The organism is Marinobacterium maritimum, assembly GCF_039523155.1.
Lineage (GTDB): Bacteria > Pseudomonadota > Gammaproteobacteria > Pseudomonadales > Balneatricaceae > Marinobacterium > Marinobacterium maritimum.
The window spans coordinates 627,655-683,702 of sequence record NZ_BAAAET010000003.1 but is presented as its reverse complement, the minus strand read 5'-3'; the positions used below and the strand labels follow the sequence as shown (position 1 = coordinate 683,702).

Sequence of the window (56,048 nt, the reverse complement as noted above, 5' to 3'; positions counted from 1 at the left end):
AACAGAGGTAGAAACAGACTGAACAACAGAGGCGGAACCCGGCTGTTCGTTTACGCCGTTCTGGAAGTCACCTTTACACAGAGCCACTTTCTTGAAGTAGCCGTAGGTGCCGGATACAGAGTTACGGCCGAACAGCTGGATGCTCTGGTCAGCCAGAGAACCGCTTACGCCCAGCTGGCCCCACTTGTTGACCGCTTCCGGAGCACCACACTTGCGAGTGGAAGAGAATACGGCGTCAACCTGGTCGATGCTCATGCCCTTGATCGGGTTGTCCTTGTGAGCGAATACGGCCAGAGCGTCGATGGCAACGGCAACCGGAGTCGGCTTGTAACCGAACTTCTTCTCGAACGCTTCAATTTCCTTGTCCTTCATCTTGCGGCTCATCGGGCCGATGTTGGACGTGCCTTCAGTCAGAGCGGGCGGCGCAGTAGAAGAACCGGCGGCCTGGATCTGGATGTTGACGTTCGGGTAGTTGCGCTTGAACTCTTCAGCCCACAGGGTCATCAGGTTCGCCAGAGTGTCGGAGCCGACACTGGACAGGTTGCCGGAAACGCCGGAAGCTTTTTCATATACCGGCAGGTTCGGGTCGAGCAGGTCGCTTGCCTGTGCAGTGAAGCAGGTTGCAGTCATGGCAACAGCTGCGAACAGCTTTTTCATCGGTTTCATTATCGGCTCCTGATTAGGAATCGGGTTATTGAATTGACATGCGCGCACTATAGGGCTGCTTTGTGACGCTAAGATGACAGTGATGGCGTTAGCCGTCAGTTGGTAAAGCTGCTTGGGGCTGGCCTTTGGGTGCAACCTTAGTAGTATATGCAGTGCAGCATAAACCGGGGCCTGAGGCCTCTTTTCATTCAGTGAGATCGCGATAATGACAACAAGTGAAGATCAGCTGCTGACGCCCGAAGGTGAGCTCAGCCTGCAGTTACCGGCGGGCTCGGACGCAGTGAACATGTTTGGTGATGTCTATGGCGGCTGGGTGTCTTCCCAGCTGGTACTGGCCAGCGAGATCCGTGCCGGTCAGGAAGCCCGTGGCCGAGTGGCTACGGTATCAGTGGGGCACATGAAATTCATGTCACCGGTATTGCGGGGCACTGTGCTCAGTTTTTACACCCGTATTCTGGAGCGAGGCCACAGCTCGCTGCGGATTCAGGTCGAAGTATGGGGACGCTGCCCCGACGGTAATGAGTTGCGCAAGGTGACCAGTGCCGAGTCAGTTCAGGTGGCGATCGACCATCAGGGACACATCCGCGCCCTGCCGGCAACGGACTGAACCGGCCGGGGATTCCCCGGCCGGTGTTAACGGCCCCTGTTAGAGCATCATCCAGGCGCCACCGGCGATGATCGCCGTCATCATGATGTTGAGCACCACGCCCGCGCGCATCATCTGTCGCTGAGGCAGATAGCCGGAGCCGTAGACGATGGCATTCGGCGGCGTGGCCACTGGCAGCATGAAGGCGCAGGAGGCGGCGATGGCGATCACCACGGCCATAATATCTTTCGGCAGACCCAGGCTACCGGCAATACCGACGAAGATCGGTACCAGCAGGGCGCTGCTTGCCGTGTTGCTGGCGATTTCGGTCAGCATCACCACGAAGGCCGCGACGACCAGCAGGAACAGCGGAGCTGAGGCACCGGCCATCAGGTCACTGATGCCCTGCGCCAGGAACAGGCTGGCGCCGGTGGCCTTGAGCATGGCCGACAGAGTCAGGCCGCCACCGAACAGCAGCAGTACACCCCAGTCTGCCGATTTTTCGATCTGCTTCCAGTTGACCAGCTGCAGCATGCACAGCAGCAGGATGGCGTTCAGTGCGATGATCGAATCCAGCCCCTTGCTGATCCCGATCAGGCCGGACAGCGGCTTGCTGAACAGCCACATGGCCACGGTCAACGCGAAGACGCCGAGGGTCATCCACTGCTTGCTGTTGAGCGGCTCATGGTTATGTTTCGCTTCGAAATGATGGCTCATCTCCGGGCGGCAGAGGAAGTAGAGCGCGGTGATCATCAGGGGCAGCGACAGGATCACGGTGGGGATGCCGAACTTGAGCCAGTCGGTGAAGCTCAGGCCCACTTCGGCCGCGGCGATGGCGTTGGGGGGCGAGCCGACCAGGGTGCCGATGCCGCCGATATTGGCCGAGTAGGCCACGCCCAGCAGCACAAACCAGTACGTACGCTGGTTGTCTTCATAGGGCAGCTGGCGCAGCAGGCCCAATGCCAGCGGCAGCATCATCGCCGTGGTGGCGGTGTTGGAGATCCACATCGACAGGCCCGCCGCGGTCAGGAACAGCAGGATGGCGGCGGTGCCCAGATGGCCGCGGGCCAGCCGGATCACATGGCCGGCGATATACTTGTCCAGTCCCTGCGCATTGAGCGCGGCAGCCAGACCGAAGCCGCCCAGAAACAGGAAAATGATCGGGTTGGCAAAATTTTTCAGCGCATCGGCCACCGTGAATACGCCGGCCACTACGGTCAGTACCGGCACCAGCAGCGCGGTTACGGTGATATTGAAGGTTTCGGTCATCCACAGGATGGCGATGACGGCCAGAATGGCGAGGCCTGTGCGCAGTTCTGCTTCAAGCGGGGCCAGAAACCAGATGCCGGCCGCACTGAGTACTGCCAGCAGAAAAGTGATCCACTTGCCGGACATGATTCTCTCCAGGACAGGTTGAAAGGAGCGCGAATTCTACATAGTCGCCCCCGCAGGAGCTACCTGGCTTGAATGCGGCTCTATTGCCAGTGTAGAAAGCCTCAGCCGAAAAACCAGTAGCCACAGAGAATGGCGGCGACAATGCCGGCCAGATCGGCGCTGAGCCCGCACCAGAGTGCATGGCGGGTATGGCGGATGCCGACGGCGCCGAAGTAGACCGCGAGCACGTAGAAAGTGGTTTCGGTGGAGCCCTGGATGATCGAGGCGACCTGAGCGGCGAAGGACTCCACGCCGTGGGTGCTCATCGTTTCGAGCATCATTGCCCGAGCGCCGGAGCCGGACAACGGCTTCATCAGCGCCGTGGGCAAGGCATCGGCAAAGCGGGTATCCAGACCAAGCAGACCGATGCCTTCTCGCAGCAGCCAGATAAAGCCTTCCAGTGCCCCACTCTCGCGCAGTACGCCAATCGCCACCAGCATTGCCAGCAGGTAGGGGATGATCATGATCGCTGTCTCGAAACCCTGTTTGGCGCCTTCGATGAACGTCTCGTAGACGTTGACCTGCCGGCGGTGGGCCAGCAGCAGGAACAGCATGATGGCACTGAACAGCAGCAGGTTGCCCACCAGCGCCGACTGGCGCTGGAGTTCGTCCACGCTCAGGGTGGCAAAGTAGCCGATGAACGCCAGCAGCAGGCTGATGCCGGCACCGAACCAGAGCAGCAGGGTGCGCTGCAGCAGGTTGATCCGCTGTACCCAGCAGGTGACCAGCAGGCCCACCAGGGTCGAGCAACTGGTGGCGATCAGGATCGGGATGAACACGGCGGTGGGGTCGGTTGAACCCTGCTGGGCGCGGTAGAGGAATACGGTGATCGGAAACAGAGTCACCGAGGAGGTGTTGAGCACCAGGAACAGGATCTGGGCATTGCTGGCGGTGTGCTTGTTCGGGTTCAGCGTCTGCAGGTCCTGCATCGCCTTGAGGCCCAGCGGGGTGGCGGCATTGTCGAGGCCGAGCAGGTTGGCGGACAGGTTCATGGTCATGGAACCGATCGCGGGGTGGCGCGGTGGTACTTCCGGCATCAACCGAGTGAATACCGGCCCCAGCGCACGCGCCAGAGTATCGACCAGCCCCGAAGCCTCGGCCAGTTTCATCATTCCCAGCCAGAAGGCGAGGGTGCCGATCAGACCGATGGCCAGCTCAACGGTCAACTTCGACATGCTGAAGGTGCTTTCCACCATGCGCTGGAAGACGCCGGAGTCGCCCATGCCCAGCCATTGCCAGAGTGCGGCGATAAAGGCGATCAGAAAGAAGCCGAGCCAGATCCGGTGCAGCATGGGGTACGTCCTGTGGAGTGCGTGCTTCGATTCTAGCGAGCCGTGCTTTATCTGACCACCGGCTGAGCTAGTGTATGGCGAGCATGTTCAATGTTGGACCGGTAGCCCAAGCTTTACTGACACGCCGTGAACCCATCCATGGGGGCTCAACTGCCGCCGTTGATTGCCATGGATGGCGGGAATGCCGAAAATGCAGGAGCATTTTTCGGCCGGCGGCAGACAGTCGCATACAAGCAGCACCACCCGCCCAGTCACTTTGGTGCCAGTTTCAGTCCTTCAACCGCCAGCAGGTCACTTCCGACAGAGTGTGCTGGAATTTGCGCCGGGTTTCGCGGATCACGAAAGGCACTTCCTCGGGGCCACGGATCAGCTCGAAGTGCGCATCCAGTGCTTCGTGCAGGCCATCCAGGGTGGTGACATTCTCGCCGTCACGCTTGATGCCGCCCAGCCACTCCTCTTTTGGCGTGTGCTCTTCCAGCCAGGTATAAGGTGAGGCAATGATCAACACGCCTCCAGGGTTCAGTCGGGTATGTACCTGTGACAGGAATCGGCGTGGGCTGTACAGGCGGTCGATCAGGTTGGCGGCCAGGATCAGGTCGTAGCCGGTCAGGAGCGGCTTGAGGTTGCATGCATCACCTTGGCTGAACTGCACCCGGTTGGCCACGTCTGCCAGGCCCAGCGAGGCCAGGTCCCGTTCGTGATAGCTGATCAGCTCTCCTTCCTCCTGCAATGTGTAGCGTAGCCGTCCCTGCTGCTGCAGCTGGACGCCGAGATCGATCAGTCGGGCAGAGAAGTCGACGCCGTCCACGGCCGTAAAGTGACGGGCCAGCTCGAAACTGGCGCGACCGGTGGCGCAGCCCAGGTCCAACGCCTTGCCGTTGTGCTCGCTGCCACAGGCTGAGATCGCCAGGCGAGCAAGTGTCTGCGGGAAGTTGGCGACGCCGAAGTGTTCATCACCATAGTGGAATTCGGCGTACTGGGAAGCCAGTTCATCACTTTCGTAACGGGAGTCAGGAATGGCTGTGGGTGGTGCGCCGGCCACGTAGCGGAAGCCGGCGTGCTGGAAAAAGTGGCGCCGAAAGGCGTAACGGGCAGTGCGCAGGCTTTCGTTACCACAGGAGATCCAGCTGCCGCCCTTGATCAGGTTGTGGCGCTCATCAAAGGTCGGGGTGGTGAAGTCGTCATAGCAGGGGTGTACCGCGAAGCCTTCGAACGGGTAGATTGGGGTTTGCGTCCATTGCCAGACATTGCCGCTGAGGTCATAAAAATCGCCCTGAGCGAAGCGATAGACCGGGCAGGGAGAGGCGAAATGATCCAGATGCAGATTGGCGTTAACCGAATGGCCGGGTGACGGCTCGGCGACGTTCGACAGATCATACAACCGATACCATTCATCCTCACTGGGCAGACGAATCGGCAGGCCCGTCTGCTCCGCTTTCCAGCGGCAGAAGGCTTCAGCCTCATGGTAGTTGACCTCCACCGGCCAGTCCCAGGGCATGCACACCTGTTCGCACATCAGGCGCAGCTGCCAGTCGTCATTCGTGCGCACCCAGAAGCTCGGGTGCTCGGCGGCTGCAAAGTTGCGCCAGTCCCAGCCTTCTTCACTCCACCACCGGGCGTCGCGGTAGCCACCGGCGTCGACAAAGGCCCTGAATTCCTGGTTAGAGACCAGCATCTGCGCCGCCTGAAGTGCCTTCAGCTCTATTTGGCGCAGGCCGTATTCATTGTCCCAGCCGTAGTGGGCGTCATCTCGGGCTTTGCCCAGAGTGACGCTGCCGGCAGGAATATCGATCAGCTGGTTGGCTGGTGCCGGGCCGGAGTCGCGGCAGACGGGCCAGGCCGGGTGCGATTGAACGTATTTGAGGTCGTGCTGGCGGATCAGCACCGAGGAGGTTTCCAGGTGGATGCGCTCATGCTCGATGCCCATCAGGATGGTCCACCAGGGGTGGTCCCAGTGGATGGGGGAGGTCAGTGGTGCTGTACGGATGATACGGTCCAGGGTCTGGCGCACCTGTTTGCGATAGGTTTTGACTTCGGCCGGTGCGGGCCAGTCATAGTGGTCGTCATTGAGGTCGTCCCAGCTCATCTCGTCCACACCAACGGCGAAAATCGACTCGAAGCGCGGGTTGATGCGCTCCTCGATCAGTCCGGCCAGGAGCAGCTTGTTGATGAAGAAGGTGGCGGTGTGGCCGTAGTAGAAGATCAGCGGGTGGCGCAGGGCGATCGGCTTGACGAAATAGGCCTCGTCAGAGGTCAGCACCTCGAACAGCTGCTCGTAGCGGTCGAAAGTGGTGTTAAAGTAGTCGAGGATCTCTCGACGCAGGGCATCAGAGTCCGGGTTGTCGAGTCGGGGAGTGCGAGAGAGGCGTTCCATGGGCAGTCCTGATCCGCAAGTGAGCTGATGTCAGTTCAGTATAGACAGGCGGAGATGGACGGCAGGTGTCAGCCCCGGCTGTGTGTGATGGGGACTGATACGGTTGCAGGGTCATTTTGGATTGTAACCGGCAGACCCTCAGGCGAGGGTCCGTCGGTTGAAGGCCCTCGGGCGAGGGCCGGCAGGTGCTCAGTCGAGCTGAGACAGGTCGCGCACCGCACCCTTATCGGCGGAGGTGGCCAGCTTGGCGTAGGCTTTCAGCGCCGCAGATACCTTGCGTGGACGCTCTTCGGCCGGTTTCCAGCCCAGCTTGTCCTGTTCGGCACGGCGCTCGGCCAGTTCCTCATCGGAGACCAGCACGTCGATGGTGCGGTTGGGGATGTCGATGCGAATCAGGTCGCCCTGACGGACCAGACCGATGGCGCCGCCCGCTGCGGCTTCCGGTGATGCATGACCGATGGACAGGCCGGAGGTGCCGCCGGAGAAACGGCCGTCGGTCAGCAGTGCACAGGCTTTGCCCAGGCCCTTGGACTTGAGGTAGGAGGTCGGGTAGAGCATCTCCTGCATGCCGGGGCCGCCTTTGGGACCTTCGTAGCGGATGATGACCACTTCACCGGCCTTGACCTCGTCATTGAGGATCTTGCTAACGGCTTCGTCCTGAGACTCCATCACGTTAGCGGGACCTTCGAAGACCAGAATCGACTCGTCGACGCCGGCGCTCTTGACGACGCAGCCATCCAGGGCGATGTTGCCGTGCAGCACCGCCAGGCCGCCTTCCAGCGAGAAGGCATGGTCGATGGAGCGGATGCAGCCGTGTTCACGGTCGCCATCCAGGGTCGGCCAGCGGGTGGCCTGGCTGAAGGCGGTCTGGGTCGGGATGCCGGCCGGACCAGCCTTGTAGAACTCGATCACTTCCGGTGTCGGGTTGCGCATGATGTCCCACTGATCCAGCGCTTCCTTCATGGTCGCGGTGTGAACGGTCGGGACGTCGGTGTGCAGCTTGCCGGCACGGTCCAGTTCGCCGAGGATGCCCATGATGCCGCCGGCACGGTGCACGTCTTCGATATGGTATTTCTGCGTGTTCGGCGCCACCTTGCACAGCTGGGGCACGACGCGGGACAGGCGGTCGATATCTTTCATGGTGAAGTCGATCTCGGCTTCCTGAGCGATCGCCAGCAGGTGCAGAATAGTGTTGGTGGAACCGCCCATGGCGATGTCCAGGGTGATGGCATTTTCGAACGCCTTGAAGCCGACGGAACGCGGCAGCACTTTTTCGTCTTCGCCTTCGTAGTAGCGCTTGGCCATCTCGACGATGGTGTGGCCGGCACGCTTGAACAGCTGCTCACGGTCGGCGTGAGTGGCCAGCATGGTACCGTTGCCCGGCAGCGCCAAGCCCAGCGCTTCGGCCAGACAGTTCATCGAGTTGGCGGTGAACATGCCGGAGCAGGAGCCGCAGGTCGGGCAGGCGGAGCGCTCTACGGCGTCGACTTCTTCATCGGACGCGTTGGGGTCAGCGGCCAGTACCATGGCATCGACCAGGTCCAGCTTGTGCTCGGACAGCTTGGTCTTGCCCGCTTCCATCGGACCGCCAGAGACGAAGATCACCGGGATGTTCAGGCGCATGGCGGCCATCAGCATCCCCGGGGTGATCTTGTCACAGTTGGAGATGCACACCAGGGCATCGGCGCAGTGGGCGTTGACCATGTACTCGACGGAGTCGGCGATGATGTCACGGCTCGGCAGCGAGTAGAGCATGCCGTCGTGGCCCATGGCGATGCCGTCATCGACCGCGATGGTGTTGAATTCCTTGGCGACACCCCCTGCCGCTTCGATTTCGCGTGCCACCAGCTGGCCCATGTCCTTCAGGTGCACGTGACCGGGCACGAACTGGGTGAAGGAGTTGGCAACTGCGATGATCGGCTTGTGGAAATCGTCGTCCTTCATGCCGGTGGCGCGCCAGAGGGCGCGGGCACCTGCCATGTTGCGGCCGGCGGTTGAGGTCTTGGAACGATACTCAGGCATGGGGCTCCCCTCGGAATCCGATTCTCAAATAAGCCCGAGTATATCAGATAAACGGCGTACGCCGAGGGCACAGGACAGGGCGGGTTTTCGTCTACACTGAGCTTGAGAACTCAGGCGGAAGGAGCATCAATATGCGTGTCGGCGTGCCCAGAGAGATCAAGAATCGCGAGTACCGGGTGGGCATGACCCCAATGGGGGTTCGTGAGCTGGTGGAGCAGGGTCATCAGGTGCAGGTGGAGCTGGGGGCCGGGGTCGCGGCCGGCTTCAGTGATCAGGCGTATGAGCAGGCGGGTGCCGTGCTGGTCGATGACCCGCGCTCGGTGTTTTCCTGGGCCGATCTCATCGTCAAGGTAAAGGAGCCGCAGCCAAACGAGTGTGGCTGGCTCAGCGCGGATCAGGTGCTGTTTACCTATCTGCACCTGGCGGCCGACCGATCGTTGACTGACGCTTTGCTGGCCAGCGGCTGTACCGCCATCGCCTATGAAACGGTGCAGGATCTTCATGGCGGCTTGCCGCTGCTGGCGCCGATGAGCGAGGTGGCCGGTCGCATGGCGGTACAGGCCGGCGCGCACTGTCTGGAAAAGGCCCAAGGCGGTCGGGGTGTGTTGCTGGGCGGTGTGCCGGGGGTCAGTCCGGCGCGGGTGCTGATTATCGGTGGTGGCGTGGTGGGCGAGAACGCGGCATATATTGCCTTGGGCATGGGCGCGCGGGTGAGCCTGCTGGACAAGTCCATTCCGCGGCTGAAACAGCTGGACGAACGCTTCAACGGGGCGCTGACCACGCTCTACTCCACCCGGGAGAATATCGAGCAGCAGCTGTCCCTGGCCGATCTGGTGATCGGTGCGGTGCTGCTGCCCGGCGCGGCAGCACCCAAGCTGGTGACCCGCGACATGCTGGGTGAGATGAAGGTCGGTTCGGTACTGGTCGATGTGGCGATCGATCAGGGCGGCTGCTTCGAGACCAGTCATCCGACGACCCATGACGACCCTGTTTTCGATGTCGATGGCATCGTCCACTATTGTGTCGCCAACATGCCGGGTGCGGTGGCGCGGACGTCGACGTTGGCACTGACCAACGCGACCCTGCCGTATGTCGAGCAGCTGGCGCAGCATGGCTGGCGCCGGGCGTTGCAGGAGGTGCCCGGGTTTGTCAGCGGCTTGAATGTCCATTCCGGGCGAGTGACCTGCGCCGGCGTAGCAGAGGCGTTCAATCTGCCGTTGCATCCGCCTCGGGAGGAGCTGGGCAGCGCTTGAAACCCGGTTCGGCTCGCTCTATGCTCAGAAGCCCATATGAGGAGTTTCTGATGCACGAGAAAAACAAGATACATTCAGATCTCTGGCTCAAGCGTTTGATGAGAACGGGCATCCCGCTGGCACTGATCTGTGTGCTTAGCCTGTGGCTCGGTCAGTGGGTCGGTAGTGGCGTGCTGGGTTGGGTATTCATTCTGACCCTGCCGCCGGTACTGGTGATTGGGCTGGCGTATAACCTGCGCTACCTGCTGCTGATGCAGCGTGCCAAGCGCAGCTCTACCCATTCCTGAAGCAATAGCGCAAGCGAGGTAATCATGGAAAAGAATATCGGTATTCTGGATCAACTGGTGCGTGTGCTGATAGGCCTAGTGTTTATCGTACTCATTTTCTTCGGACCGAAGACCTGGTGGGGGTTGATCGGTGTACCGATCATCGCCATTGCCATCTCCGGCACCTGCCCGCTATACAGCCTGCTGGGCTTGCGTACCTGTCGCCGCAGTTGTTGAAATTCATGCTGTGTTAAGACCTTCAGCCCTAGCATCAGAGCCCTCTGAAACCCGGGCGATGACGACGTCAGGATAACCACTGCAGGGAGGAAACAGGATTGGAGGTGCAATCAATACGGCAGCACCGGCGGTGGCAGCCACTGCATCTGGCTGCCGGCCTGCTGGCGGCATTGGCCCTGCCAGTGAGTGCAGGGCCTCTGGATAGCCAGCGGGATAGGGCTCCGGCCGAAACCCAGCGTGTCGATCTGGTGCAGGCATCCCGTATTGCCCGGATGGAACTGGGGGGCGAGATCATCAAGGCCGAGCTGACCCGCTATCGAGGCACGGAGGTCTATATGGTACGCCTGCTGGATCAGGGGCGGGTGCGTGAGGCATTGGTAGATGCCGCGACCGGCGCAATGCTATCACCGGGACAAAGCGAGGAGGCTGAATGAAGGCACTGATCGTAGAAGATGACAGCGACCTGCGTCGTCAGCTCAAGCAACAACTGGAACAGCGTGGCTATACCGTCGAAGAGAGCGGTAATGGCCGCGAAGCGCTCTATCTGGGGCAGGAGTACGAGTACGATATCGCCGTGGTTGATATCGGCCTGCCGGAAGTCTCAGGCCTGGATGTGATTCGCAGCTGGCGCAGCCAGGGCAAGGTGGTACCGGTGCTGGTGCTGACCGCCCGTGGTGACTGGCAGGACAAGGTGGCAGGGCTGGAAGCCGGTGCCGATGATTACCTGGCCAAGCCGTTCCATACCGAAGAGTTGCTGGCTCGTCTGAATGCCCTGGTTCGCCGGGCCTCGGGTCATGCCAGCCCCGTGCTCGCCTTTGGCCCGCTGGAACTGGATACCTCGGCGCGAGTGATCAAGCTCAGTGGTGAGGAGGTGCGCCTGACCAGCTACGAGTACCGTACGCTGGAATACCTGATGCTGAATGCCGGCAAGACCATCTCCAAGGCCGAGCTGACCGAGCATCTGTATCACCAGGATTATGATCGCGACAGCAACGTGCTGGAGGTATTCATCCGCCGCCTGCGACAGAAGCTGGACCCCGACCAGAGCCTGAAACCGATTACCACGGTTCGGGGGCTGGGATACCGGTTCTCACTCGACAGCGCCGATCAGGCGTGACCTCTCCCTCAGCCGTTCCGCTGTCACTGCGGGGGCGCCTGCTGCGCGCCTCGGCGGTGATTCTGCCGCTGGTGATTGTGTTCGCCGGCCTGGCCCTGTTCAAGGCCTTTCACTCCAGTCTGGAAAACGCCGAAGCCTCCCAGGCACGCCTGCAGGTGTACCTGCTGCTGGGCGCAATCGAAGTGGACGAGGGCAGCCTGCGTCTGCCCGATCGGGTGCTGGATCCCGGCTTCAGCCGGCTCGACTCCGGGGTTTACGGTTTCATCCACGGGCCTGATAACCGACTGATCTGGCGCTCCAACTCCAGCCTGATGCTGCCGAACGAGATGGTGCAACGCTTGCCCAGTAGTGCTCTGCGGCCTGGCCAGTCGCTGTTCAGCCATCTGCCCGATCAGGGGCTCTACCTGTTCCAGTATCCGGTGGTTTGGGAGAGTGCTGCCGGTGAGATACGCTTTCTGATCTCGGTGCTGCGCAGCGATGAGCAGATCCGCAACGAAATGAAAGCCTTCAGTCTGCAACTGCTCGGCTGGCTCAGTGGTGTATGCCTGGTGGCCTTGCTGGCGCAGTACTTCATCATGCACTGGGGGTTGCGGCCGCTGGATCTGATGGCCCGTGATCTGGACCGAATCGAGGCCGGTGATGCCGACCAGCTGGAGGGGCATTACCCGCTGGAAGTTCAGGGTGTGACTGAAAGTCTTAACCGGCTGATCGATACCGAACGCAAGCAGCGCGAGCGGTACCGGAATACCCTCGGCGATCTGGCGCACAGTCTGAAAACACCGCTGGCGGTGATGCGCGGTGCCGGTGAGGAGGGGCTCGATTTTGACAGCTACCGTCAGCAGGTGGAGGAGCAGGCGCAGCGGATGCAGCAGATCGTTCAATATCAGCTGGCACGAGCCGTGAAGAGCGAAGGCCGGACGCTGGCACAGGCGTTGCCGGTGGCGCCAGTGGTAGAGCGCTTGCTGCGGGTGATGGAGAAGGTCTATGCCCGCCAGCCCCGGGATATTGAGACCCGGCTGGATCCCTCAGCAGGTTTTGCCGGAGATGAGCGCGACCTGATGGAGTTGCTCGGCAACCTGATTGATAACGCCTTCAAGTACGGCGACAGCCGGGTCCGGGTCGACGTGGAGCAGGCGGGGGGCGTACTGCGGATCTCGGTCAGCGATGATGGTCTGGGTGTTGCTCCAAAACAGCGCCAGGTGATCCTGCAGCGTGGCGCTCGCCTGGATACCCAGGCGCCGGGCCAGGGCATCGGCCTGGCGGTGGCGCTGGATATCGTCAGCAGTTATGACGGCGAGCTGGAGGTCAGCGAATCCGATATGGGTGGTGCCTGTTTCCGTGTGACCCTGCCGGGCGAGAAGCTTACAGCGGCTTGAAGAACACCTTGGAGTTGCGCTGGAAGTTGTACAGTGCTTTCTTCTCCTGTGGCAGCTGCTCCAGATCGGCAGCGGCAAAGCCGCGTTCCACGAACCAGTGCGCCGTGCGCGTGGTCAGTACAAACAGCTGCTGCAGCCCCAGTTCCCGAGCTTGATCTTCGATTGCGGCCAGCAGGCGGTCACCGCGCTGGCCGCCTCGATAGCTGCCGTCGATGGCAACGCAGGCCAGCTCGCCGATGGCCTCATCGGCAAAGGGGTAGAGGGCAGCGCAGCCGATGATGGCGCCGTCGCGTTCGACTACCGTGAAACGCTCGATCTCGCCCTCCAGACGCTCGCGTGAGCGGCGTACCAGCACCCCCTTCTCTTCCAGCGGTGCGATCAGTTCCAGAATACCGCCCACATCTTCGATGCTGGCCGGACGGACCTGTTCATAGGAGTGGCTGACCACCATGGTGCCCTGGCCGTCGCGGGTGAACAGCTCGGTGAGCAGGGCGCCGTCCTGCTGGTAGCTGATCAGGTGACAGCGGGGCACGCCCTGCTGACACGCCGTGGCGGCCGCTTCCAGCAGACAGGCGGTTTCGCTGTAAGGTTGTTCGGGGTCTGCCACCCGTGCCAGGTACTGGTGCACCAGACGGGTCGCGGTTTCAGCCAGCAACTCGCTGCGCAGTTCGCCACGGCTGTCGTGGATGCCGGCTTCGGAACCGAACAGGATCAGCTTGTCCGCCTTGAGGGCGATGGCGGTCTGAGTGGCCACTTCCTCCACCGACAGGTTGAATACTTCGCCGGTGGGCGAGAAGCCCAGATTGGACAGCAGCACGATCTGGCCCAGGTCCAGCAGGCGGCGGATGCCTTCATGGTCGACCCGGCGCAGCTCGCCGGTATGGCCCATATCGACACCGTCGAGCACGCCCACCGGACGGGCGGTAACGAAGTTGCCGCTACACAGGCGGATGCGGGCGCCGTGCATCGGTGTGTTGGCCAACCCCATGGAAAAGCGGGCCTCAATCTCGGTACGCAGGCTGCCGACTGCATCGATGACACACTCCAGCACTTCACTGCTGGTTACCCTGAGGTCGTGATGCAGACGGGTCTCCAGGCCGCGGGCCTGCAAGCGCTGTTCTGCCTGAGGGCGGGCACCATGCACCAATACCAGACGTACGCCCAGGCTGTTGAGCAGGGCGATGTCGTGAACGGTGTTGGCAAAATGGGCATCCGCGATCGCTTCGCCGCTGAGCATCAGCACGAACGTCTTGCCGCGATGCGCGTGGATATAGGGCGAGGAGTGGCGGAACCAGTCGACGTAGTTGATGGAGGAGTTGGTGGCGCTCAAGGTCGGCTCCCGATCAGGCTGTGGACAGCCCTCATTGTGCAACCTTTGACGCAGCGGGTCCACGCCTGGAAACGGGGCCCGCCGCAGCGGGCCCCGGCAGGATCAGGTGAACATGCCCTTGAGCATGAAGAAGAACATGATGGCCAGAAGGGCACCGGCCGGCAGGGTCACGATCCAGGAAACGAAGATAGTGCCGACCACCTTCAGGTTCAGCGCGGCCATGCCACGGGCCAGGCCTACGCCGAGTACGGCGCCAACCAGAGTGTGAGTGGTGGAGATCGGCAGACCTGTACCAGAGGCCACGACTACGGTGCTGGCCGCCGCCAGGGTCGCCGCGAAGCCACGGCTCGGCGTCAGTTCGGTAATGTTCTGCCCCACAGTGGCAATTACCTTGTGGCCATACATCACCAGACCAGCAACGATGCCGCCGCCGCCGAGCAGTAGAATCCAGGCCGGCATGGCCGTCTTCTGCGCGACCTCACCACCGGCACTGACCACGCCAACGATAGCCGCCAGTGGGCCAACCGCGTTGGCTACGTCGTTGGAGCCGTGAGCGAACGCCATGGCACAGGCGGTGAACATCATCAGGACGCCGAATACCTTCTCCACGCTGGTGAAGTGGAAGTCACGATCAGCGTTCGGATCAACCTTGATCTTGCGCTGCATGAATACGCCTGCAGCCATGGTGATCAGGCCGATGATCACGGAGATGCCCGCGCTCTGGAACCAGCTCAGGTGCAGGCCGATGTGCTTCAGGCCCTTGGTGAAAGTCACCATGGCGATGATGAAACCGACCAGGAAAATGTAGTAGGGCACGTAGCGCTTGGCATTGGCGAAGGGATCTTCGGTATCGAGGATCAGCTTCTGTACGCTTCTGAACAGGAAGAAGGCGATGAAGCCCGCCGTCACCGGTGAGACCACCCAGCTGGCCACGATGGTGCCAACCTTGGCCCAGTGTACCGCTTCCATCGAAATGCCCACGGCCGCAAAGCCGACGATGGCGCCGACGATGGAGTGAGTGGTAGAAACGGGCCAGCCAAAGTGAGTGGCCACCAGCAGCCAGATACCGGCGGCCAGCAGCGACGCCATCATGCCAAATACCAGCAGCTCTGGTGTGCCGGACAGAAGTGAAGGTTCAATGATGCCCTTGCGGATGGTGGCAGTTACTGCGCCACCGGCCAGATAGGCACCAGCGAACTCAAACAGGATAGCGATCAGAATCGCCTGCTTCAGGGTCAGGGCGCGGGAACCGACAGAAGTACCCATCGCGTTGGCGACATCGTTGGCGCCTACACCCCAGGCCATGAAAAAGCCGAAGACACAGGCCATGATGACCATGATGTTGCCGTACTGAGCAATGATATCCATTGTTTAGCCTTGGTCGTTTGAGTTTATCGTGCGAGAAGCAGCTGCAGGCGGTTACCGACCTGCTGGGCCCGGTTGGCCAGGTCGCCAACCCACTGAATGATCTGGTAAAGGAACATGACGTCGATCGGGTAGAGCTCGCGCTCGACCGCAAACAGAGAAGAACGCAGCTTACGCTCATGCTCGTCCGCCTTGTGCTCGAGCTGGTCCAGCTCGGTGATCAGGCGTTCGACGATGTCGACCTCATGACCGCGGAAACCGGCAGCCAGCAGTTCGTCCAGCTCGTTCAGGGCCAGTACGGCCTGCTCGATCGCCAGCAGGGTGGTGCGCAGCAGTTCCAGCAGCTCTTCCTGGATCGGCTGCGGGATCTGCATCTGGCGACCCAGCATCAGGCCGGCGATATCCTTGGCCCGGTTGGCGATCTTGTCCTGCATGCGCAGCAGGTCCAACAGATCGGTACGGGGCACCGGCAGGAATAGGCTGGCAGGCAGGCGTTGCCGGATATCACGTTTCAGATCGTCCGCTTCGTTCTCCAGCTCGGCGATGCGTTGCTGGCATTCTTTTGCGGTGTCCCAGTCGTTCTTGATCACGGCTTCAAAGAAGGGGATCAGTTCCGCGGCGCTTGCCTGTGCCTTGACGATGTGTTCCTGCATCGGCTTGAACGGGGAACGTGCGAACATTTGCAGAATAGGGCTGTTAACCATGTTGCGGTTCCTGTTGCAGGTGGAAAAATTCGGCGCAAGTATACGTGCTGGTGTCATATATCTGTAGTGATGATGTCACAAAAAAAGCCGAAATCTGACGTCCATCAGCGCAAATCCTTGGGTACACTGGTAAAAAAATTACCGGTGCTGGAATATGGCTACAGAAACTGAACTGAAATTGCAGCTGCAGGCTGCCGACCTCGACGCCTTCCGGATGCATCCGCTGCTGCAGACTGGCATTGCCGGTGGAACCGGCACGCTACTCAATACCTATTACGACAGTGTCGACCTGTCGCTGGCAACCGCTAAGGTTGCGTTGCGCCTGCGCCGTCAGGGCGCGCGGATCATTCAGACGTTGAAAACCAGGGGGCAGAGCATTAATGGTCTGCATCAGCGTGGTGAGTGGGAATGGGACCTGCCGCAGGCGGTACTGAATCCCGAGCTGCTGCATGACGAGATCTGGCCCACCAGCCTGCCACCGGCTGCTGAACTGCAGCTGGTACCCGTATTTACCACCGATTTCGAACGTGAAATCTGGCAAATCCGTTATCAGAGTGCCGAAGTCGAGGTGGCGCTGGACCAGGGGCAGATCCGCTGTGACTGCCCACAGGGTGGTAGCCTGCAGGATGAAATTCTGGAAGTGGAACTGGAACTCAAGTCAGGTGATGCTTCGGCGCTACTGGCGCTGGCGGATGAACTGGGCCGCAGCATAGCGCTGCAGCCGTTCGACCTGAGCAAGGCGCAGCGCGGGTATCAGCTGTTCCAGCAGTGCCAACAACGCGAGCAATAAGGGGAAGGGTATGCAACAGGCCGAGCAATTCTATACTTCAGTACCGGCAGCGCTGCATCCGCTGCTGGAGCGTAACCTGGCCCGTATCGAGGATGCCCTGTCCGGCTTGGACACCCCTCCTGAGGCGCTGAACACCCAGCTGGCCCGGGTACTGGTTGGCAGCGATTATGTCGCCGAGCAGCTGCAGCGCCATCCTGAATGGCTGGCCGAGCTGCTCAGCAGCGGTGACCTGCAACAGGCGTATGCGGACAGCGCCTATGCCGAGCGCCTGCAGGCGCTGCTGAGTGAGATCACTGATGAAAAGGAGCTGCACCGTCAGTTGCGCCTGTTTCGTCAACGCGAAATGGTGCGACTGATCTGGCGTGACCTCAATCGGCTGAGTGACATGCGTGGCACGACCCGCGAGCTGTCTCGTCTGGCCGATGCCTGTATCGATCGTACTCTGGACTGGCTTTACGATCAGGCCTGTCAGCGCTGGGGTGTGCCTCATTCCCGTCCGGATGCCGATGGCCAGCGTCACCCGCAGCGGATGGTCGTGCTGGGCATGGGCAAGCTGGGGGCTGACGAACTCAACCTCTCCTCCGACATCGACTTGATTTTCTCCTTCCCGGCCAACGGCGAAACCGATGGCGAGCGTAAGAACCTCGACAACCAGGACTTCTTCATCCGCCTGGGACAGAAACTGATTCAGGCACTGGATAACCAGACCGTTGACGGCTTTGTGTTCCGCGTCGACATGCGTCTGCGTCCCTTCGGCTCGGCCGGTCCGCTGGCGTGCAGCTTCGCGGCGATGGAGGGTTACTACCAGGATCAGGGCCGCGACTGGGAGCGCTATGCCATGATCAAGGCGCGGGTGGTGGCCGGTGACAAGGCGGCAGGAGCCGAGCTGGTGCAGCTGCTGCGGCCCTTCGTCTATCGCAAGTACATCGACTTCAGCGCCTTCGAGTCGCTGCGTGACATGAAGGCGATGATTAACCGCGAAGTGCGGCGCAAGGGGCTGGATCAGAACGTCAAGCTGGGGGCCGGCGGCATCCGCGAAGTGGAGTTTATCGCCCAGGCGTTCCAGCTGATCCGCGGTGGCCGCGATGCCGAGCTGCAGCAGCGCGAACTGCTCAATATTCTGCCGCAGCTGCCGGAGAAGGTCGGCATGCCGACTGAGGCGGTGACTGAACTGACCGAGGCTTATACTTTTCTGCGCAACGTGGAGCACGGCATTCAGGCGATTGCTGACAAGCAGACCCAGGAGTTGCCGGCCGACGACGAAGGCCGTGCCCGGTTGGCATTTGCCCAGGGCTATGCTGATTGGGAGGCGCTGGCTCAGGAGCTGGACAGCAGCCGGGCGGCAGTCTCACGTCACTTTGCCGATGTGATCGCACCGGCGGAAGAGGACGAGGCAGGACCCGAAGATCTGCGTACCGAATGGCTCGCACTCTGGCAGGGGATGATGGATGACGCTGCGGCGCAGGCGTTTCTGCAGGAGCAGGGATACAACGAGCCGTCAGTGGCCCTCAAGGCGCTTCAGGACCTGAAAGGCCTGCGCACCGTGCAGGTACTGCAGAAAGTCGCGCTGGAGCGTCTGGAGGCCGTGCTGCCGCCCCTGCTGGAGCAGGCAGGGCAGTGCGATAACCCTGAAGTGACTTTGGAGCGCGTACTGGTGCTGGTGCAGGCAGTACTGCGCCGTTCGGCCTACTTTGTGTTGCTGGCAGAAAACCCGGCGGCACTGAAGCAGCTGGTTCGGCTGTGTTCGGCCAGTGCCTGGTTTGCCGAGCAGTTGGCCAAACAGCCGGTGCTGCTGGATGAGCTGATAGACCCGCGTACCCTTTATGCCCCGCCCAACCAGACCGAGCTGCGCACCGAACTGCGCCAGCAGCTGCTGCGTATCCCTGAAGACGATATCGAGCAGTTGATGGAGACGCTACGCTACTTCAAGCATGCCCACATGCTGCGGGTGGCCGCCTCTGATATCACCGGGGTGCTGCCACTGATGCGGGTCAGCGACTACCTGACCTGGCTGGCGGAAGCGGTACTGGAGGCGGTACTGGAGATCGCCTGGCGCAACCTGACCGAGAAGCACGGCACGCCACAGAAGAGTGCCGGGGTGCCCTGTGATCCAGATTTCATCATCGTTGGCTATGGCAAGGTGGGCGGCATCGAACTGTCCTACGGTTCGGATCTGGACCTGGTGTTCCTGCACGATGCGGCGGCCAATCTGGAGACCGATGGCGACCGGCCGATCGCCAACAGCGTGTTCTTCAATCGCCTGGGGCAGCGCATCATCCATATCCTCAATACCTTCACCCCGTCGGGCATTCTCTATGAGGTGGATATGCGCCTGCGGCCCTCGGGTAATTCCGGCCTGCTGGTCAGCTCGTTGAGCGCTTTCCGTGACTACCAGCAGAAGGACGCCTGGACCTGGGAGCACCAGGCGCTGGTACGGGCGCGGGTGGTGGCCGGCAGTCCGGCACTGGCTGAGCGCTTCCAGGCGGTGCGCGAGGAGATCCTCGCTCGACCCCGGGACGAAGATCAGCTGCGCTCCGAGGTGGTGGAGATGCGCGAAAAGATGCGCAAGCATCTGGGCAGCAAGCCGGCAGATGATGCGCCGGCGGTGTTCAACCTGAAGCAGGATCGTGGTGGCATCGTCGATATCGAGTTCATGGTGCAGTATCTGGTACTGCGCTATGCCCAGGAGCGGCCGGGGATGATGCGCTGGACCGACAACATCCGCATCCTGGCCAGCATCGAACACGAGGGACTACTGGCCTCGAATGAGGTGGAGTTGCTGCGTGAGGCCTATAAGGCCTACCGTGCGGCGGGACACCGCCAAACGCTGCAGAACCGTTCCGGCGTGTTGGGTGAGGAAGCGATGCGCGAGTATCGTGAGGATGTATCGGCGATCTGGCAGCGCTTGTTGGGTCACTGATCACCGAGTGGCCCCAGGCTGAAGCCTCTGGCTCTGGGGCCAGGCCTGAAACGAAAAAGCCGACGCATGCGTCGGCTTTTTGCTGGCTGGGATGCTGCCTTAGAGGCTGGTCAACCAGCCGTGGGTGTCTTCCGCCTTGCCCCACTGAATGTCGTTCAGCGCGCGGCGCAGGCGCAGGGTGGTTTCACCGACACCGCCGTTGCCGACCTGATATTCCTTGCCCTTGTAGATCAGTGTGCCAACGGCTGTCAGTACGGCGGCTGTGCCAGAGAGAGCCGCTTCGCAGCCCGGGCGAGCGCTGCGCTCGAGCAGTTCTTCCACGGTCAGCTCACGCTCCTGAACATCCATGCCCATGTCGCGAGCCAGGGTCAGGATGGAGTCACGTGTGACGCCGTGCAGGAAGGTGGTGTCCAGCGCCTTGGTGATGATTTCGTTACCGTCGATCAGCAGGAAGTTGGCGGCACCGGTCTCCTGAACGTCACCGCCCGGGCAGAACAGTACCTGATCGGCCTGGTATTCGGCGCGGGCCTTCATGATCGGCTGCAGGGCACCGGCGTAGTTGCCTCCGGACTTGACCACACCCATGTGCGGCGGACAGCGCATGCCTTCGTCGTCCAGCAACAGGCGCAGAGCCTTGTCGCCACCGGTGAAGTAATCCCCGACCGGAGACAGCAGCACGTACAGGCAGGACGTCAGTGAAGGCACGGCCGCCTTGCCGATCGCCGGTTCGGTACCGATATGGGTCGGGCGGATGTACATGGAGCCCGGAGGAGCCGGTACTTCATCGGCAAAGCGGGCAACGATGTCACGGATCATGGACTCCATCATGGCCTCATCGAATGCCGGCAGGGCCAGCAGTTCGGAGCTCTGTGCCAAGCGGCGGATGTTTTTGTCCATGCGGAAAATCTTGACTGAACCGTCTTCGTGGCGAAAGGCCTTCAGGCCTTCGAAGCAGGTGCTGGAGTAATGCAGGACGTGGGCACCCGGGTGCAGCTGCAGACTGTCGCTCGATACCACCTCGGCGTCGCTCCACTGAGAGCCGTCGAACCAGGAGATCGCCATTTCAGGCATGAAAACGGAACCAAAAGCAGACATAAAACCTTCCTAACAAGCTGGTTTGAAAGAGTTCGAGGAGGTGAAACCGCAGGTGCATGGCGTGGAGAGCTGCAGCAATCATAGATTGTATGCATTCATGACAAAAATGGAATGACCCAGAGGCAGAAATAGTGTTGCGCGCTTCGATGCAACCCCATGCCGGTGGTACCATTGTCGTTTTGGCGGCAGACATTAGGGTTTAAACGTGTCGCCGGTTGCGGAGACCGATGTGAGCGGCAGCGATAACAGCAAACAGATCTGGATCGTCAGTGACGGCAAGCCCGGGCACCTGAACCAGTCCCGCGGTCTGGTTGAGGCTATTGCCCGCCGCCGCGATGTTGCTATCAGCGAACAGCCGCCGATGGGTAAGCTGCAGGCGCTGCGGCTTTGCTTCAGTGCCGGGTTGCCTCGCGTTGAAGACAAGCCTGCGCTGATTGTTGGGGCTGGCCACGCTACTCACCTGACCCTGTTGGCATTGCGTCGTTTCTATCAGGCCCCGGTAGTGGTGCTGATGAAGCCGTCGATCTCAACGGGCTTCTTCGATCTTTGCTTGATGCCTGAGCATGACCAGCCGCCACATCGGCCCAATATCATCACCACGCGTGGGGCGCTGAACCGCATGCAACCGGGTGAGAAGACCGCGAACAGTGGCGTTATTCTGATCGGCGGACCGTCGAAGCATTTTGATTGGGACGAAACGGCGGTGCTGGCGCAGGTCGAATCCCTGTTGGCCGCTGAGCGGCGTGACTGGCTGATCGGCTCCTCACGGCGAACTCCCGTAAGCACCGAACAGGCGCTGGCATCATTGGCCGGCGCTCGTTTTGTGCCGGCAACTGAAACCGGGCCTGACTGGCTGCCGCAACAACTGGCCTGTGCCGAAGTATGCTGGGTGACGCAGGACAGTGCGTCCATGGTGTATGAGGCACTGACGGCCGGCTGCAAGGTCGGTGTGTTAACGCTGGATGAGCAGGCGGATAACCGCATCAGTCATGGAGTGGACAGGTTGCGGCAGCAGGGTATCGTCAGCGGCACGCCGGACTGGTCGTTGGACCAGCTGTCCGGATCTGATGCCCATTTTAACGAAGCCGAACGCTGTGCCGAAGAGATTCTGAAAAGAGGGTGGCTGTGAAAGTCGTACAGGTATTACCGGCGCTGGAGCTGGGTGGTGTCGAACGCGGCACACTGGAAATTGCCCGTGGTTTGGTTACTGCCGGCCACGAGTCCGTAGTCGTATCCGCGGGCGGTCGTCTGGTCGAACAGCTGGAAAGTGAAGGCAGCCGTCATGTGCAGTGGGAGCTGGGCAAAAAGTCACTGCTCACTTTCTTGCAGGTGCCCAAGTTTCGCCGTTGGCTAGCCCAGGAAAAGCCCGATATTGTTCACGTGCGCTCGCGCATGCCCGCCTGGGTTGTTTGGCTGGCCTGGCGCAAGATGGACCCGGCGACCCGCCCGCGTTTCATCACGACCCTGCACGGGATGCATTCCGTCAACCGCTACAGTGCCGTCATGGGTAAGGGCGAACGCGTCATCGCCGTGTCCGAAACGGCAAAGCGCTATCTGCTGGATAACTTCCCTGAAGTGGATCCTGCCAGGGTCACCGTGATTCATCGCGGCATCGACCCGGCTGAATTCCCCCGCGGCTACCAGCCTTCCGATGCATGGAAACAGCAGTTCTACAGCGACTGCCCAGAAGCCAATGGCAAGCACCTGATCTGCTTTCCGGGGCGCATTACCCGCTGGAAGGGGCATCTGGACTTGGTCAAGGTGGTGGCTGAACTGAGCAAGCAGCGTCAGGATTTCCATGTGCTGGTTGTGGGCAGCGACCCCAAGGGTAAATTCATCGATGAAGTGAAGGCCGCCATCAATGAGGCCGGCCTGGATGAGTATTTCTCGTTCCTTGGCACACGCTCGGATATGAAAGAGTTGTACGCCATTTCGGACGTCATGTTGTCACTGACCTCGACGACCGCAGAGGCCTTCGGCCGAACTGTCGTCGAGTGCCTGTCCATCGGCACGCCGGTGGTCGGGTATGCCTATGGGGCGGTGGACGAGACACTGGGGGCCATCTACCCACAAGGTAAGGTCGTCGCCGGGGGTGTTGTGGATGCAGCCCGTCAGGTCGACCGGGTGCTGAGCAGCCGTGATGAAATCAGGGAAAATCCTTTCGTCCTCAGCAGCATGATCAATAAGACCCTCGAGATTTACAGGGAGAGTATGACCTCGTGAGCTGGTTGTTTCCATTTGCGTACCCGGTCTCTATTGATCGGGGGCGTATACTGGCATTTCTGAACAGTGTAACGCTGTCACTGTTACTGGTCTTTATGGTGTTTGACACCCTGAAGCCCATAGTTAACCTCATTTACCTGATCTGCCTTGTCGGCTTGCCTCTGCTCATTACACGACATCGCGATTTTGTGTCTCGTCACAAGGTGTTGTTTATTTCTGTCGCGGTGTTCGTGCTCTACCATGAGGTGCACCTGTACCTTGTGATGGGTGAGCTTTCGAAGGACTATCTGAAGCATCTTGCGTTGCTGTTGTATTTCAGCAGTTTGAGCCTGTATGGCTTTTGCAGAATAACGCTATACGTTTCGGTATTGATGGGGAGCCTGCTGGCCGCCGGGATGGCAGGGGTTGCCTACTTCCCCGCGGGAGGACGCGTTGGGCTGGGTTTCAACCCCAACGTGCTCGGCTTGATACTGGCGGTATTGTCGGCCCTGAACCTCGCATGTTTCCTGCAGGAGGAGAGCCGGCTCAGATACGCCTTCATCCTGACCTTCCTGGCCGTGGCTCTGGCTGCCCTGACCACGGGGTCGCGCAATGTGTGGCTGATCGAGCTGTTTCTGGTCGCGATTCTGGTGATCCGCTTGCTGCGCATGTCTACAATCGGCATTAAAGGGGTTGCGACTCTGATGGGTGTCGGAGTGCTGGCTGCGCTGGTCACGCCGGGAGTGGCAGGAAAACGGATGGATTCCACGTTGAAGGAAATTCAACAGATCACTCAGGGCAAGTTGAACACATCCCTCGGCTACAGGATCCAGATGATCGATATGGGAATGGAGCTGTTTCAGCTGCGTCCCGTTTTCGGGGCTGGTAAGGACAAGTCGGTCCAACTGGAACTGCTACAACCGATGATTGATGACAAGGGATATACCAGGCGCGCCATCAAGAATTTCGATCATTTCCACAACGGTTTTATCGATGAACTGGCAAAGTTCGGTTTGATGGGGTTCGGCTCACTGGCGTTTCTCTTCCTGGGTATAATGCGAACGGCATTTCAGTTGCGGACAGCGCTGGCAACCGGCTGCCTGCTGGGTGTCTATCTGATCGGTGCGGTTGGTGATAGCCCGCTCAGCAACAGCCGTCCCGAAATCCTGCTGGTGTTCCTGGTCCCTCTGGTGTTGTGCTTGCAGAAATACAGGGTGCTGTCTGCCGAACCCTTCCGGAGGCGCCAGGAATGAAAATTTCGGTGATCATGCCGGTCTATAACTCCGCGCGATACCTTGAGCAGTCGGTACAGAGCGTTATCGGTCAAACACTGCCTGACTGGGAGCTTATCTGTGTCGATGACGGCTCAACAGATGGCAGTGCAGCAATCCTGAATGGCCTGGCCCGTCAGGATGACCGAATCAGGATATTGAACCAGGCAAATGCGGGCGTGACGGCGGCCCGTCATCGAGGCGTCGATGCATCTTCAGGCGAGTATATATGCTTCCTGGACAGTGATGATGTGTTAAGTCCTGATGCATTAGAGAGCTTGCTGGGTGCTGCCGAAGAGTTTGGAGCTGAGATTGTCAGTCATGGCTATACCAAAGTGGCAGCAGGCTGGGAGCTGCCCGTAGACTGTTCCGCGCCGTCAGCGAAGCACTCCTATCAGGTAGCAACCAATCCATTCAAGGATATTGAGCATAAAAGAATACCCATTGTCCTTTGGGGAAAGCTGTTTCACAGGGAACTTCTGACCGGTTTTGAGTGGCCGGATATCCATTTCTCTGAAGATCTGTTCATGACTTTGGCCCTGTCAGTCAAGTCGCAACGTGTTGCTTATACAGAAGAAAAGCTGATTTATTATAGGCAGCACCCCGAATCCGCGACTAAAACAATGACCGCTGAGAAGCTGGATGAAATATTTTGCTCGGTAAATTTGGTTATGGATACGATAACTCCTGACAATCGAGCATATAGGCACCATATCAAACGTTATATCGCCAAATACCAGCTGTTCACATTGTTTGATGGTGTTTGTGGTCAGCCCGCACTTGAGGAGCGTTTCCTGCAGAGATTTGCTGCTTCCGGCAGGATAGCATTGGCCGATTTTTCACCCCTGCGAGCCTTGCGGCTTTGGCTATCCATACATGGGTATAAGCGTACTCAGCTTGGTCTGCGCAGCATCATCCGGTACCTCAAGGTATAACGCCCATGAACACCTCATTTCCATTCAGGGTGGTGAATGTTCTCTTGTCTAGCCGCAGGGGCGGGCTTGAGCAAGCTTTCGTCAATATCTCCAACAGCCTTGTTCGGCTTGGGCATCAGGTGGAAGCCTGGATACCCGAGGATGCGCCCTATCAGGGCGAGCTGGCCGAAGGGGTGGAGGTGGTGCCTTTTACCGCTAAGGGGTTTTATGACGTTCTGGCCATGCTCAAGGCCCGGAAACGACTTCGACGATCAGCGCCAGACCTGGTTATCACTCACAACTCCCGTGCAACCAGTATCCTGGCGCGGAGCCGCATGGGGCTGTCCTGTCCAGTGCTGGGCTTCTCTCATAGCGACAAGCTGAAGCGCATGAAAGGGGCCGATAGCCTGGTCGTGCTGACCGAAAAAATGCGGCAAAACAGCCTGCGCTCCGGGTTTGAGGGCGAGCGGGTCGCCGTCTTTCCCAACATGATCACTCATGTGCCTGCACTGTCGGTACGGGGAGCTGCCCTGGAGCGAGCAGTGCCGGTCAGGCTGGGGTTTGTGGGCCGGGTCAATCCAGAGAAGGGGCTGGATCTGTTGCTGGAGGCGCTGCGACTGCTCAAGCAGCGCGGGGTGCAGCTGCGCCTGCACATAGCGGGAAGCGGAGACAGTGAAGCCGAGATCCGGGCGCTGGCGGAAACGCTGGGGATCACTGATGCGGTAGCATTTGACGGCTGGATCGATGATATTGCCGGTTGGTTGGCTGAAGTCGATCTGGCTGTTCTTCCTTCACGGCAGGAATCTTTTGGTATTGTTGTGCTTGAAGCCGCTGCATACGGCTGCCCTATTGTCTCGACGACGGCTGATGGCCCTGCCAGTCAGATTACGCATGACCTCGATGGCTGGTTAGCGGAGGCTGGTAGTGTCGAGTCGCTGGCAGAAACCTTGCAACACGCGATCGACAGCTATCCACGCTGGCCGGATGTGATATGCAAGGCTCATCAGCGGGCATGCCGGTACAGCATGGATGCACTGTTGCCCAGGTTGCAGCAGCTGCTTGAGCAGGCGGTCAGGGATGGGCGGCGCTGACCGTTTGCTTAATCCGCGGGTGGCTTGTCTTGCTGTTGGCGTTGTTGCCGTGTGCGCAGTTCGATCGCCATGCCGATACGCAGTGCTCTGCCGGCACTGAGTGCAAATGACATCACCAGCCCCTCGGCTCCGATAAAGCACAGTCGGCGCAGGAAATAGTTCTTGATGAAGAAGAATGGCGGGTCATAGAGGAGCTGGAGCGGTGAGACCTTTCTGCCCTTGCGCGTCCACTCATGTGCCTGGAGTTCACTGTAGCTGCGGATTTTTTCCCACATGTGGGAGAACGACTTCAGTGAAATATGGGCAACAGGCCCCTTGAGAACACCCGGTGCACTGCCGTCAAAGTTGACCACCTTGTCATGTACCGCACTGTCCTTGAAGCCGGCTTTGTTGCGGTTATACAGGCGCGGCGTCAGGTTGCGTGGACCAAAGGGACGCGGCTGGAGACTTTTGGCCATGATGCTGACATGGCGGATATCGAGCGAGTAAGAGGCTTTTCTTGATTCGGCAGGCAGGCTGAATAACTCGGTAATGGAGTTCTTGACCTCGTCCAGCAGCACCTCATCGGCATCCAGGTTAAGAATCCACTCGTGCTTGCACAGGCTTTCGGCATACACCTTCTGCTGGCCAAACCCTTCCCACTTCCGGTAGAACACCTTGTCGGTAAAGCGGCGTGCAATTTCGAGGGTCTCGTCTTCGCTGCCACTGTCCACAATGATGATTTCATCGGCCAGCCCGGCCACGGACTCCAGTACAAGCCCGATTCGGTCGGCTTCATTTTGGCAAATGATGAAAACGGATATTGGCAGTTTACTCATGGGGTGCCTGCTGTTTGTCCTGTGGCAGTAAGTGCCGATAAAGTTCCTGTACGGACCGGGCCATGTTGTCGAGTGTCATGTGCTCGGCACAGTCGGTCATGATCCCGGTCAGGTCGACCGGTGAGCGCTGTACACGCTGCATCAGGGCCGCCAGTGCGTCGCTGCTGCCGGTCTTGCAGATCAATTCGGGTGGCAATATCTCGTTGGCAACCGGGACGTCAGTCGAGATGACCGGTGTCCGGGTCAACATGGCTTCCAGAAAGACATAGGAAAATCCTTCCCGCAGCGACGAGATGACCACCTGATCGGCACACTGAAGGAGTCGCTGGGCGTCGTCTCTGTGCCCGGCAAAGGTGATGCGCGGACGGATACCCAGGGATTCTGCCTGGGCCTCGAGCGAAGCGCGTTCGGGGCCGTCGCCCAGCAGCAGCAAATGTCCGTCGACCTGCGGCATTGCCTCGAGCAACAGGTCGAACCCCTTGACGGGAGCCAGGCGACCGACGGCGACCCAGAGAAAGTCGTCAGGCGCGATGCTGAGGCTCTGTTTCAGCCGGGCCTGCTCGGACCGGGAGATGATCTCGGGCGTTCTGATGCCGTTGTAGATTGTTACCGCGTTGGGGGTGTGGGAGAGCATGCGGGTAATGTGCTTGCTCACGCCGATGACCGCATCGAAACGGCGCAGGAATTTGAGCCGTTTTTTGATGCCGTGTACGGTCGCCACCATTGGAACATGCAGGGCAGAATCCAGTGTTGACACCAACTGAGCCGCTTTGCTGCCGTGGCAATGGATAATCTCCGGGTCCAGTTTTCTCAATGCTTTCAGCAGCGAGAACAGCAGTCGAGGGCTATAGCGGGAACGCTGGTAATTGAACGGGATGAGCTCGACACCTTCCTGGATGAACGGGGCATAGGACGGATCGGTCAGCAGCACCACTTCGTGGCCTGCCGCCGCCAGGGCGTTGCTCAGTTCAATTACATGCTTTTCCATCCCACCCTGGACGGGGCTGGCAACCAGCTGAACCACTCTCATCGCTGGTGTTGCCTGTAGAGGTAGTTTTTCCCCTTGGGGTGTGTCTTGAAGCGCCGGTGTACCCACATGTACTGGGTCGGATCCTTGCGGATGGCCTTCTCGAGTTCCTGGTTGATCCGGGCCGCGTCGGCTTCCTCATCTCCGGTCGGGAAAGGTTCGATGACCGGAAAAAGCTCGAGCTCATACCCGGAATCATCCGGCAGACGGTGCTGGGCCAGCATCAGAATCGGCGAACCGTTGAGTTTCACCATTCGCGTGGTCGCCGTGATGGTCGCCGCCGGCACGCCAAAGAAGGGCGCATAAACCGACTGCTTGATGCCGAAATCCTGATCGGGCGCATACCAGACAATATGATTTTTTCTCAGAGCCCGAATGACGCTGCGAATGTCGGAACGCTCGATCGCCTGGCCAAAATATCGCAGCCGGTTGCGGGTAATCACCTCTTCCAGCATGGGGTTGTTGTGGCGGCGATACATGGCATCTACCGGGTAGCAGTCTGAGAACAACAGTCCGCCCAGGTCCAGCGTGGAAAAGTGCGCGCCCAGCAGAATTACGCCCTTGCCTTCAGCCAGTGCCTTTTCAAGGTGTTCCTGGCCCTTGAGCGTGTAATGACCTTTCAGCTTGTTCAGAGGCGTCCACCAGGCCATGGCGGTTTCGAACATGCCGATGCCATTATTGGCGAACACGCGCTTGACCATCCGAGCCTGCTCAGCGGGGTCCAGCTCCGGGAAACAGAGCCGGATATTGACCTCGGTAACCTGGCGTCGTCGTGGACTCAGGTGGAAAAGGGTCATGCCCAGCGTGCGCCCAAGTCGGATCTGCCAGCGCCAGGGCAGGCGATTGAGCAGCCACAGCAGGCCAAGGCCGATCCAGACGGGCCAGAAGCGGGGACTAAGGAAGCGGTTGGGTGCAGGCTCTTGAGTCACGGGCACTTTTGCAACATGTCAAAAAGGAAGATTGTAAAGCGGTGGCTCCCATGCGGCAAACCAGCCGAGGCTGTAACCTTCGTGGCTGTGCTTATCGTGGTATGATCTAGCACCAACACTGACCAGGCTTTTAACAGGTTGCAAATGAAGATAGCAGTTGCAGGTACAGGCTATGTCGGGCTTTCCAACGCCGTTCTGCTGGCGCAGCACAACGAGGTTGTGGCGCTGGATATCCTGAGCGCCAAGGTTGAACAGCTTAACCGCGCTGAGTCACCGATCGACGATCCCGAAATCAGTGAGTATCTCGCTTCCGGCAAGCTGAACCTGCGCGCCACGCTGGATAAGCACGAGGCCTATGTCGGGGCAGAGGTTGTCATCATTGCGACGCCGACCGACTATGACCCGCAGACCAACTACTTCAACACGCTCAGTGTGGAGGCAGTCGTCGAGGACGTGCTGGCCATCAACCCCCAGGCGCTGATGGTGGTCAAGTCAACGGTGCCGGTCGGCTATACCCGTGAGCTCCGAGAGCGACTGGGGGTCGATAACCTGATCTTCTCGCCGGAGTTCCTGCGCGAGGGCAAGGCGCTGTACGACAACCTTTATCCCTCTCGCATTATTGTGGGTGAGCAGTCGGAGCGTGCAGCCGCCTTTGCGGGCCTGCTGCAGCAGGGCGCGCTCAAACCGGATGTTCCGGTGCTGTTTACCGATTCCACCGAAGCCGAGGCGATCAAGCTGTTTGCCAATACCTACCTGGCAATGCGGGTCGCCTACTTCAACGAGCTGGATTCCTATGCTGAAACTCACGGGCTGAATACCCGCCAGATCATCGAAGGGGTGGGGCTGGATTCGCGTATTGGCCAGCACTACAACAACCCTTCCTTCGGTTATGGGGGGTACTGCCTGCCGAAGGATACCCGCCAGCTGCTGGCCAACTATGATCAAGTACCCAACAACCTGATTCGAGCCATCGTCGACTCCAACACCACCCGCAAGGACTTTGTTGCCAATGCGGTTCTGGCACGTAATCCGAAGGTCGTGGGCATCTATCGACTGGTGATGAAGTCGGGGTCTGACAACTTTCGTGCGTCAGCGATCCAGGGCGTGATGAAGCGGATCAAGGCCAAAGGCGTTGAAGTCGTTGTCTACGAGCCGGTATTGGACGATGAGCTGTTTTTCAATTCCCGTGTGATTCGTGATCTGGACGAGTTCAAGCAGGTCAGTGATGTCATCGTGGCCAACCGGGTGACTGACGAAGTTAGAGATTGTTCCGATAAGGTATACACTCGTGACCTTTTTGAGAGCGATTCCTGAAATCGCTGAGGTGCCGGATTTTTCCTGATGTCCAATTTGCAGAGAAAAGAAACGTCTCAAGATGCAGCGACCACTGACAACGCCTGGCAAACCTACCGGCGGCTGCTGGTGTATGTCCGGCCGCTCTGGTTCGTCTTCGTCATAAGCTTTATCGGCTTTGCCATCTATGGCGCCGGCCAGGCGCTGTCTGCCAAATGGCTGGAGATGGTGGTTGATACCGTACAGAAGAACGACTACGAACAGCGTTGGTTTCTGGCGGCGGCAGTGATGGGAATATTCATCCTGCGAGGGCTGGGGGGGTTCATCGGCAACTACAGCATCGCCTATGTGGGGCGCGAGGTGATCCATCGCCTGCGCACCCAGGTATTCGAGCGCCTGCTGCTGTTGCCCTCCAGTTTCTACAGCCATCACTCCAGCGGCGAGCTGCTGGCCAAGCTGACCTATAACGTGGAGCAGGTGACCGAGGCGGTCACCAGTGCCATCAAGGTGCTGTTCCGCGAGGGGCTTACCGTGGCCGGCCTGATGGGCTACATGTTCTACCTGAACTGGAAACTGACCCTGATCTTCATCGCCGCCGGTCCGCTGATCGGGCTGGTGGTTTCCATGGCCTCCAAGCGGATGCGCAAGCTGAGCCGGCGTATCCAGAAGTCGGTGGGTGATATCACTGAAGCCGCCTCCGAGTCGATCAAGGGCTATCAGGTCGTGCGCATTTTTGGCGGTGCCGATGCCGAGCGGGAGCGCTTCCAGCAGGTGAGCCTGCATAACAAGCGACAGTTCATGAAACTGGTTGTGACCCAGTCGCTGAATACGCCGATTATTCAGCTGCTGGTGGCGATGGCGCTGTCGGCCCTGCTGTTTCTGGCGATGCAGCCGGATGTGATGGGCAGCATGACGACCGGCGGTTTCGTGGCCTTCCTGACCGCGGCCGGCATGATCACCAAGCCACTGCGCCTGCTCACGGATGTCACGTCGATCGTACAGAAGGGCATTGCCGCGGCGGAGAGCCTGTTCGAGGTGCTGGATGAGCCGGTGGAACAGGATAGCGGTACCCGTAAGCTGGAGCGGGTGGGGGATATCGAATTCCGCCATCTGGGCTTTGCCTACCCGGGTACCGACAAGCAGGTACTGCAGGATATCTGCCTTAAACTGCCTCAAGGCAAGACAGTGGCCCTGGTGGGCCGTTCCGGCAGCGGCAAGACGACTCTGGCGAGCCTGCTGCCGCGTTTCAACGACGGTTGGAGCGGTGAGTTGCTGGTCAATGGTGAGCCGTTGGAGTCGTTCACCCTGGAAAGCCTGCGCAGCAATATTTCGCTGGTGAATCAGAATGTGGTGCTGTTCAACGGCACCATCGCGGAGAACATCGCCTACGGTTCCATGGCGGGCGCCAGTGAGTCGGCGATTCTGGCTGCGGCGGAAGCGGCGCATGTGATGGAGTTCGTCGAGCGCCTGCCGGAAGGGATTCATACCCGGGTCGGTGAGAATGGTGTCCTGCTGTCCGGTGGCCAGCGTCAGCGTATCGCCATCGCCCGCGCCATTCTGAACGATGCGCCTATCCTGATTCTGGATGAAGCGACGTCGGCACTGGATACGACGTCCGAACGTCACATTCAGGAAGCACTCGAAGAGGTGATGAGAGGGCGGACAACGCTGGTGATTGCGCACCGGCTGTCGACCATCGAGAAGGCCGATGTCATCGTGGTGATGGAAGACGGCCGCATCATCGAACAGGGTTCCCATTCCGAGCTGCTGGAGCAGCAGGGGGCCTACTCGAAGTTTCATATCCTGCAGACCGATGTCGGCGCCGTAGAGTGACCACCATGCTGCTTGTCCTCTACAGCACCCTGTTTTATCTCTTCACTCCCGTCCTGCTGCTGCGCCTCTGGTGGCGCGGCCGCAAGGCGCCGGGCTACCGGCGCAACTGGGCTCAGCGACTGGGGCTTGGCGCCGCAATCCGTCAGCCGGTGATCTGGGTACATGCGGTATCGGTGGGCGAGACGGTGGCGATTGCGCCGCTGGTGCGCTGGCTGCTGGTGCGTTATCCACAGCATCGGGTGCTGATCACCAACATGACGCCGACCGGGGCGGAGCAGGTACGCACGCTGTTTGGCGATCGGGTTGAGCAGCGCTTTTGTCCCTGGGATCTGCCGCTGGCGCTGAAAGCCTTCCTGCGCCGCGCGCAACCGGAGCTGTGCATTATCGTCGAGACTGAGCTCTGGCCTAATATGGTGGCCCAGTGTGCCCGTGCCGGGGTGCCGGTGTTGCTGGCCAATGCGCGTCTTTCGGAACGATCCGCGCGTGGTTATCGCAAATTCTCGGCGCTGGCCCGCCCCATGTTGCAGCGATTGAGCCTGATTGCGGCACAGAACAAGGCCGATGCGGAGCGTTTTGTCGCGCTGGGCACGCCTGATGAGCAGGTAGAGGTAACCGGCAGCATCAAGTTCGACCTGCAGCCGGATGCCGATAAGGTTCAGGCCGGGCGGGCACTGCGTCAGCAACTGGGGGCGGAGCGTCCGGTACTGATCGCGGCCAGTACGCATCAAGGCGAGGACGAAATTCTGTTGGCTGCCTGGCAGCAGCTTAAGGCGACGCATCCGGACCTGGTGCTGATACTGGTGCCGCGCCATCCCGAGCGCTTTGCCGATGTGGCCCGGCTGTGCAGCCGTTACAGCGAGCGGCTGGTCTGCCGCAGCCGTGGTGAACAGCCGGATACTCAGACCGAGCTTTTGCTGGGCGATACCATGGGGGAGCTGATGCTGTTCTATACGGCGGCGGATATCGCCTTTGTCGGCGGCAGTTTCAGTGGCACCGGGGGCCACAACCCGCTGGAGCCGGCGGCGCTGGGTTTGCCGGTGGTGATGGGGCCGGATTGCTTCAACTTCCAGACCATTACCGATGCGCTGGTTGAAGCGGGCGGCCTGGTACGTGTTGACGATGGCGATGCACTGCAGGCGCAGTTGTCGGCCTGGCTGGGCGATGCAGCTCAGCGTCGTGCTGCGGGTGAGCAGGGCGCGGGCTTCGTCGCGGCCAACCGCGGTGCGCTGGAGCGCTTGCAGCAGGCGGTGGAACGCCTGCTGGGCTGAGGCCGGTTGCGCGGACCGGTAGAGCGGATCGTGCGCCCGGCCTTCAATCTCCCGACTCAGATATCGCTGAAGTCGAAATCTTCACCCGCCTGCTCGGCGAAGGCTGCCTGCAGTACTTCGGCCAGGGGCGCGCCATCGGTATCGCGCAGCCACTGGGTGCCATCATGGTCGAAATGGAAGCCGCCATCGCGGGTGGCGACCCAGAGCTGCTTCACCGGCGGCTGGCGGGTAAAGATGATCTGGCTGCCGTTTTCGCACTTTACGGTCATCATGCCACCCTGGCTTTCATAGTCGAGATCGCTCTCGGCGTCATCCAGGATCTCTTCGATCTGCTCCAGGGTCGCGTCTACCCGGCTCATGAATTCGGATTCGGTCATTGCGGCATCTCTTCTCTGCATGAAAATTCGGTGGATGAGTATAACTCAGCCGCAGGCGGTACTCAGCCCTTGTGGCTGAGGGTATAATCGATCGATTAATAACCTGGAGGCCTTGCCCCGGGTGCAACCGGATATACAAGGATTGATGATGCTGAAACGCTGCTGGCCAGCCCTGCTGCTGGGGGTTCTGTTGCTGTCGGGATGTGGTCAGAAGGGCCCGCTGTATCTGCCCGATGAAACCGCTTCACAACATCAGTCACACTGAGAGATTTCATGGACAATTTCGAATACCGCAATGGTCGCCTGCACGCCGAAGAAGTAGCGCTGGACCGTATCGCCGAAGAGTTCGGCACTCCGACTTATGTTTACTCCCGTGACGCCCTGGAGCGCGCCTACCTGAGCTATGCCCAGGCGCTGGAAGGACGCGATGCGCTGGTCTGCTATGCCGTCAAGGCCAACTCCAACCTGGCGGTGCTGAACGTGCTGGCTCGTCTGGGCGCCGGCTTCGACATCGTTTCGGCCGGTGAGCTGGAGCGGGTGCTGCGGGCCGGTGGTGATCCGGCCAAGGTAGTGTTCTCCGGTGTCGGCAAGCAGCCGGCCGAGATCCGTCGTGCGCTGGAAGCCGGGATTCTCTGCTTCAACATCGAATCCGATGCCGAGCTGGATCGCGTCAATGCCGTAGCGGGTGAAATGGGCGTCAAGGCACCGGTCTCCTTCCGCGTCAACCCGGACGTGGATGCCGGTACCCACCCGTACATTTCCACCGGCCTGAAAGAGAACAAGTTCGGCATTGCCATCGATACGGCTGTGGATGTCTACCGCCGTGCGGCGGCGCTGGAGCATGTCGATGTCGTCGGCATGGACTGCCATATCGGCAGCCAGCTGACCGAGGTCAGCCCCTTCCTCGACGCCATCGACCGTTTGCTGGTGCTGCTGGATACCTTGGCGGAAGAAGGCATCAACATCCATCACCTGGATCTGGGTGGTGGCCTGGGCGTCTGCTACACCGACGAAACGCCGCCGACACCGGGTGAATACATCGAGCAGGTCGTGCAGAAGCTGGCGGGCCGCGACTACAAGCTGATTTTCGAGCCGGGCCGTTCCATCGCCGCCAATGCCGGTGTGATGCTGACTCGCGTCGAGTTTCTCAAGCAGAGCGGTGACAAGAACTTCGCCATCATCGACGGCGCCATGAACGACCTCATCCGTCCGTCCCTGTACAGCGCCTACCAGGAGATCATCCCGGTGGCGATGCGTGAAGAGGGTGAGGCCAAGGCCTGGGACCTGGTGGGTCCGGTCTGCGAGACCGGCGATTTCCTCGGCAAGGACCGTCAGCTCAACCTGCAGCCCGGTGATCTGCTGGCAGTTTGCTCGGCCGGTGCCTACGGTTTCGTCATGGCTTCCAACTACAACACCCGTCCGCGCCCGGCCGAGGTGATGGTGGATGACAATCAGGTCTACCTGGTACGTGAGCGTGAAACCCTGAATGATCTGATGCGCGGTGAACAGCTGCTGCCGGCACAGGCCTGAACGGGGAGCGCGTCAATGCTGGTACGCTTTACCAAAATGCACGGTCTGGGCAACGATTTCATGGTGATCGATGCCGTTTCTCAGCGGGTGCGCCTTACGCCCAAGATCGTGCGCAAGCTGTCGGATCGTCATCTGGGCATCGGCTTCGACCAGTTGTTGCTGGTGGAACCGCCGAGCCGCCCGGACATGGATTTCCGCTATCGTATCTATAATGCCGACGGCTCCGAAGTGGAGCACTGTGGCAACGGTGCCCGCTGCTTCGGTCGTTTCGTGCGTGAACGCCGACTGACCATCAAGGACGAGATTCATGTGGAAACCGCCCGTGGTCAGGCGGTGCTCTATCTGTTGCCCGACCGTCAGGTCGACGTGGACATGGGCGCACCTGAACTGCGCCCGGTCGAAGTGCCTTTCCAGGCCGAACGTCAGGCGGCGACTTATTTCGTTGACGTGAATGGCGAGTGCATTGAACTGAGTGCGGTCTCCATGGGCAATCCGCACGGTGTGCTGGTGGTCGACGATGTCGATACCGCGCCTGTCGAAACCCTGGGGCCGATGCTGGAGCCTCATCCGAGCTTTCCGCAGAAGGCCAATATCGGCTTCATGCAAGTGGTCAATCGGGGCGAGATCCGCCTGCGTGTCTATGAGCGCGGCGCCGGCGAAACCCTGGCCTGTGGCACCGGAGCTTGTGCCGCGGTGGTGGCGGGGCGTTTGCGTGGCCTGCTCGATGAGGAGGTGCTGGTGCACCTGCCCGGCGGCGATCTGCGTATCCGCTGGCCGGGAGAGGGGCAGTCGGTGCGCATGACCGGCCCTGCGACAACCGTATTCGAAGGACAGATCTACCTATGAATGACGCAAGTGAAGTACTGGAACAACCCGCAGTAACTGCAGACCTGGTGGCCGACTATCTGGCCGAGCACCCGGACTTCTTCAGTCAGTACACCCATCTGCTGGAGAAACTCTACGTACCTCATCAGCGCGGTACCGCGGTGTCGCTGGTAGAGCGCCAGACTTCACTGCTGCGTGAACGCAACCAGCAGCTGCATGGACACCTGTCTGAATTGATCGATGCGGCACGCTACAACGATGTCCAGTTCGAGAAGACCAAGCGCATGGTGCTGGCGCTGCTCGAGGCCTGGACGCTGGACGATGTGGCCGTGGCGATCGAGGAGAGCCTGTGCCGCGACTTCTACGGTGACGAGACAGTACTGCTGCTGTTCAGCGAACGCTCGCTGGAGAGCAACAGTGTCCGTACCCTGGCCCGTGCCGAGGATTCACTGGTGCAGCCGCTGATCGAGACCAACCTGCCCAGCTGCGGCCAGCTCTCCGAGGCGATGAACCGTTTCCTGTTCCAGGAGCGCAGCGTCAAGGTGCAGTCCGCCGCGGTGGTGCCGCTGGTCAAGGGGGACACCCTGGGCCTGCTGGCGATCGGCAGTCACGACCCCAACTACTTCCAGAGCAGCCAGGGCACTCTGTTCCTGAGTTATGTCGGCGAGGTGCTCAGCCGGGTGATCTGCCGCATCCTGCAGGAGCAGGATCGCTGAGATGCCTGCACCGGCCGAAGCCGATTGGCCGCAGCACTTTCTGCACTACTTGCGGGTGGAGCGTCAGCTCTCTCCGCATACGCTGAAGAACTATCAGCGCGACCTCGCCACTCTACTGGCCGAGATCGGTGCTGACACTCATCCCTGGAGTGGACTGGACGAAACCGGCCTGCGCTACGCCATCGGTGCCCTGCATGCTCAGGGCCAGTCCGGCCGCAGTCTGCAGCGGTTGCTCTCCGCCACCCGCACCTTCTACCGTTTTCTGGCCCGCGAAGGCTGGGTCAGTCGCAACCCGGCACTGTCGGTACAGGCGCCCAAGGCGGCGAAACGCCTGCCGCAGACGCTGGATACCGAACAGGTCGGTGCCCTGCTGGATGTAAGCGGCAATGAGCCTCTGGATATCCGCGACCGAGCCATCATGGAGCTGATCTACTCCTCGGGGCTGCGCGTATCCGAGCTGGTCGGTGTAGATCTGCGTGATCTGGATCTGGCCGAGGGCGTGGTGATTGTACTGGGCAAGGGCAACAAGACCCGGCAGCTGCCGATCGGGCGCATGGCCCAGGACGCGATCCGGCAGTGGCTGCCGATCAGGCACACGCTTGCAAAGGCCGAGGAAACCGCGTTGTTCGTCAGCCAGCAGGGCGGACGCTTGACCACACGGGCGGTGGAACAACGGTTGCGCAAGCGGGGGGCCGAGCAGGGTACCAACGGGCGCGTCTATCCGCATCGGCTCAGGCATAGCTTCGCGAGTCACCTGCTGGAGTCCAGCGGTGACCTGCGTGCGGTGCAGGAGCTGCTGGGGCACGCCAATATCAGCACCACCCAAATCTATACCCACCTCGACTTCCAGCACCTGATGGAGGTGTATGAACAGGCCCATCCGAGGGCAAGGGAGAAGCGCGATGATTAAATGTGTCACCTTTGATCTGGACGATACCCTCTGGGCGGTCGACCCGGTGATTCACCAGGCCAACAAGACGCTCTGGCAATGGCTGGAGGAAAATGCGCCGTTGTTTACCGCCTGTCACCGGCTGGACGATATGGCCGAGGGTTCAGCCCTGAGGGGGGAGCTGCTGGCGGCGATGCCGGAGATTGCCCACAGCGTCAGCCTGATCCGCATCAAGCTGCTGGAGCGGGGCTGTATCGCAGCTGGCTATCGTGAGGTTGAAGCGACCCTGCTGGCGGAGCGGGCATTTGAGGTGTTCATGCAGGCGCGGCATCAAGTGGAGCTGTTCGAACATGCCCAGGCGATGCTGGAGCAGCTGCGTCGGGATGGCTACATTATCGGTGCGCTCAGCAACGGTAACGCCGATGTGAGTCAGACCCTGATCGGGCACCTGTTTGATTTCCAGTTCAACGCCGATACCGTTGGCCATGCCAAGCCGCATCCACAGATGTTCACCCAGGCACTGCACCATACTGGACTGCGGCCGGAGCAGGTGGTCCATATCGGTGATCATCCGGTGAATGATATCCAGGCGGCGCGTGAGGTCGGTATGTGGACGCTCTGGGTCAATCTGCCGGGCCAGCACTGGCCTCGGCCGGCACGGGCGGATGCCCGGGTCAGCTGCCTGTCGGAGATTCCCGTCCAGGTGGCGCGACTGGCGTCACAGGGCGAAGGCCGAGTGACGCTCTAGCTCCTTTCAGGTTCGGAAGCTGGCAACCGCGTTCTGCAGCTCGGCGGCCTGCTGTGCCACCATCTGGCTGGCATCGGCATTCTGGCCCACCTGATCGTTGGCCCCGGCCATGATGCCGCGGATATGTTCGATGTTGCGGGTGACCTCGGCCGCCACCGACGCCTGTTCCTCGGTGGCTGAGGCGACCTGAGTCGTCATATCGACGATGCTGGCAGCTCCGCTGGTAATGGTGCCCAGCGCACTGATGGTGGCACCGGCCTGCTCGGCACTTTCCTCGCTGTCACGGACGCTCTCCTGCATCAGTCGGCTGACATTGTGTGTCTGCTCCTGCAGGCTCAGCACTCGCTGCTCGATCTCGGCCGCCGACTGCTGTGAACGGGCTGCCAGAGTCCGTACCTCATCCGCGACCACGGCAAAGCCCCGTCCCTGTTCACCGGCGCGAGCGGCCTCGATGGACGCGTTCAGCGCCAGCAGGTTGGTCTGCTCGGCAATCTCCTTGATCACATCGAGCATGGTGCCGATATTGTCGCTCTCGCTGCGCAGCTGATCGACCACGCTAGCTGTCTCCCTTGCCTTCTCGGCCATCTTCTGCAGGGCGTCGATATTGCCTCGCACTCGGGCAGTACTCTCGCTGGCATCCTGTTGTGCCAGGGAGGCGGTGGCGGCGGTATTTTCGGTATTGCCGGCGATCTCCTGCATGGAGCTTTCCATCTCCTGCACGGCAGCGGCCACTTGAAGTACCTGGGCCTGCTGCTGGCTCAGCCCCTCTGATGTATCCCGGGTGGTGGCCGACAGCTGTTCGGCAGCGGCTGACAGCTGGGACGAGGTGCCGGCCACGCGGGCGATCAGGTCACGGAAACTGTCCATCATCCGGTTGAAGTCCTGTGCCATCTGCGCCACTTCATCCTGGCCGTTGGTGTTGAACCTCAGCGTCAGGTCGTGTTCGTCGCTGGCGCGTTTCATGGTGCCGGCCAGCGCATTGATCGGGCGCAGGATGCTGCGGCCCAGCAGCAGGGCCGGTATCACGGTGGCCAGGATCGCCAGGATGATGGCCAGCACGGCGGTGGTCATAAGACGCTGCTGTTCGCTGTCCATGCGCTTGTCGAGATGCTTCTCCAGGAGGGCCTGGAGCTCGTCGGTGCTTTTGACGGCGGTGCGCATCTGGCCCATCAGGCCCTGATCAACGGTCAGGCCCAGCTGACGATAGGCCTCGACCAGGTGCTGGAAGCTGTCACGATACTGGCTGAGCAGGGGGTGTAGTGACGCACTCTGCGCGGGCAGCAACAGCATGTCGATCTGCTGGCCAAAAAAATCTGTCTGCTTCAGGAAACGATCCAGATACTTGGTATTCAGGCGCAGCAGGAAGTCCTTTTCATGACGGCGCAGCATCAGCAGGCTGCTGAGCAGGTCGCTGTTGTCGGTGGCGCGGATCTCCTGTTCCACCGCATGAATGGTGCCGCGGAGCTGGCCGCGCAGGCCGGATGTTTCGTCCAGGCCGATCTGCGTGCGCAGCTGGCTGACGGCGGTGAAGGCCTGCTCATAGGTTTGCATGCGCGCGGCGAAGGTGTTCAGCTGATCCTGCAGCTCTGGCTCCGGCAGCAGCTGTTGGAGTTGCTCCAGCCCGGTCTGGTACTGCCCAAAACTGGTCTCAAAGCGCTGCAGGTAGCCGTCGTCCAGGCGTGCCAGGAAGTCTTTCTCATGGCGGCGCAGGTCCTGTTTGTGGTTTTCCACCTGGGCCAGGGTCCCGCTGATGGTGACCAGCTCGCGATACTGCCCCAGGGTGTGGAAGGTGATCAGGCCCATGGCGATAAAGCCAATCAGGATCAGCGCTATCAGGGTGCTCAGTTTCTGTTTAATCGTCATGCAGGGAAACATCCTGTGCGTGGTGACAACATCCGTGCAAGGGTACAGGTCAGGTTTCAGTCCAAAAACAGTGCCAACAGGTCATTCAGGAACAAGCGCCCCTGAGGCGTAGGCGCCAGTCGGGCCGTATCGCTGACCAGCAGCTCACGCTCTCGAGCCTGCCGTAGCAGTGCTTCTACCATGGATAAACTAACCCCAGTGCGCGCGTTGAACAAGTCCGAGGGCACACCCTGGGTCAACCGTAACGCATTGAGCATGAACTCGAATGCTCGATCTTCAAGCGCAATCAGCTCGTCGCCGGCCAGGCGGCGTTGAGGATCGAGGTAACCCTTGGGCTGGCGCTGTTTGTGGCGGCGGCTGATCTGCAACTGGCCATCAGCATCCAGCTGACTGAGCTTGCCGTGTGCGCCGGCACCGATGCCGAGATAGTCGCCGAACTGCCAGTAGTTGAGGTTGTGGCGGGCCTGTTGCCCCGGGCGCGAGTAGGCGGAAATCTCGTACTGGGCATAGCCGCGGGCGTCCAGCAGTGCTTGTCCCTGTTCCTGAATCGCCCAGAGCGCTTCATCCAGCGGCAGCTGTGGTGGGCGGGCATGAAATTCGGTGTTGGGCTCGATCGTAAGCTGGTACCAGGACAGGTGCCCGGGATCAAAGGCCAGCGCCTGCTTCAGGTCGGCCAGCGCCTGATCAACGCTCTGTCCCGGCAGACCGTGCATCAGGTCCAGGTTGACCCGGGGAAATAGCGCCACGGCGGCTTCGGCCGCGCGGCAGGCTTCATCCGGGTTGTGGATGCGGCCTAGCTGCTGGAGATGCTCGGCGTTGAAGCTCTGTACACCGATGGAGAGGCGATTCACGCCGGCGGCGCGATAGCTCTCGAAGCGTGCCTGTTCGAAGGTGCCGGGGTTGGCCTCCAGGGTGATCTCGATGTCATCCACCTGGGGAGTGTGGGCAGCAATACCCTTGAGCAACCGGTCGATCGATTCGGGGCTGAACAGGCTGGGCGTACCGCCACCGATGAAAATCGATTGCAGCGGGCGGCCACCGGCCAGCGGCAGGTCCGCGGTCAGGTCGTCCAGCAGGGCATCCACATAGGCCGTTTCGGGCAGCTGCTCCGGGGCGGCATGGGAGTTGAAATCGCAATAGGGGCATTTGCGCGCACACCAGGGGATATGTACGTACAGCGACAAGGGGGGCAACGGGCCCTCATTTGGTTGAAGGCTCTCGTTTGGCTGAGGGCTCTCCCCTCGCTGAAGGCTCTCGCTTGGCTGCTGGCTCATGCGTGCTTGAGCCAGGGGCCGATGGCGTCGATGAACTGGCGCACCGCCTTGCCGCGATGACTGTACTGCTGCTTCTGTTCGGGACTAAGCTCGGCACTGGCGCAGTCGGTTTCCGGTACGTAGAACAGCGGATCGTAGCCGAAGCCGTTATGGCCCTGGGGCTCGGTCAGGATGCGGCCTTCCCAACTGCCTTGGCAGATCAGCGGTGTCGGATCTTCGGCATGGCGCATGAATACCAGCACACACTGGAAGCGGGCGCTGCGCCGCTCTTGCGGCACCTGAGCCAGCGCCTGCAACAGCTTGGCGTTGTTCTCGTCGTCGCCGCAGCCTTCGCCGGCGTAGCGCGCCGAGTAGATGCCCGGAGCGCCGTTAAGGGCATCCACCTCCAGGCCGGAGTCGTCGGCCAGCGCCGGCAGACCGGTGATGCGGGCCGCATGGCGGGCCTTGAGGATGGCATTCTCGACAAAGCTCAGGCCGGTTTCCTCGGCGTCATGGACGGCGAAGTCCGACTGCGGCATCACTTCGATCTGCAGGGGCGAGAAGATCTCGCCGAACTCTTTCAGTTTGCCGCGGTTACCGCTGGCCAGGACGATCTTGTCTATCATGTGACTTGGTTAACTCAATCGACGTAAAAACGTTGGTCAAATTCAATGCTGTAGGCCGGCTTGTTCGGGTCCGGCTGCACGCTCAGGGTGATTTTCAGCTGCTCGTCTTCGGTGAAGCGGAAGCCGCCGATATAGTACAGGGCGTTGCCTTCATCGATCTTCTTGAACTCCAGCTGCTGGGCCTGGCCAATCAGGTTGGCAGCCTGGCCGGAGACGATCGCCGTGGTGGCTTTCTTGCTGCCGTCTTCGCCGATCTCAAGCACGGATACATTGACCAGCGCGCGATACTTGCTGCGCACCAGATTATTTTGCTGCGCCACTTCCGGCGTGATGAAGCTGGAGTTGAAGGCGTTGTAGTGGATCTCGTACTGGCCGTCGGACATCATCTGTTCGGCCAGAGTGACTGGGCTGAATACAAGCGCCGCCACTGCCAGCAGGCGGCTCAGGGTTGCAGGATGGAAGCGCATGTTATCCTCCTCGGTATCGGCTGCGTCCTAGCGGGTGATACGGTAGATGGCGATTTCGCCGAGCATGTTCGGCCACAGCTTGATCCACCAGTGATGGCGGTGCTGGTGGTCGACCACGGTGCGTTCCAGAATCTCGATGTTGCGATCGACGCACAGTTGCTCGAAATCCTTGAAGGTGCAGAAGTGGATGTTCGGCGTGTTGTACCAAGTATAGGGCAGAAACTTTGACACCGGCATCTTGCCCCTGAAGGCAAGATAGCCGCGGGCGCGCCAGTGAGCAAAGTTGGGGAAGGTGACGATGCATTCGCGACCGATGCGCAGCATCTCGTCGACGATCAGGTCCGGGCGGTGCATGCTCTGCAGTGCCTGAGTCATGATGACCGTATCGAAGCTGTCATTGCCGATCGAGGCCAGGCCATCGTCGATATCCTTCTCGATCACGCTGACACCCTTTTCGATGCAGGCGGTCAGGTTGTCGTGATCGATCTCCAGGCCATAGCCCTTGACGCCTTTTTCCTGTGTCAGGTGAGCCAGCAATTCACCCTCGCCGCAGCCCAGGTCGAGGACCCGGGAGCCCGGCGCAATCCATTCGTTGATGATCTCAAGATCAGCGCGCATCGTTGGTTCCTCCATTCGGCTGGGACAGGGCATCGGCTATGCGGTTCATGTAGCTGCTGAACACCTCCATGTATCGCGGAATCGGGATCAGGAAGGCGTCGTGTCCCTGGGGCGCATCGATCTCGGCATAGCTGACCGCTTTGCCAGCTGCGACCAGGGCATCGACCAGCTCGCGTGAACGCTCCGGCGAGAAACGCCAGTCGGTGGTGAAGGAGGCGACCAGAAAGTCACACTTGGCCGGGGCCAGTGCTGCCGCCAGGTTGTGGCCTTGCTCCCCGGCCGGGTCGAAGTAGTCCAGTGCCTTGGTCATCAGCAGGTAGGTGTTGGCATCGAACGAAGAGGAAAAACGTTCGCCCTGATACTGCAGGTAGGACTCCACCTCGAACTGGGCATTGAAGTCGAAGCTGAGCTTGCCGTCCTTGAGCTCGCGACCGAATTTTTCGCGCATGCCATCGTCGGACAGGTAGGTGATGTGGCCGACCATGCGGGCCAGCATCAGGCCGGTGCGCGGCACGGTGTCATGCTCGTAGTAATGCCCGGCGTGGAACTCGGGGTCCTTGCTGATCGCCTGGCGTGCGACCTCGTTGAAGGCGATGTTCTGCGCGCTAAGCTTGGCTGCCGATGCGATCACCACGCAATAGCGCAGGCGGTCGGGGTAGCTGATCGACCATTGCAGCGCCTGCATGCCGCCCAGACTGCCGCCGACGACGGCGGCCCACTGGTCGATGCCCAGGTGGTCGGCCAGCAGAGCCTGGCTGTGCACCCAGTCCTGTACCGTCATGATCGGGAAGTCGGGGCCGTAGGGTTTGCCGGTGTCCGGGTTCAGCGTGTTGGGACCGGTGGAGCCGTGACAGCCGCCCAGATTGTTCAGGCTGACCACGAAGAAGCGGTTGGTATCGATCGTCTTGCCGGGGCCGATGGCGGAATCCCACCAACCGGGCTTGCGGTCGTCCGTGCTGTGATAGCCGGCGGCATGATGATGCCCGGACAGGGCATGGCAGATCAGGATGGCGTTGGAACAGTCGGCGTTGAGCTCACCGTAGGTTTCGATCATCAGGTCCCAGCTGTGCAGCGTGCGGCCGCAGCTCAGTTCCAGTGGGTGATCGAAATGGATGCGCTCGGGGCTGACCAGCCCTACGGAGTCATCAGGAATTACAGCAGGCATGGTGGTTCTCACTCTTCAGGATGCGGGAAGTGTCGGCATGGCGCTCAGGCGCCTCGATTCGAGCATCACATGTCGTAGTGCAACACCCGGCAGAGCATCAGAAACCTGGCTGTAAACAACGTCGTGTCCCTTTAGTCCGATGATAGGTCGAGCCCGTCCGGCAGTTTCGCGGGGGCGTGGATGCGCACCCGTTTCTCCCGCCCCAGCTCGCCGCTGATAATGCTGACATCGCGTTTGGCGACGCCGAAGGTCTTGGCCAGAAACTTGACCAGTGCCGCATTGGCACGCCCTTCGATCGGCGGTGCCGCAATGCGGATCTTAACACTGTCTCCGTGCAGCCCGGAAATTTCATCCCGGGATGCCTTGGGCTGCAGATGGCAGCGCAGGATCAGATCCTCATCCTGCCAGTTGTACCAGGGGGCGTTCATGTCAGAGGATAATGAAGGCTTTGAGGTAACTCTGCACGATCTGGATCAGCAGGAATATCAGGATCGGTGACAGGTCCAGTCCGCCGATCGGCGGGATCACCCGCCGTGCCAGCGCAAACAGCGGCTCACTCAGCTGCAGCAGCAGTTGTGGTGCCGGGTGGTAGCTGTCCGGTGCGATCCAGCTGATGATCACGGCGCCCAGCGTGGCCCAGAAGTAGATGGTCAACAGGGTATTGAGTACACCGGTCAATGAGAAGATCAACAGGTGCAACGGATTGATCGACCCGCCCGCAGCCGCAAACACTGGTGAAAACTGAATCAGCAGTATGATGGCGATCGCCTTGACCACCAGAGCCACGATCAGTGTGGCGAAGTCAAAACGCCCTCTGGGGCGCAGTACGCGCTGCAGCGGGCCGACAATCGGTTGCGTGATACGCACCACGGATTGCGAGATAGGGTTGTAGTAGTCAGCTTGAGAAAGTTGCAGCGCAAAGCGCATCAGCAGCAGGAAGGAGAAGATGCCTCCCACCAGGCTGACAATAAGGGTAATCGGGTCCTGTCCCATGATCGGTCCTGTTTGGCAGATGAATCGTCAGTCTTTGCAGAGCTCTTCAGCCATCTCGACGGCACGGTCGCGACAGGCGGTCATTGCCTGCTCTACGATCGCTTCCAGCCCCTGGGCCTGGAAGGTCTTGATGGCCTGTTCCGTGGTGCCCTTGGGCGAGGTGACGCGGCGGCGCAGTTCGGCTGCATCCACATCGCTGCTGCTGGCCATGCGAGCGGCACCCAGCGCGGTCTGCAGCGTCAGGTCTCGCGCGGTGGGCTCGCTCAGGCCCAGCTTGACGCCGGCAGCGGTCATCGCCTCCATCATCAGGAAATAATAGGCCGGTCCAGACCCTGAAACGGCGGTCACGGCATCCAGCTCGGCTTCGTTCTGCACCCAAAGGGCGATGCCGACGGCCTGCATCACCTGAGTCGCCTGATCGCGCTGGAGATCAGAAACGCGTGCATTGGCAAACAGGCCACTGGCGCCGGTCTGCACCAGTGCCGGGGTGTTGGGCATGCAGCGTACCACGGCGGCGTTGCCGCCCAGCCAGCGTTCCAGCGCATCCAGGCTGATACCGGCAGCGATGGAGACAAACAGCGGCTGGTGTTGCTGCGCGGCGGCTGCCAGGTCGGCGGCCACGGCCTGCATGATCTGTGGTTTCACGGCCAGTACCACCAGGTCGGCCGCGGCGACGGCGGCGGTGTTGTCAGTGGTGGTGTTCAGGCCCTGAGCGGCCAGATCTTCCAGACGGGCAGACTCGGGCTCCGCGGCCCAGATGTTCTGCGGCGCGAAACCGTTTTCAAGCAGGCCGCCGATGATGGCACGGGCCATGTTGCCGGCACCGATAAAAGCGACTACGGGTTGTTGGCTCACGAATCTACTCCTGTGGTTCAAACATTGGTTGTGGCACTGGTATCGGCACCGGGGTTTGCCTCTGAGTTGGTCCCTGCGCTGTTATAGTTGCGCGGGCCGAACAGGGCGGTTCCGACTCGTACCAGTGTCGAGCCTTCCGCGATGGCGGCTTCAAGGTCGCCGGACATACCCATCGACAGGGTGTCCAGCTGTGGCAGTTCAGCCTGCAAGGCTTCCATCAGCGTCCGCACGCGAGCGAAAGTGGCGCGCTGGCGGGCCGGGTCGGTTTCGGCTTCCGGAATGGCCATCAGGCCGCGCAGGCGCAGCCTGGGCAGAGCGGCTACGGCCCGGGCCAGCTCGGGCAATTCCTCGGGGGTACAGCCGGACTTGCTGGCCTCGTCGCTGATGTTGACCTGCAGACAGAGGTTCAGCGGCGGCAGTTCGTCCGGGCGCTGCTCGGACAGGCGGCGGGCGATCTTGAGTCGGTCGACACTGTGCACCCAGTCGAACTGTTCGGCGATGGCACGCGTCTTGTTGGACTGGATCGGGCCGATGAAGTGCCACTCCAGAGGCAGGTCCTGCAGTGCCGCAATCTTGTCCAGCGCCTCCTGCAGATAGTTCTCGCCAAAGGCAGTCTGGCCGCAGGCATGCAATTGACGGATCTCGTCGGCGCCGCGGGTCTTGCTGACGGCCAGCAGCTGCACACTCTCGGGCGCGCGCTGGCCGCTCTGGCAGGCGCTCAGGATCTGCTGACGAACACTGTCATACTTGTCTGCTAACATAATCACCCATGAATACTGACGGCTGTCATTGGCACGTTATGCCTATTCTGCTAGAACAATAAAGTTTAATGGAAGCTGCTCCGGATCTCGACTGCTTATGGATATTACCGAACTTTTATCATTCTCCGTGCAACAGGGTGCCTCCGACTTGCACCTGACCGCCGGCATGCCGCCCATGATCCGTGTTGACGGCGATGTGCGGCGTATCAAACTTCCTGCACTGGACCACAAACAGGTGCACACGCTTGTCTATGACATCATGAACGACAAGCAGCGCAAGGATTATGAAGAGCATTTCGAAGCAGACTTCTCGTTCGAAGTGCCCAACCTGGCGCGTTTCCGTGTCAACGCCTTCAACCAGCACCGCGGCGCGGCAGCGGTATTCCGTACCGTGCCGAGCAAGGTGCTGACCATGGAAGACCTGGATATGGGCAAGGTGTTCAGGGACCTGTCCGAGCAGGCGCGCGGTCTGGTGCTGGTGACCGGCCCGACCGGCTCCGGTAAGAGTACCACCCTGGCGGCGATGATCGATTACGTCAACGAGACGCGTTCCGACCATATCCTCACCATTGAGGACCCGATCGAATTCGTCCACGAAAGCAAGAAATGTTTGATCAACCAGCGTGAGGTGCACCGCGATACCCTCAGCTTCTCCAATGCCCTGCGTTCGGCGCTGCGTGAGGACCCGGACGTGATTCTGGTGGGCGAGATGCGAGATCTGGAAACCATCCGCCTGGCGCTGACCGCCGCTGAAACCGGCCATTTGGTGTTCGGCACCCTGCACACCACCTCAGCCGCCAAGACCATCGACCGTATCATCGATGTTTTCCCGGCGGCCGAGAAGGACATGGTGCGCTCCATGCTGTCCGAATCCCTGCAGGGGGTGATCTCCCAGACTCTGCTGAAGCGGGTAAAAGGTGGTCGCGTTGCCGCACACGAGATCATGATCGGGACGCCGGCGGTGCGTAACCTGATCCGCGAGGACAAGGTGGCGCAGATGTACTCGGCGATCCAGACCGGTGCTGCCTACGGCATGAAAACACTGGATCAGTCGCTGACCGAGCTGATGCAGAAGGGTATCATCTCCAAGGAACTGGCCCGCGAGAAAGCGAAGAACCCCGCCGCCTTCTAAGGCAGGCATACACAGGAGTAAATAGTGGACTTTACCCAGCTTTTGAAAGTGATGGTGGATCGGGGGGCTTCTGACCTGTTCGTGACTGCCGGGGCGGCCCCCTCGATCAAGGTGGACGGTACCATTCGTCCCCTGACCAAGGAAACGCTTAAGCCGAGTCAGACCCGTGCACTGGTCTACAGCACCATGAACGACAAGCAGTTGGCCGAGTTTGAAGGTACCAGCGAGTGCAACTTCGCTATCAGTGCACCGGGCATTGGCCGTTTTCGTGTCAGTGCCTTCATGCAACGCAATACGCCGGGCATGGTGCTGCGCTCAATCAACGGCCATATCCCGAGCATGGCGGAGCTCAAGCTGCCGGACGTACTGCGTGACCTGGCAATGACCAAACGCGGCCTGATCCTGTTCGTGGGTGGTACTTCCACCGGTAAGTCGACCTCGCTGGCATCGATGATCGACTATCGCAACGAGAACCATGCCGGTCATATCATCACCGTTGAAGACCCGATCGAATACGTTCACAACCACAAGAAGAGCATCATCACCCAGCGTGAGGTGGGTATCGATACCGAATCCTTCGAAGTGGCATTGAAAAACACCCTGCGTCAGGCGCCAGATGTGATCCTGATGGGTGAGATTCGCTCGGCCGAGACGATGAAGTACGCGCTGGCGTTTGCCGAAACCGGTCACCTCTGTCTGGCGACGCTGCACGCCAACAACGCCAACCAGGCGCTGGATCGCATCATCTCCTTCTTCGGTCCCGAACATCACGACCAGGTGTGGATGGACATGTCGCTCAACCTCAAGGCAATTGTGGCCCAGCAGCTGTTGCCGACGGTGGATGGCAAGGGGCGTCGTGCCGCCATCGAGGTGATGATCAATACGCCGCTGATCCAGGACCATGTGCGCAAGGGCGAAGTGCATGAGATCAAGGAAGTGATCAAGAAATCCACCAACCTGGGCATGCAGACCTTCGACCAGGCACTGTTCGCCCTCTACCGCGATGGCGTGATCACCTACGAGGTGGCGTTGGCCCATGCGGATTCTGCCAACGACCTGCGCCTGATGATCAAGCTGGATGAAGAAACCAGCAAAAAGGCGGATGCACAGGAGTCGGATATGCCGAGCTTCACCCTGCAGGACGAGGACGACAACCTCAATCTGGGCGGCGAACTCGACGTCAAGGGGATGTAAGGCTTCGGCTGAGGTCGGACATGAAAAAAGGGCGGCCCCGTGAGGGAGCCGCCCTTTTTTATGCGCTCGCCAACGCTCAGCGGCGGAACACGATGCGTCCGTCCATCAGCGTGGCGTTGACGCGTCCTTTCAGGGTTTGTCCCAGGAAGGGCGTGTTCTTGCCGGCGGATCTCAGGCTGTCTTCGGTCAGTTCCCATTCGAGGCTGGGGTCGAAGATGCAGATATCGGCCTGGGAGCCGATCGCCAGAGTACCGGCTTCAATGCCCAGAATACGTGCCGGCGCGGCGGTCAGGGTTTCGATCAGCTGCGGCAGTTCCAGCAGTTGCTGTTCCACCAGCGACAGACTCAGTGGCAGCAGGGTCTCCAGGCCGGTCATGCCCGGCTCGGTGGCCGCAAAGGGCGCCTGCTTGGCGATGGGGTCGTGCGGCTGGTGGTCGGAGCAGATCGCGGCAATGGTGCCGGTCACCAGGCCCTGACGCAGGCCGGCACGGTCCAGCTGGCTGCGCAATGGCGGCTGTAGGTGGTAGGCGGAATTGAAGCCGTTGACGCTTTCGTCGGTCAGCAGCAGGTGCTGGATCGCCACGTCAGCGGTGACATCCAGGCCGCGTTCGCGGGCGGCTTCAATCATCCGGACCGAGCGCTCGCAGGACAATTGGCCGAAGTGGGCGCGCACGCCGGTCTGCTCGACCAGCAGTAGGCAGCGGGAGACCTCAATGGTTTCTGCCGCTTCTGGAATGCCGTTCAGGCCCAGACGGGTCGAGGTGGTATCGTCGTGCATGCAGCCGTTGGCCGCCAGGGCGTTGTCCTGGGCCTGGAACACCACCAGCAGATCGTGGGTGGCAGCATATTCCAGGCAGCGCAGCAGCGTCTGGCTGCTGGCGATAGCGTTGCGCATGTTGGTGAAGGCGATGCAGCCGGAGCTGGCCAGGCCGTGCAGCGGCGCCAGTTGTTCCCCTTCCAGGCCGCGGGTCAGCGCCCCCATCGGCAGCACGCGGGCGAAGCCGAGGTCGGCAGCACGATCCTGAATCAGTTCGGCCACGGCGGCGGTTTCCACGATCGGCTGGGTATCGGGCGTTACCACCAGTGTCGTGATGCCACCGGCGGCGGCCGCGACGGTTTCGCTGGCGATGGTGCCTTTCTGGGTGAAGCCCGGCTCGCGCAGGTTGGTGCACAGATCTATCAGGCCGGGACAGACCACCTGGCCGCTGGCATCGATCACCTCATCGGCAACGAAGCCTTCGGGGGTCTGGCCCAGTGCCACGATTTCGCCGTTCTGCACATAGAGGTCGGCCACTTCATCCCACTGCTGGGTCGGGTCGATGACGCGACCGCCGGAAATCAAAATGTTCATGCCTGCTCCTCCTGACCGATCTCGCCGCGCTGTGACAACTGCCCGCCCATCGCCTTGGACATCACCGCCATGCGCACGGCGATGCCGTTGGTGACCTGGTCGAGAATCAGTGAACGCGGGCCATCGGCTACCTCGGACTCAATCTCGACGCCACGGTTGATCGGACCCGGGTGCATCACCACCGCATCAGGCTTGGCGTAGGCCAGTTTGTCGCGATTGAGGCCGTAGAGCTTGTAGAACTCGGACTCGCTCGGCAGCAGCGCGCTCTGCATGCGCTCCTTCTGCAGGCGCAGCATCATGATCACGTCGACGTCGCGCAGGCCCGGTGCCATCTCGGTATAGACCTTTACGCCCAGTGCCTCGATATGACGCGGCAGCAGGGTTTTCGGCGCGATGACGCGGATCTCGTCGACGCCCAGAGTGCGCAGCGCGTGGATCTGCGAGCGGGCTACACGGGAGTGCAGGATGTCGCCGACGATGGCCACTTTCAACGGCGCGAAGTCACCCTTGTGGCGGCGGATGGTCAGCATGTCCAGCATCGCCTGGGTCGGGTGTGCGTGACGGCCGTCACCGGCATTGATCACGGCCACGTTCGGTGTGACGTGCTGGGCGATGAAGTGGGCGGCACCGCTGTCGGAGTGACGTACCACGAACATGTCGGAGTGCATCGCTTCCAGCGTCATCAGGGTGTCTTTCAGTGTCTCGCCCTTCTTGGTCGAGGAGGTGTTGATGTTCAGGTTCAGCACGTCCGCGGACAGGCGCTTGGCGGCCAGTTCGAAGGTCGACAGGGTACGGGTGCTGTTCTCGAAGAACAGGTTGGCCACGGTTTTGCCACGCAGCAGCGGGATCTTCTTGACCTGCTGCTGACTCATGTCGACGAAGGAATCGGCGGTGTCGAGGATCTCGATCAGCAGCTCGCGTGGCAGCCCCTCGGTGGTCAGAAAATGGCGCAGCTGGCCGTCGGCGGTCAGCTGTATCGCGTTCGGGTCGTTAGCCTCAAACATGGTGATGTGCTCTTGTCGTTTCAGTCACGCTGACGGATGGTCAGCGTCAGGGGATCGGGGCCGTTGAGTTTGACCAGCTGGTCGGGACCCAGTGCCAGAGTGCCGCCGATGACATCGGCCTGGATCGGCAGCTCACGGCGCTGCAGGTCGAGCAGGGTGATCAGGCTGACCGACGCGGGACGGCCGTAGTCGAACAGCTCGTTCAGCGCCGCGCGAATGGTGCGCCCGCTCATGATCACGTCATCGACCAGCAGAATGTCGCGGCCTTCGGTGGCACAGGGCAACTGGGTCGGCTGAACCCTGGGGTTCATGCCCACCTGGGTGAAGTCGTCGCGGTAGAAGCTGATATCCAGAATGCCCAGCGGACTGGTCAGCTCCAGTTGCCGGTGCAGGCGTTCCGCCAGCCAGACGCCACCGGTGCGGATGCCGATCATCAGCGGGTCGTTGAGGTGGCGCTGGGTGATCAGGGCACGGGTTTCGCCCGCCATCTTGTCGAGCAGTGCATCAACGCTCAGGGTTCCCGAGACCATAAATGTCCTCCAGTCGGGTGTGGCTTGGGATACGATCGGGACTGTTGAACCAGTCCTCGAGAATCAGCTGGGCGGCGATGCCGTCCACCGACTCCTGCTTGAAATTGGTGCCGCCGCCGGCATCCAGGTGGATACGCTTGGCTTCGGCCGTGGTCAGGCGTTCGTCACAGAGGAAACAGGGCAGCTGGTAGCGATCCTGGATGCGGTTGGCGAACTTGCGGGCTCGGCGCGCCATCTCGGAGATGGTGCCGTCCATGTTGAGCGGGATGCCGACGACCAGAACGTCGGGTTGCCACTGCTTGACGGTGGTGTCCAGGGCATCCCAGTCGGGAATGCCGTCGCGGGCCCGGATCGGGTCGATCGGGCTGGCGCTGGCGGTCAGGCTCTGGCCGATCGCCAGGCCGATACGTGTCGTGCCGAAATCGAATCCCAGCACCAGTTGGGTGTCGCTGCTCATCCAGTCGATTCAGTCAGGCATGTCCGGCATGGGCCGGCAACAGGTTCAGGTTGATGCCCAGCGTGGCGGCCGCGGCTTGCAGCCGGTCCTCCAGTGGCAGGTGGAAAAGTATATCCGAATTTGCCGGGCAGCTTAACCAGAGGTTGTCGCGCAGCTCCTGCTCCAGCTGCTCGGGCCCCCAGCCGGCGTAGCCCAGCGCGACCAGGAAGGTCTCAGGGCCTTCGCCACGGGCAATGGCTTCGAGGATATCCAGTGAGGTGGTCAGACAGATCTCGTCATTGATGGCGTGGGAGGAAAGCCATTCCCGATCCGGGGTGTGGGTGTGCAGCACGAAGCCGCGGTCGTCACGCACCGGGCCGCCGTTGAAAATCGGGCGCTCGGACTCCAGTCCGGTGTGATTTTCCAGTTCCAGATGGCTGAGCAGATCACACATGCGGATACCGCTGGGGCGGTTGACCATGATACCCATGGCGCCGTACTCGTTGTGGTCACAGATGTAGACCACGGTTTGGGCGAAGGTGTCATCCAGCAGGTGCGGCATCGAGATCAGGAAGTGGTCACGAAGTGAGGTGAAAGGCATGGGCAAACTCTCTTCGCCGTCGGATTGTAGTTTAGGCTTAGTACACCCGCGTCTGTTTCTCAAATTTCCAGGTGCGAATGATCTCCAAACGGTCCACGTGCTTGCGCATCTCCACCGGGAAACTCTGGAAGGGCGAGGCCAGTTGGACGATGCGAATGGCGGCGTCATCCAGTATCCGGTAGCCGGATGAGGCGAGGATTTCGATATTGACCACCTGGCCATCCGGGTTCAGCGCCACCAGCAGTCGCAGGGTGCCTTGCAGCCCTTGGCGGCGGGCCTGTTCGGGATAGTTCAGGTTGCCCACGGTCTCGACCCGGCGACGCCAGTTATCCAGATAGCCGGCATACTTGTGGGCACGGGTTTCGGCGGAGGTCAGGCGCAGCACGCGCGGCTTTTTCGCCCGCTCCTCGCGGATCAGGTCCAGTTGGGCCTGTAGGCTGGCCATCTCCAGGCTGCGTGCCATCAGCGAGGTGGAGTTGACCGTTGGTTGAGGTGCCGGGGCCGCGGCCTGCTTGTCAGGTTCGGCCGGGGTGCTGCGACGTGCATCCGGGGTCTGGCGTGTGATTTCGGTGCGCTCGGGGCGGGCTTTCTTGCTCTGCTGCTCGCTTTGCTGGCCGGTGCCGGGTTCTGCTGCCGGTGTGGGCTTGGCTGCGGGTGCTGCAGGTGTTTGCTGTGCCGCCTGCTGATGAGACTCGGTGCTGGCCAGCGGGGCTACTTCGGTGGTGGAGGGCGTGGCGGCCGTATCGGCACTGCCGCTGCCGCGTTGATTGTGTTGGGCGATGAAGTCAGCCTGGTCCGGCTCTTCCTTTTGCGGATACTGGGCCAGGGTGACGTCCAGCGTATGCTGCGGCGGCTCCACGTCCGGCAGGTTGAAGCTCAGTGCAAGCAGCAGGACGCCGTGAACCAGAGTGGCGATGAACAGCATGAAGCCGAAGCTGTCCCTGTTCAGGTGATGCCAGAGTGGTAAACGGTCGTCCATGGTGCTCATTCTGCTGCCAGCTTCCCTTCAATGCAGTCCATCAGTTGCATGCCGATGTCGAGGTTAAACTGGTTATCCAGTTCGCGGATACAGGTCGGGCTGGTGACGTTGATTTCGGTCAGGTAATCACCGATCACATCCAGGCCGACGAACAGCAGGCCCTTTTCCTTCAGCGTCGGGCCGACCTGTTCCGCAATCCAGCGGTCGCGGTTGCTCAGCGGGCGACCTTCGCCACGACCGCCTGCGGCCAGGTTGCCACGGGTTTCACCGGCCATGGGGATGCGAGCCAAGGCGTAGGGCACCGGCTCGCCGTCGATCATCAGGATCCGCTTGTCGCCGTCCTTGATCTCGGGAATGTACTTCTGTGCCATGATGGTCTGGGTGCCGTGTGCGGTCAGGGTCTCGATGATCACGCCCAGGTTGGTGCCGTCCTCGCGGATATGGAAGATCGAGGAGCCGCCCATGCCGTCCAGCGGCTTGAAGATGACGTTCTTGTGTTCGGCGTGGAACTGGCGCAGCAGGTCTTCACGACGGGTGACCATTACCGGCGGGCAGCATTGCGGGAAGTGGGTGGCGAACAGCTTTTCGTTGAAATCGCGCAGACTGCCGGTGCGATTGACGATCAGCGTGCCCTGAGCTTCCGCCATCGCCAGCAGGTGGGTGCTGTAGATGAACTCGTTGTCGAACGGCGGGTCCTTGCGCATCAGGATGACATCCAGCTCGGCCAGGTCGCGAATGACATAATCGCCGCGCTCGAACCAGTTGTCCGGGTCCATGGCGACCTTCAGCGGTGCCATCTGCGCCTTGACCACACCGTCACGCAGGAACAGGTGCTGCTGCTCCATGTAGTGCAGTTCCCAGCCCTTGCGCTGGGCGGCCCAGAGCATTGCCAGGGAGCTGTCTTTCTTGTAGCTGATGGCCTCGATGGGGTCCATCACGATACCGACTTTGACTGTCATCACGAGTGTCCTGTGCTGAATTCGTTAAGGGTTATCCCAGATCGCCCCAGAGGTACTGCAGGATGGCGCAGGCGGCCACGGGTGCGGTTTCGGTGCGCATCACCCGGGGGCCGAAGGCGACCGGCTGGAAACCGGCGGCCAGGGCGGCGTCGACTTCGGCTTCGGTGAGGCCGCCTTCGGGGCCGATCAGCAGGGCGACGGAAGCCGGGGCCTCCATCGACTGCAGCGGTTGTGCGGTGTGGTGGTGCAGCACCAGCTTGAGCTCGGCGTCCACGTGCTGGATCCACTGCTCCAGCGGGCTGACGTCAAGGATTTCGGGCACCCGGGTGCGCAAGCTTTGTTCGCAGGCGCTGATCGCGACCTGTTGCCAGTGGCGCAGGCGCTTGTCCTCGCGGTCGGCCTTGAGGCGCACTTCGCAGCGTTCGCTGGTCAGCGGCGTGATGTGGGTCACGCCCATTTCGGTGGCTTTCTGCACCGCGTAGTCCATGCGCTCGCCGCGCGACAGGGTCTGGCCGATATGGACCTGCAGGCCGGATTCGACGGCGGGATGGGCGACCTCGGTGATCTGCGCGCTGGCGCGACGCTTGTCGACACCGGTGAGTTCGGCGGTGTATTCCGCTCCATCGCCATTGAACAGACGGATCAGATCGCCATCGTGCAGGCGCAGGGCGCGCACGACATGCTGAATGCTGGTGTCGGACAG

General features: G+C 60.8%; 56 protein-coding genes (2 of these 56 only partly in view). 25 read left to right on the top strand and 31 right to left on the bottom strand.

The genetic code is table 11. The features are described from left to right. Positions 1–666: the 5' portion of a PstS family phosphate ABC transporter substrate-binding protein gene (locus ABD013_RS14220; protein ID WP_343807186.1), read on the bottom strand. 303 nt of this gene lie to the left of the window's left edge; only the first 666 of its 969 coding nucleotides appear in the window; its start codon is at positions 664–666; its stop codon lies beyond the left edge, outside the window. 205 nt (positions 667–871) lie between these two features. On the opposite strand from ABD013_RS14220, the gene ABD013_RS14215 reads away from it, so the two are divergent. Further along, on the top strand, positions 872–1,273 hold the full coding sequence (locus ABD013_RS14215) for an acyl-CoA thioesterase (RefSeq protein ID WP_343807184.1): 402 nt from the start codon (positions 872–874) through the stop codon (positions 1,271–1,273). A gap of 39 nt (positions 1,274–1,312) precedes the next feature. On the opposite strand, the gene ABD013_RS14210 is transcribed toward ABD013_RS14215, so the two are convergent. From ABD013_RS14210 to ilvD, 4 genes are all read right to left on the bottom strand, one after another. Then, the gene (locus ABD013_RS14210) at positions 1,313–2,647 is read right to left on the bottom strand and encodes an SLC13 family permease (protein ID WP_343807181.1); all 1,335 of its coding nucleotides are present in this window, start codon (positions 2,645–2,647) and stop codon (positions 1,313–1,315) included. 101 nt (positions 2,648–2,748) lie between these two features. Next, positions 2,749–3,978, bottom strand: a complete 1,230-nt coding sequence (locus ABD013_RS14205; RefSeq protein WP_343807178.1) for a nucleoside recognition domain-containing protein — start codon at positions 3,976–3,978, stop codon at positions 2,749–2,751. Positions 3,979–4,246: 268 nt separating this feature from the next. After that, positions 4,247–6,352, bottom strand: a complete 2,106-nt coding sequence (gene ovoA, locus ABD013_RS14200) for a 5-histidylcysteine sulfoxide synthase (RefSeq protein WP_343807175.1) — start codon at positions 6,350–6,352, stop codon at positions 4,247–4,249. Between the two features lie 189 nt (positions 6,353–6,541). Then, positions 6,542–8,374 (bottom strand): dihydroxy-acid dehydratase, encoded by a 1,833-nt coding sequence (gene ilvD / locus ABD013_RS14195; RefSeq protein WP_343807172.1) that lies wholly within the window; start codon positions 8,372–8,374, stop codon positions 6,542–6,544. Positions 8,375–8,505: 131 nt separating this feature from the next. On the opposite strand from ilvD, the gene ald reads away from it, so the two are divergent. The 6 genes from ald (at position 8,506) to ABD013_RS14165 (ending at position 12,623) form a co-directional block, all read left to right on the top strand. Continuing rightward, the gene (gene ald / locus ABD013_RS14190) at positions 8,506–9,627 is read left to right on the top strand and encodes an alanine dehydrogenase (protein ID WP_343807169.1); all 1,122 of its coding nucleotides are present in this window, start codon (positions 8,506–8,508) and stop codon (positions 9,625–9,627) included. A gap of 50 nt (positions 9,628–9,677) precedes the next feature. Then, positions 9,678–9,914: a hypothetical protein gene (locus ABD013_RS14185; RefSeq protein ID WP_343807166.1), complete on the top strand. Its 237-nt coding sequence runs from the start codon at positions 9,678–9,680 to the stop codon at positions 9,912–9,914. Between the two features lie 24 nt (positions 9,915–9,938). Next, entirely contained in the window at positions 9,939–10,130 is a 192-nt protein-coding gene (locus ABD013_RS14180; protein WP_343807163.1) for a YgaP family membrane protein, read from the top strand. A 104-nt stretch (positions 10,131–10,234) separates the two neighbouring features. After that, positions 10,235–10,564: a PepSY domain-containing protein gene (locus ABD013_RS14175; protein ID WP_343807160.1), complete on the top strand. Its 330-nt coding sequence runs from the start codon at positions 10,235–10,237 to the stop codon at positions 10,562–10,564. Continuing rightward, a complete protein-coding gene (locus tag ABD013_RS14170) occupies positions 10,561–11,247 on the top strand; it encodes a response regulator transcription factor (protein ID WP_343807157.1) in 687 nt (228 codons plus the stop codon). The genes ABD013_RS14175 and ABD013_RS14170 overlap by 4 nt, the downstream gene beginning before the upstream one ends. After that, on the top strand, positions 11,244–12,623 hold the full coding sequence (locus ABD013_RS14165) for an ATP-binding protein (protein WP_343807154.1): 1,380 nt from the start codon (positions 11,244–11,246) through the stop codon (positions 12,621–12,623). Before ABD013_RS14170 ends, ABD013_RS14165 begins: the two co-directional genes overlap by 4 nt. Here the strand turns inward: ABD013_RS14165 and argA are convergent. The 3 genes from argA to ABD013_RS14150 all read right to left on the bottom strand — a co-directional run bounded on the left by argA (position 12,610) and on the right by ABD013_RS14150 (position 16,022). Then, positions 12,610–13,953 (bottom strand): amino-acid N-acetyltransferase, encoded by a 1,344-nt coding sequence (gene argA / locus ABD013_RS14160; RefSeq protein ID WP_343807151.1) that lies wholly within the window; start codon positions 13,951–13,953, stop codon positions 12,610–12,612. The two genes, ABD013_RS14165 and argA, sit on opposite strands and share 14 nt — an antisense overlap. A 102-nt stretch (positions 13,954–14,055) precedes the next feature. Next, positions 14,056–15,321 (bottom strand): inorganic phosphate transporter, encoded by a 1,266-nt coding sequence (locus ABD013_RS14155; RefSeq protein ID WP_343807148.1) that lies wholly within the window; start codon positions 15,319–15,321, stop codon positions 14,056–14,058. A 23-nt stretch (positions 15,322–15,344) separates the two neighbouring features. Continuing rightward, the gene (locus tag ABD013_RS14150) at positions 15,345–16,022 is read right to left on the bottom strand and encodes a TIGR00153 family protein (protein ID WP_343807145.1); all 678 of its coding nucleotides are present in this window, start codon (positions 16,020–16,022) and stop codon (positions 15,345–15,347) included. A 154-nt stretch (positions 16,023–16,176) separates the two neighbouring features. On the opposite strand from ABD013_RS14150, the gene ABD013_RS14145 reads away from it, so the two are divergent. Together ABD013_RS14145 and glnE are read left to right on the top strand one after the other, a co-directional pair. After that, entirely contained in the window at positions 16,177–16,812 is a 636-nt protein-coding gene (locus ABD013_RS14145) for a CYTH domain-containing protein (RefSeq protein ID WP_343807142.1), read from the top strand. A gap of 10 nt (positions 16,813–16,822) precedes the next feature. After that, positions 16,823–19,732: a bifunctional [glutamate--ammonia ligase]-adenylyl-L-tyrosine phosphorylase/[glutamate--ammonia-ligase] adenylyltransferase gene (glnE, locus tag ABD013_RS14140; protein ID WP_343807139.1), complete on the top strand. Its 2,910-nt coding sequence runs from the start codon at positions 16,823–16,825 to the stop codon at positions 19,730–19,732. Between the two features lie 99 nt (positions 19,733–19,831). Here the strand turns inward: glnE and ABD013_RS14135 are convergent, their stop codons facing one another. Then, a complete protein-coding gene (locus tag ABD013_RS14135; protein ID WP_343807136.1) occupies positions 19,832–20,827 on the bottom strand; it encodes a branched-chain amino acid aminotransferase in 996 nt (331 codons plus the stop codon). 229 nt (positions 20,828–21,056) lie between these two features. On the opposite strand from ABD013_RS14135, the gene ABD013_RS14130 reads away from it, so the two are divergent. The 5 genes from ABD013_RS14130 to ABD013_RS14110 all read left to right on the top strand — a co-directional run bounded on the left by ABD013_RS14130 (position 21,057) and on the right by ABD013_RS14110 (position 26,305). After that, on the top strand, positions 21,057–21,956 hold the full coding sequence (locus tag ABD013_RS14130; protein WP_343807134.1) for a mitochondrial fission ELM1 family protein: 900 nt from the start codon (positions 21,057–21,059) through the stop codon (positions 21,954–21,956). After that, on the top strand, positions 21,953–23,050 hold the full coding sequence (locus ABD013_RS14125; RefSeq protein WP_343807132.1) for a glycosyltransferase family 4 protein: 1,098 nt from the start codon (positions 21,953–21,955) through the stop codon (positions 23,048–23,050). The genes ABD013_RS14130 and ABD013_RS14125 overlap by 4 nt, the downstream gene beginning before the upstream one ends. A gap of 98 nt (positions 23,051–23,148) precedes the next feature. Further along, entirely contained in the window at positions 23,149–24,282 is a 1,134-nt protein-coding gene (locus tag ABD013_RS14120) for an O-antigen ligase family protein (protein WP_343807129.1), read from the top strand. Continuing rightward, positions 24,279–25,235, top strand: a complete 957-nt coding sequence (locus tag ABD013_RS14115; protein WP_343807126.1) for a glycosyltransferase family 2 protein — start codon at positions 24,279–24,281, stop codon at positions 25,233–25,235. The genes ABD013_RS14120 and ABD013_RS14115 overlap by 4 nt, the downstream gene beginning before the upstream one ends. A gap of 44 nt (positions 25,236–25,279) precedes the next feature. Further along, the gene (locus ABD013_RS14110) at positions 25,280–26,305 is read left to right on the top strand and encodes a glycosyltransferase (protein ID WP_343807123.1); all 1,026 of its coding nucleotides are present in this window, start codon (positions 25,280–25,282) and stop codon (positions 26,303–26,305) included. Between the two features lie 8 nt (positions 26,306–26,313). On the opposite strand, the gene ABD013_RS14105 is transcribed toward ABD013_RS14110, so the two are convergent. The 3 genes from ABD013_RS14105 to lpxL are packed head-to-tail and all read right to left on the bottom strand — an operon-like array spanning position 26,314 to position 29,079. Continuing rightward, positions 26,314–27,123 carry a glycosyltransferase family 2 protein gene (locus tag ABD013_RS14105; protein WP_343807120.1) on the bottom strand — a complete coding sequence of 270 codons (810 nt, stop codon included), beginning with the start codon at positions 27,121–27,123 and terminating at the stop codon, positions 26,314–26,316. Continuing rightward, on the bottom strand, positions 27,116–28,153 hold the full coding sequence (locus tag ABD013_RS14100; RefSeq protein ID WP_425543412.1) for a glycosyltransferase: 1,038 nt from the start codon (positions 28,151–28,153) through the stop codon (positions 27,116–27,118). Before ABD013_RS14100 ends, ABD013_RS14105 begins: the two co-directional genes overlap by 8 nt. Further along, entirely contained in the window at positions 28,150–29,079 is a 930-nt protein-coding gene (lpxL, locus tag ABD013_RS14095) for an LpxL/LpxP family Kdo(2)-lipid IV(A) lauroyl/palmitoleoyl acyltransferase (RefSeq protein ID WP_343807114.1), read from the bottom strand. The genes ABD013_RS14100 and lpxL overlap by 4 nt, the downstream gene beginning before the upstream one ends. A gap of 144 nt (positions 29,080–29,223) precedes the next feature. On the opposite strand from lpxL, the gene ABD013_RS14090 reads away from it, so the two are divergent. Genes ABD013_RS14090 through waaA form a run of 3 tightly spaced genes read left to right on the top strand, consistent with a single transcriptional unit; the run spans position 29,224 to position 33,473 of the window. Beyond that, positions 29,224–30,393 carry a nucleotide sugar dehydrogenase gene (locus ABD013_RS14090; protein WP_343807111.1) on the top strand — a complete coding sequence of 390 codons (1,170 nt, stop codon included), beginning with the start codon at positions 29,224–29,226 and terminating at the stop codon, positions 30,391–30,393. A gap of 27 nt (positions 30,394–30,420) precedes the next feature. After that, the gene (msbA, locus tag ABD013_RS14085) at positions 30,421–32,205 is read left to right on the top strand and encodes a lipid A export permease/ATP-binding protein MsbA (RefSeq protein WP_343807108.1); all 1,785 of its coding nucleotides are present in this window, start codon (positions 30,421–30,423) and stop codon (positions 32,203–32,205) included. 5 nt (positions 32,206–32,210) lie between these two features. Next, entirely contained in the window at positions 32,211–33,473 is a 1,263-nt protein-coding gene (waaA, locus tag ABD013_RS14080; protein WP_343807105.1) for a lipid IV(A) 3-deoxy-D-manno-octulosonic acid transferase, read from the top strand. Positions 33,474–33,529: 56 nt separating this feature from the next. Here the strand turns inward: waaA and cyaY are convergent, their stop codons facing one another. Next, positions 33,530–33,850: an iron donor protein CyaY gene (cyaY, locus tag ABD013_RS14075; protein WP_343807103.1), complete on the bottom strand. Its 321-nt coding sequence runs from the start codon at positions 33,848–33,850 to the stop codon at positions 33,530–33,532. 145 nt (positions 33,851–33,995) lie between these two features. Between cyaY and lptM the strand changes: the two genes are divergently transcribed. From lptM to ABD013_RS14045, 6 genes are read left to right on the top strand one after another with little or no spacing between them, the layout of a single operon-like run. Beyond that, positions 33,996–34,115 carry an LPS translocon maturation chaperone LptM gene (lptM, locus tag ABD013_RS14070; protein ID WP_425543411.1) on the top strand — a complete coding sequence of 40 codons (120 nt, stop codon included), beginning with the start codon at positions 33,996–33,998 and terminating at the stop codon, positions 34,113–34,115. An 8-nt stretch (positions 34,116–34,123) separates the two neighbouring features. Further along, positions 34,124–35,380 carry a diaminopimelate decarboxylase gene (gene lysA / locus ABD013_RS14065; RefSeq protein WP_343807101.1) on the top strand — a complete coding sequence of 419 codons (1,257 nt, stop codon included), beginning with the start codon at positions 34,124–34,126 and terminating at the stop codon, positions 35,378–35,380. A gap of 15 nt (positions 35,381–35,395) precedes the next feature. Then, complete coding sequence (gene dapF / locus ABD013_RS14060; protein ID WP_343807099.1) at positions 35,396–36,226, top strand: diaminopimelate epimerase; 831 nt, start codon at positions 35,396–35,398, stop codon at positions 36,224–36,226. After that, positions 36,223–36,921: a DUF484 family protein gene (locus ABD013_RS14055; RefSeq protein ID WP_343807097.1), complete on the top strand. Its 699-nt coding sequence runs from the start codon at positions 36,223–36,225 to the stop codon at positions 36,919–36,921. The genes dapF and ABD013_RS14055 overlap by 4 nt, the downstream gene beginning before the upstream one ends. Before the next feature lies 1 nt (position 36,922). Next, positions 36,923–37,831, top strand: a complete 909-nt coding sequence (gene xerC, locus ABD013_RS14050; protein WP_343807095.1) for a tyrosine recombinase XerC — start codon at positions 36,923–36,925, stop codon at positions 37,829–37,831. Further along, complete coding sequence (locus ABD013_RS14045; RefSeq protein WP_343807093.1) at positions 37,824–38,558, top strand: HAD family hydrolase; 735 nt, start codon at positions 37,824–37,826, stop codon at positions 38,556–38,558. Before xerC ends, ABD013_RS14045 begins: the two co-directional genes overlap by 8 nt. Before the next feature lie 6 nt (positions 38,559–38,564). Here the strand turns inward: ABD013_RS14045 and ABD013_RS14040 are convergent, their stop codons facing one another. The 10 genes from ABD013_RS14040 to ABD013_RS13995 form a co-directional block, all read right to left on the bottom strand. Then, a complete protein-coding gene (locus ABD013_RS14040) occupies positions 38,565–40,421 on the bottom strand; it encodes a methyl-accepting chemotaxis protein (RefSeq protein WP_343807091.1) in 1,857 nt (618 codons plus the stop codon). 56 nt (positions 40,422–40,477) lie between these two features. Then, positions 40,478–41,614: a radical SAM family heme chaperone HemW gene (hemW, locus tag ABD013_RS14035; RefSeq protein WP_343807088.1), complete on the bottom strand. Its 1,137-nt coding sequence runs from the start codon at positions 41,612–41,614 to the stop codon at positions 40,478–40,480. A gap of 77 nt (positions 41,615–41,691) precedes the next feature. After that, complete coding sequence (locus ABD013_RS14030) at positions 41,692–42,300, bottom strand: XTP/dITP diphosphatase (RefSeq protein ID WP_343807085.1); 609 nt, start codon at positions 42,298–42,300, stop codon at positions 41,692–41,694. Between the two features lie 14 nt (positions 42,301–42,314). Beyond that, on the bottom strand, positions 42,315–42,767 hold the full coding sequence (locus tag ABD013_RS14025; protein ID WP_343807082.1) for a DUF4426 domain-containing protein: 453 nt from the start codon (positions 42,765–42,767) through the stop codon (positions 42,315–42,317). A 27-nt stretch (positions 42,768–42,794) separates the two neighbouring features. Then, positions 42,795–43,385 (bottom strand): methionine biosynthesis protein MetW, encoded by a 591-nt coding sequence (gene metW / locus ABD013_RS14020; protein WP_343807080.1) that lies wholly within the window; start codon positions 43,383–43,385, stop codon positions 42,795–42,797. Then, positions 43,375–44,550 carry a homoserine O-succinyltransferase MetX gene (metX, locus tag ABD013_RS14015; protein ID WP_343807078.1) on the bottom strand — a complete coding sequence of 392 codons (1,176 nt, stop codon included), beginning with the start codon at positions 44,548–44,550 and terminating at the stop codon, positions 43,375–43,377. The genes metW and metX overlap by 11 nt, the downstream gene beginning before the upstream one ends. 131 nt (positions 44,551–44,681) lie before the next feature. Continuing rightward, positions 44,682–44,978 carry a DUF167 domain-containing protein gene (locus ABD013_RS14010; RefSeq protein WP_343807075.1) on the bottom strand — a complete coding sequence of 99 codons (297 nt, stop codon included), beginning with the start codon at positions 44,976–44,978 and terminating at the stop codon, positions 44,682–44,684. A 1-nt stretch (position 44,979) separates the two neighbouring features. Continuing rightward, positions 44,980–45,543, bottom strand: a complete 564-nt coding sequence (locus tag ABD013_RS14005) for a YggT family protein (protein ID WP_343807072.1) — start codon at positions 45,541–45,543, stop codon at positions 44,980–44,982. Positions 45,544–45,570: 27 nt separating this feature from the next. Continuing rightward, positions 45,571–46,398, bottom strand: coding sequence for a pyrroline-5-carboxylate reductase (gene proC, locus ABD013_RS14000; protein ID WP_343807069.1), 828 nt, complete (start codon positions 46,396–46,398; stop codon positions 45,571–45,573). A 17-nt stretch (positions 46,399–46,415) separates the two neighbouring features. Further along, entirely contained in the window at positions 46,416–47,159 is a 744-nt protein-coding gene (locus ABD013_RS13995; protein ID WP_343807066.1) for a YggS family pyridoxal phosphate-dependent enzyme, read from the bottom strand. Positions 47,160–47,256: 97 nt separating this feature from the next. On the opposite strand from ABD013_RS13995, the gene ABD013_RS13990 reads away from it, so the two are divergent. Further along, positions 47,257–48,291: a type IV pilus twitching motility protein PilT gene (locus tag ABD013_RS13990; RefSeq protein WP_343807064.1), complete on the top strand. Its 1,035-nt coding sequence runs from the start codon at positions 47,257–47,259 to the stop codon at positions 48,289–48,291. A gap of 24 nt (positions 48,292–48,315) precedes the next feature. Continuing rightward, positions 48,316–49,485 (top strand): PilT/PilU family type 4a pilus ATPase, encoded by a 1,170-nt coding sequence (locus ABD013_RS13985; protein WP_343807061.1) that lies wholly within the window; start codon positions 48,316–48,318, stop codon positions 49,483–49,485. Between the two features lie 76 nt (positions 49,486–49,561). Here ABD013_RS13985 and ABD013_RS13980 read toward each other — a convergent pair whose 3' ends face one another. The 8 genes in view from ABD013_RS13980 to ABD013_RS13945 are tightly spaced (at most 37 nt apart) and all read right to left on the bottom strand, a layout consistent with a single transcriptional unit that may run on beyond the window. Then, positions 49,562–50,836, bottom strand: a complete 1,275-nt coding sequence (locus ABD013_RS13980; RefSeq protein WP_343807059.1) for a dihydroorotase — start codon at positions 50,834–50,836, stop codon at positions 49,562–49,564. Beyond that, positions 50,833–51,840, bottom strand: coding sequence for an aspartate carbamoyltransferase catalytic subunit (locus ABD013_RS13975; protein ID WP_343807056.1), 1,008 nt, complete (start codon positions 51,838–51,840; stop codon positions 50,833–50,835). Before ABD013_RS13975 ends, ABD013_RS13980 begins: the two co-directional genes overlap by 4 nt. A gap of 20 nt (positions 51,841–51,860) precedes the next feature. Further along, the gene (gene pyrR / locus ABD013_RS13970; protein WP_343807053.1) at positions 51,861–52,370 is read right to left on the bottom strand and encodes a bifunctional pyr operon transcriptional regulator/uracil phosphoribosyltransferase PyrR; all 510 of its coding nucleotides are present in this window, start codon (positions 52,368–52,370) and stop codon (positions 51,861–51,863) included. After that, positions 52,345–52,827, bottom strand: coding sequence for a Holliday junction resolvase RuvX (ruvX, locus tag ABD013_RS13965; RefSeq protein ID WP_343807050.1), 483 nt, complete (start codon positions 52,825–52,827; stop codon positions 52,345–52,347). Before ruvX ends, pyrR begins: the two co-directional genes overlap by 26 nt. A 13-nt stretch (positions 52,828–52,840) precedes the next feature. Continuing rightward, positions 52,841–53,407: a YqgE/AlgH family protein gene (locus ABD013_RS13960; RefSeq protein ID WP_343807047.1), complete on the bottom strand. Its 567-nt coding sequence runs from the start codon at positions 53,405–53,407 to the stop codon at positions 52,841–52,843. Positions 53,408–53,444: 37 nt separating this feature from the next. Next, positions 53,445–54,395, bottom strand: coding sequence for an energy transducer TonB (locus ABD013_RS13955; protein ID WP_343807044.1), 951 nt, complete (start codon positions 54,393–54,395; stop codon positions 53,445–53,447). Then, positions 54,392–55,345, bottom strand: a complete 954-nt coding sequence (gene gshB / locus ABD013_RS13950; RefSeq protein ID WP_343807041.1) for a glutathione synthase — start codon at positions 55,343–55,345, stop codon at positions 54,392–54,394. Before gshB ends, ABD013_RS13955 begins: the two co-directional genes overlap by 4 nt. Before the next feature lie 31 nt (positions 55,346–55,376). Next, positions 55,377–56,048: the 3' portion of a 16S rRNA (uracil(1498)-N(3))-methyltransferase gene (locus ABD013_RS13945; protein WP_343807038.1), read on the bottom strand. 57 nt of this gene lie beyond the right edge of the window; the window shows 672 of its 729 coding nt (coding positions 58–729); its start codon lies off the right edge, out of view; the stop codon is at positions 55,377–55,379.

Excerpts from the sequence above, each read along its gene's own strand:
- ABD013_RS14215 (WP_343807184.1), top strand. The coding sequence starts at position 872 with ATGACAACAAGTGAAGATCAGCTGCTGACGCCCGAAGGTGAGCTCAGC.
- ABD013_RS14210 (WP_343807181.1), bottom strand. The coding sequence starts at position 2,647 with ATGTCCGGCAAGTGGATCACTTTTCTGCTGGCAGTACTCAGTGCGGCC.
- ABD013_RS14205 (WP_343807178.1), bottom strand. The coding sequence starts at position 3,978 with ATGCTGCACCGGATCTGGCTCGGCTTCTTTCTGATCGCCTTTATCGCC.
- ovoA (WP_343807175.1), bottom strand. The coding sequence starts at position 6,352 with ATGGAACGCCTCTCTCGCACTCCCCGACTCGACAACCCGGACTCTGAT.
- ilvD (WP_343807172.1), bottom strand. The coding sequence starts at position 8,374 with ATGCCTGAGTATCGTTCCAAGACCTCAACCGCCGGCCGCAACATGGCA.
- ald (WP_343807169.1), top strand. The coding sequence starts at position 8,506 with ATGCGTGTCGGCGTGCCCAGAGAGATCAAGAATCGCGAGTACCGGGTG.
- ABD013_RS14185 (WP_343807166.1), top strand. The coding sequence starts at position 9,678 with ATGCACGAGAAAAACAAGATACATTCAGATCTCTGGCTCAAGCGTTTG.
- ABD013_RS14180 (WP_343807163.1), top strand. The coding sequence starts at position 9,939 with ATGGAAAAGAATATCGGTATTCTGGATCAACTGGTGCGTGTGCTGATA.
- ABD013_RS14170 (WP_343807157.1), top strand. The coding sequence starts at position 10,561 with ATGAAGGCACTGATCGTAGAAGATGACAGCGACCTGCGTCGTCAGCTC.
- ABD013_RS14155 (WP_343807148.1), bottom strand. The coding sequence starts at position 15,321 with ATGGATATCATTGCTCAGTACGGCAACATCATGGTCATCATGGCCTGT.
- ABD013_RS14150 (WP_343807145.1), bottom strand. The coding sequence starts at position 16,022 with ATGGTTAACAGCCCTATTCTGCAAATGTTCGCACGTTCCCCGTTCAAG.
- ABD013_RS14145 (WP_343807142.1), top strand. The coding sequence starts at position 16,177 with ATGGCTACAGAAACTGAACTGAAATTGCAGCTGCAGGCTGCCGACCTC.
- glnE (WP_343807139.1), top strand. The coding sequence starts at position 16,823 with ATGCAACAGGCCGAGCAATTCTATACTTCAGTACCGGCAGCGCTGCAT.
- ABD013_RS14135 (WP_343807136.1), bottom strand. The coding sequence starts at position 20,827 with ATGTCTGCTTTTGGTTCCGTTTTCATGCCTGAAATGGCGATCTCCTGG.
- ABD013_RS14115 (WP_343807126.1), top strand. The coding sequence starts at position 24,279 with ATGAAAATTTCGGTGATCATGCCGGTCTATAACTCCGCGCGATACCTT.
- ABD013_RS14105 (WP_343807120.1), bottom strand. The coding sequence starts at position 27,123 with ATGAGTAAACTGCCAATATCCGTTTTCATCATTTGCCAAAATGAAGCC.
- ABD013_RS14100 (WP_425543412.1), bottom strand. The coding sequence starts at position 28,153 with ATGAGAGTGGTTCAGCTGGTTGCCAGCCCCGTCCAGGGTGGGATGGAA.
- ABD013_RS14090 (WP_343807111.1), top strand. The coding sequence starts at position 29,224 with ATGAAGATAGCAGTTGCAGGTACAGGCTATGTCGGGCTTTCCAACGCC.
- msbA (WP_343807108.1), top strand. The coding sequence starts at position 30,421 with ATGTCCAATTTGCAGAGAAAAGAAACGTCTCAAGATGCAGCGACCACT.
- waaA (WP_343807105.1), top strand. The coding sequence starts at position 32,211 with ATGCTGCTTGTCCTCTACAGCACCCTGTTTTATCTCTTCACTCCCGTC.
- cyaY (WP_343807103.1), bottom strand. The coding sequence starts at position 33,850 with ATGACCGAATCCGAATTCATGAGCCGGGTAGACGCGACCCTGGAGCAG.
- lptM (WP_425543411.1), top strand. The coding sequence starts at position 33,996 with ATGATGCTGAAACGCTGCTGGCCAGCCCTGCTGCTGGGGGTTCTGTTG.
- lysA (WP_343807101.1), top strand. The coding sequence starts at position 34,124 with ATGGACAATTTCGAATACCGCAATGGTCGCCTGCACGCCGAAGAAGTA.
- dapF (WP_343807099.1), top strand. The coding sequence starts at position 35,396 with ATGCTGGTACGCTTTACCAAAATGCACGGTCTGGGCAACGATTTCATG.
- ABD013_RS14055 (WP_343807097.1), top strand. The coding sequence starts at position 36,223 with ATGAATGACGCAAGTGAAGTACTGGAACAACCCGCAGTAACTGCAGAC.
- xerC (WP_343807095.1), top strand. The coding sequence starts at position 36,923 with ATGCCTGCACCGGCCGAAGCCGATTGGCCGCAGCACTTTCTGCACTAC.
- ABD013_RS14045 (WP_343807093.1), top strand. The coding sequence starts at position 37,824 with ATGATTAAATGTGTCACCTTTGATCTGGACGATACCCTCTGGGCGGTC.
- ABD013_RS14040 (WP_343807091.1), bottom strand. The coding sequence starts at position 40,421 with ATGACGATTAAACAGAAACTGAGCACCCTGATAGCGCTGATCCTGATT.
- ABD013_RS14030 (WP_343807085.1), bottom strand. The coding sequence starts at position 42,300 with ATGATAGACAAGATCGTCCTGGCCAGCGGTAACCGCGGCAAACTGAAA.
- ABD013_RS14025 (WP_343807082.1), bottom strand. The coding sequence starts at position 42,767 with ATGCGCTTCCATCCTGCAACCCTGAGCCGCCTGCTGGCAGTGGCGGCG.
- metW (WP_343807080.1), bottom strand. The coding sequence starts at position 43,385 with ATGCGCGCTGATCTTGAGATCATCAACGAATGGATTGCGCCGGGCTCC.
- metX (WP_343807078.1), bottom strand. The coding sequence starts at position 44,550 with ATGCCTGCTGTAATTCCTGATGACTCCGTAGGGCTGGTCAGCCCCGAG.
- ABD013_RS14010 (WP_343807075.1), bottom strand. The coding sequence starts at position 44,978 with ATGAACGCCCCCTGGTACAACTGGCAGGATGAGGATCTGATCCTGCGC.
- ABD013_RS14005 (WP_343807072.1), bottom strand. The coding sequence starts at position 45,543 with ATGGGACAGGACCCGATTACCCTTATTGTCAGCCTGGTGGGAGGCATC.
- ABD013_RS13995 (WP_343807066.1), bottom strand. The coding sequence starts at position 47,159 with ATGTTAGCAGACAAGTATGACAGTGTTCGTCAGCAGATCCTGAGCGCC.
- ABD013_RS13990 (WP_343807064.1), top strand. The coding sequence starts at position 47,257 with ATGGATATTACCGAACTTTTATCATTCTCCGTGCAACAGGGTGCCTCC.
- ABD013_RS13980 (WP_343807059.1), bottom strand. The coding sequence starts at position 50,836 with ATGAACATTTTGATTTCCGGCGGTCGCGTCATCGACCCGACCCAGCAG.
- ABD013_RS13975 (WP_343807056.1), bottom strand. The coding sequence starts at position 51,840 with ATGTTTGAGGCTAACGACCCGAACGCGATACAGCTGACCGCCGACGGC.
- pyrR (WP_343807053.1), bottom strand. The coding sequence starts at position 52,370 with ATGGTCTCGGGAACCCTGAGCGTTGATGCACTGCTCGACAAGATGGCG.
- ruvX (WP_343807050.1), bottom strand. The coding sequence starts at position 52,827 with ATGAGCAGCGACACCCAACTGGTGCTGGGATTCGATTTCGGCACGACA.
- ABD013_RS13960 (WP_343807047.1), bottom strand. The coding sequence starts at position 53,407 with ATGCCTTTCACCTCACTTCGTGACCACTTCCTGATCTCGATGCCGCAC.
- ABD013_RS13955 (WP_343807044.1), bottom strand. The coding sequence starts at position 54,395 with ATGAGCACCATGGACGACCGTTTACCACTCTGGCATCACCTGAACAGG.
- gshB (WP_343807041.1), bottom strand. The coding sequence starts at position 55,345 with ATGACAGTCAAAGTCGGTATCGTGATGGACCCCATCGAGGCCATCAGC.